We start from the raw sequence: 55675 nt of genomic DNA, 5'->3' as shown, positions 1-55675 counted from the left end.
CGGTCAGCAGCCGATCAATTTCGAACACGTATTCAATTTACGGGCGCTCGACGGGATTCCCCGGCGCGTTCCGCGGATTCCGCGCCGTACCCGGTGCTCCCGACGCGTCCGTCGCGTCCTCGTGGCCGGCGGGCCGCTCGGTGCGCCGGGCGCTCTGAGAGCGTGCCCGCCGCCACCGCGCCAGCAACCCGTCGGGCGCCTCTTCCGCGGTGAGCGCGTAGACGAGATGGTCGCGCCAGGCGCCGTCGATGTGCAGATAACGCGGCCGGAGCCCCTCCTCGCGGAATCCGAGTTTCTCCACGACCCTCCGGCTCGGCCGGTTCTCGGGGCGAATGCAGACCTCGATGCGGTGCAGGCCGACGGTGCGGAAACAGTGGTCCACGACGAGCGCGACGGCGGTCGGCATGACCCCGCGCCCGGCCACGGCCTCGTCCACCCAGTAGCCGACATGACCCGAGCACATCGATCCCCAGGTGATCCCGGCGACCGTCAACTGCCCGACGAGCCGCCCCTGGTACTCGATGACGAACGGCAGCATCCGGCCGGCGTTGGCCTCGGAACGCAGATGCCGGACCATCTGCCGGTAGGTCGGCCGGTGCGTGATCGGCCCGCTCGGCGTGGGCGGCGGAATGGTCGCCTCCCAGGGGCGCAGCCAGTCGCGGTTGCGCCGGTTCACCTCGCGCCAGGCCCGTTGGTCGCGCAGCTTTATCGGCCGGAGAACGACATCGCCGTCCGCCAGCACGACGGGCCAGGAAGGGCTGTTCAGCTCGCACCCCCTGGGGGTGCCTCCCAGGCCTTCGGGGCACTGGGGGAGGGTCTGGGGTGGTCACCGCCGCGGATCTGGTCGACGGCGTGGATCAGCAGGGGCTCCAGGACGGCGAGGCCGTCCCGCACGCCGCCGGCCGACCCGGGCAGGTTGACGATCAGCGTCCCCTTGGCCACTCCCGCCAGGCCCCGGGACAGTGCGGCGGTCGGCACCTTCTCCCGCCCGTACGCGCGGACGGCCTCCGCGATGCCCGGCACCTCGTAGTCGATCACCGCGCGGGTCGCCTCGGGGGTGCGGTCGGTGGGCGAGATGCCGGTGCCGCCGGTGGTGACGACGACGTCGTACGCCGCCTCCACCGCCGCGCGCAGCACCGCCTCCACCGGATCCCCGTCCGGGACCACCCGCGGCCCGTCCACGGCGAACCCGAAGCCCTCCAGGGCCTTCACGATCAGCGGGCCGCCCTTGTCCTCGTAGACGCCGGCGGCGGCCCGGTTGGAAGCGGTGACGACCAGCGCGGCGTACGGCGCCGGCAGAGCGCCTCCGATGGTGTCGTCGAATGTCATGCCCGGCTCCAGTCGCCCGACTTGCCGCCCGTCTTCTCCTCCACCCGCACGTCCGTGATGACCGCCCCCTTGTCGACCGCCTTGACCATGTCGATCACGGTGAGCGCGGCGACCGTCACCGCGGTGAGGGCCTCCATCTCGACGCCCGTTCGGTCCGTCGTCTTCACGGTGGCCCGGATCTCCACGGCGTCGTCCGCGACCGACAGATCCAGTTTCACACCCGACACCGACAACGGGTGACAGAGCGGGATCAGATCCGGAGTGCGCTTGGCGCCCATGATCCCGGCGATACGCGCCGTGGCCAGGGCGTCACCCTTGGGCACCCCTTCACCGCGCAGCAGCTCGACCACGCGCGGTGACACCAGGACACGGCCGCTGGCGCGGGCGGTGCGCGCGGTCACGTCCTTACCGGATACGTCGACCATGCGGGCCGCGCCCGCCTCGTCGATGTGCGTCAGCCGTTCCTGACTACTCATGATGTGTGGCGCTCCCGGTCCGGGCCCGGCGCGGTGCGGAGCGCGGGCCTGCTGTGCGCGACACGGTACCGCCAACCAGCGGCGCTCAGCCGAGCAGGACCACTTCCACCTCGCTGCCGGGCTCGACGGACTCCACGTCCTCGGGGACGACGATCAGCGCGTCGGCCTGCGCCAGCGCCGCGATCAGATGGGAACCGGCCCCGCCCACGGGAGTCACCTCCCCCTCGGTGTACGCCCCGCGCAGGAACTGGCGGCGCCCCTTGGGCGAGCGGAGCGCCGCGTCCGCCTTCAGAGCGGCCCGCGCGCGGGGCCGGTGGAGTTCCGTGAGGCCCATCAGGGCGCGGATCGCGGGGCGGACGAACAGCTCGAAGGAGACGTACGACGACACGGGGTTGCCCGGCAGGGCGAGCAGCGGCGTGTGGTCGGGGCCGATGGCACCGAAGCCCTGGGGCTTGCCGGGCTGCATGGCGAGCTTGCGGAACTCGACACCGCTGCCCGCCTCGTCCTCGTCGCCGATGTACGACAGCGCCTCCTTGACGACGTCGTACGCCCCCACGCTCACCCCGCCCGTGGTCACCAGCAGGTCCGCGCGGATCAGCTGGTCCTCGATGGTGGAGCGGAGGGTCTCGGCGTCGTCGGCGACGGCGCCCACCCGGTAGGCGATGGCGCCCGCGTCCCGCGCGGCGGCGGTCAGGGCGAAGCTGTTGGAGTCGTAGATCTGGCCGGCGGCCAGATCCTCGCCGGGCTGGACGAGCTCGCTGCCGGTGGACAGGACGACCACGCGCGGGCGCGGGCGCACGCGCACCGTGCCGCGGCCGATCGCGGCGAGCAGCGCGATCTGCGGCGGGCCGAGGATCGTCCCGGCCTCCAGGGCCCGGTCGCCGGCCCGTACGTCACTGCCCTTGGCGCGCACGTGCGCGCGTGCCTCGGCGGGGCGGTACACGTGCACGTGACCCTCGGCGCCCTCGGGGGCCAGGCTGCGCGCCCGCATGCCGCTCACCGGTCCCTCGCCGAGCCCGCCGTCGGTCCACTCGACGGGGACGACGGTCTCGGCTCCGGGCGGCAGCGGCGCGCCGGTCATGATGCGCGCGGCCTGGCCGGGGCCGACCCGGACCGGATCCGCGGCGCCCGCCGCGACGTCCCCGACGACCTCCAGGGCCGCCGGGAACTCCTCGCTGGCGCCCGCCACGTCCGCGACCCGCACCGCGTACCCGTCCATGGAGCTGTTGTCGAACGGCGGCAGGGACACCGGCACCATGACGTCCTCGACCAGGACGCAGCCCTGGGCGTCGAGCAGTTGCAGCTCGATGGGTTCGAGGGGGCGGACGGTCGAGAGGATGTCCTCCAGGTGCTCGTCCACCGACCACAGGTCGTCCGGGCCGGCGGGGCGGGTCACGGCGCTGCTCAAGACTGCTGCATCTCCTCGGCTACGTAACTGCGGAGCCAGGCCCGGAAGTCCGGGCCCAGGTCTTCACGTTCGCACGCGAGTCTGACAATGGCACGCAGATAGTCGCCACGGTCGCCGGTGTCATAGCGGCGGCCCTTGAAGACGACGCCATGCACGGGGCCGCCGACCTTCTCGTCCTGCGCGAGCTGCTGGAGGGCGTCGGTGAGCTGGATCTCGCCGCCGCGGCCCGGCTCGGTCGTGCGCAGTATGCCGAAGATGTGCGGGTCGAGGACGTAGCGGCCGATGATCGCGTAGCTCGACGGGGCGTCCGCCGGGTCCGGCTTCTCGACCAGTCCGGTCACCTTCACGACGTCGCCCTCGGCGGTGGCCTCGACGGCCGCGCAGCCGTAGAGGTGGATCTGTTCCGGCGCGACCTCCATGAGGGCGATCACGCTGCCGCCGTGCCGCTCCTGGATCTCGATCATGCGCTGCAGCAGCGGGTCCCGCGGGTCGATCAGGTCGTCACCGAGGAGGACGGCGAAGGGCTCGTGGCCGACGTGCGGAGCGGCGCACAGCACGGCGTGACCGAGCCCCCTGGGGTCGCCCTGGCGCACGTAGTGCATGGTGGCCAGGTCGCTGGACTCCTGCACCTTCGAGAGCCGTTCGGCGTCGCCCTTCTTCTCGAGCGCCGATTCCAGCTCGTAGTTGCGGTCGAAGTGGTCCTCAAGGGGGCGCTTGTTACGCCCGGTGATCATGAGGACGTCGTCGAGCCCCGCCGACACGGCCTCCTCGACCACATACTGGATCGCCGGCTTGTCGACAACCGGCAGCATCTCCTTGGGAGTGGCTTTGGTGGCCGGCAGGAACCGGGTGCCGAGGCCGGCTGCGGGAATGACAGCCTTGCTGATCCTGGGGTGGGACTGAGTCATGCCCGCAACCATATCCGGTGCCTTTGTGGGGAATCTGTGGCTCCGGTTGCTTGACCCTCATATGACCTGCATTAAGAAGGGTGCGCGAACGACCAGTGGTACACGTCGGACCTACGGGCGAGCCTGACAAGCGCACGTTGCGGCGAGAGATCCTCACGGTGAGGAACAGGTTGACGGCGGATGACGTCGGCGATGCGGGGCGCGCGCTGGCGGAGCGCGCCCTGGAGCTGCCCGAGATGGCGCACGGGCGCACGGTGGCGGCGTACGTCTCCGTCGGGAGCGAGCCCGGCACGCTGGCGCTGCTGGACGCGCTGCGCGCGCGGGGCGTGCGCGTGCTGCTCCCCGCGCTCCTGCCCGACAACGACCTGGACTGGGGCGAGTACGCCGGCCCGGACTCCCTCGCGCGGGTTCAACACGGCGGGAAAATGGCGCTTTTCGAACCCTCCGGCGCGCGCCTCGGCCCGGACGCCGTGACGGCCGCGGACGTCGTCCTGCTGCCCGGGCTCGCGGTGGACGCGCGCGGGATGCGCCTGGGGCGCGGCGGAGGGTCGTACGACCGCGTGCTGGCCCGTCTGGAGCGCGCGGGCGCACACCCCCGGCTCGTGGTGCTGCTCTACGACACGGAGGTCGTCGCGCGCGTCCCGGCGGAGGCGCACGACAAGCCGGTGCACGCGGTGGTGACGCCGTCGGGAGTGCGCCGCTTCGCCGGCCCCTGACCGGGCACCCGCCTCTCTTGACGCGAAACGGCCCTCCACGCGCGCGTGGAGGGCCGTTTCGCGTCATGTCAGGGGGCGATCACGGCTTGAGGACGAGTGTGTCGCTCGTGCTCTTGTCGACCGCCTTGCCCGAGAACGACCAGGGCAGCAGCTCGCCCTTGACCCACTTGCCGGTCTGGTCCGTGTAGTGCGCGCTGAAGGCGTGCCCGGAGGCACCGGTCAGGTTGATCCACTTGGACTTGTCCAGGTCGGCGAGGTTGACGACCATCCGCATGGACGGCACCCAGACCACGTTGTAGCCGCCGGCGGCGTTCCAGCCGGTCGCGTTCACCGTGGCCTCGCCGCCGCTGAGCTTCCAGGGGCCGCGGTTCAGGAGGTACTGCACGACCTTGGGGCCCTCGGTGCCGAGCGTCTGGTTCTTCAGGAACAGGCGGTGCAGCCGGCCCCAGCTCCAGGTGTCGATGTCCTTGCCGAGCTTGGCGGTCAGCTCCCAGCGGGCGTCGATCATGGCGCGGGCGAAGAGCTGGTCGCGGTTCTCGGCGCCGGGACGGGTGCCCGACTTCGGCGTCTTCCACCAGTCGCTGTCGGGCTTCTCCATCAGGGTGCGCACGACCTCGAACCAGCGGTCGCCGCCGTCCGGCTGCGCCTGGCCGGCGTCGCGCTGACCGCACTCGCGCACCTTGGTCTCGTCGTCCACCGGGCCGGTGCTGTCGATCTTGTCGACCCACAGGCACTGCCCCTTGACGCGCAGCTCCTTGGGGAGCTTGTTGCCGAAGGCGAGCTTGAGGATGTTGCGCCAGACGGCGTTGAAGTACGCGGCCGCCGCGGAGTCGGCGTCCTGGGTGTAGTCCCAGCCCTCCAGCAGCTCCTGCGCCTGGCGGACGTCCGGGTCGTCAAGGTTGATCTTCAGCAGCCTGGGCACCAGGAGCTTGGCGATCTCGCTGCTGTTGTCCAGCTGCATCTGCCGCATGTCGTCGGTGGAGACCTTGCCGCCGTCCTTGATCTTGGACTCGATCAGGTCGGTGATGCGCTGGCTGCGGGTGCCGTAGCCCCAGTCGGCGGTGAGCGTGTACGGGTACTTGTCCTGGTCGACCACGGCCTGGTTGGCGGTGACGACGTAGCCGCGCTTGGGGTCGTACTCGTAGGGCAGCTCGTCCTGCTTGATGAAGCCCGTCCAGCGGTACTTCGAGTCCCAGCCCGGCACCGGGATGGTGCCGGCGTCCTTGGCGGAGCGCGTGGGGATCCGGCCGGGCAGCGTGTAGCCGATGTGGTTGTCCGTGCTGGCGTAGACCAGGTTCTGCGAGGGCACGTCGAACAGAGCCGCGGCGTCCCGGAAGTCGCTCCAGTCGGCCGCCCTGTCGAGGGCGAACACGGCGTCCATGGAGGTGCCCGGGTCGAGCGCGGTCCACCTCAGGGCGATGCCGTAGCCGTCGCCCCGGTCGGGGGCGGCGGTGGTCACGGTCGCCTTCCTGCCGACCTGGACCAGTTCGTCGTCGCGGTCGGACAGCAGCGGCATGCCGTCCTGGGTCTGGCGGACGACGATCGTCTTGGCCTTGCCGCCGGCGACCTTGATGGTCTCCTCGCGGGTCTTGAAGGGCCGGACCTTGCCGTCGTACAGGTAGCCGTGCGCGCTGACCTTCTCCAGGTAGAGGTCGGTGACGTCGACGCCGGAGTTGGTCATGCCCCAGGCGATCTTGCCGTTGTGGCCGATGATCACACCAGGCATGCCGGCGAACGTGTAACCCGTGACGTCGTACTGGCACTTGCCGGAGACGCTGCGGCAGTGCAGGCCCATCTGGTACCAGACGGACGGCAGCGACGGCGACAGGTGCGGGTCGTTGGCGAGCAGGGGCTTGCCCGAGATGGTGTACTTCCCGGCGACCACCCAGGAGTTGGAGCCGATGCCCTGGCCGTTCACACCGACGGCGGTGGGAAGGTCGTCCAGGACGCTGTAGAGGCCGCCCAGCTGACTCGTGAGGGCCGAACCCGCCCCGGTCGAGGTCGAGGAGCCGGTCGTGCCCGTCGTGCCCTGAGAGGAGCTTGTGGCGCCGCCCTGCCGGAAGGCCTTCGTCAGCTCGTCGTACTGGCCCTCCTGGACGATCGGCTTGTTGCGGCCGTAGGGATACGCCGGGTACAGGTCCTGGATCTGCTGCGGGCCCAGGCGGCTGGTCATCAGGGCGCGGTCGATCTCGTCCTGCATGTTGCCGCGCAGGTCCCAGGCCATCGCCTTCAGCCACGCGACGGAGTCGACCGGGGTCCACTTCTCCGGCTTGTAGTCGTTGACGAAGCCCAGCGCCGCGTACTCCAGGGAGATGTCCTTGCCTTCCTTGCCCTGGAGGTAGGCGTTGACTCCCTTGGCGTAGGCCTGGAGGTACTTCTTCGTGGCGGGCGACAGCTTGCTGTCGTACTCCTGCCGGGCGATCCGGTCCCAGCCCAGGGTGCGCAGGAACTCGTCGTTCTTGACCTGGCCCTTGCCGAACATCTCCGACAGGCGCCCGGAGGTCATGTGCCGGCGCACGTCCATCTCGTAGAACCGGTCCTGCGCCTGCACGAAGCCCTGCGCCATGAACAGGTCCTCGTCCGAGGAGGCGTAGATCTGCGGGATGCCGTAGCCGTCCCGCTTGACGTCGACCGGTCCGGACAGGCCGTCGAGCTTGATCGAACCGGTGGTCTGCGGGAAGGAGGCGCGCACGGTGCTGATCGACCAGTACGCCCCGTAGGCGATGCCTCCGATGATGGCCAGAACCAGTACAAGCACGACCAGTCGGGCTTTGCGCCCCTTCTTCCTGCCGGACTTGGCGGGCATGGCACTCGCACCCGTGGTGGCGGTGTCACCCGTTGTGGCGGTGGTGTTGGGGGGCATCGCTGTCCTTGCTGTCCTAACGCGAGCGGCAGGTCGGGCTGTGACTTTGAATGAGCGCTGGAGCAACCATAGGCGCAGGGTCTTGTCCCGCTTGACGCGGAGTCGGGAACCAGCGCGCACGAGCGTTCGATCTTGCCTCGCCGAACGTCAAGAAAGCGTCAAGAGTTAGGTAAGGTAACGAAGTAACCGGAGGCTCCGGAGATCTCATGAGGAGGAACGCCCGCTGACTGTTCACCACCTCAACCAGCTCCTGCTCGTCTGCTCCGTCGTCCTGCTCGTCGCCGTCGCGGCCGTCCGGATCTCCTCGCGCAGCGGGCTCCCCAGCCTGCTCGTCTACCTGGGAATCGGCGTCCTGATGGGCCAGGACGGTATCGGTGACATCCACTTCAACAGCGCCGAAGTGACCCAGGTCATGGGGTACGCGGCCCTGGTCGTGATCCTCGCCGAGGGCGGCCTGGGCACGAAGTGGAAGGAGATCCGGCCGGTCCTGTCGTCCGCCTGCGTGCTGGCCACGGCAGGGGTCGCGATCAGCGTCGGAATCACCGCGGCGGGCGCGCACTATCTGGTCGGGCTGGAATGGCGGCAGGCGCTCATCATCGGAGCGGTGGTGTCCTCGACGGACGCGGCGGCGGTCTTCTCGGTGCTGAGGAAAATTCCGCTCCCCGCGCGCGTGACGGGCACGCTGGAGGCGGAGTCCGGCTTCAACGACGCCCCGGTGGTCATCCTGGTCGTCGCCTTCTCCACGGCCGGCCCGGTCGAGCACTGGTACCTGCTGCTGGGCGAGATAGCCCTGGAGCTGGCCATCGGCGCGGCCCTGGGGCTCGCGGTGGGCTGGTTCGGCTCCTGGGGACTCAAGCACGTGGCCCTGCCCGCCTCCGGCCTCTACCCGATCGCCGTGCTGGCCATCGCCGTCACCGCGTACGCCGCCGGCGCCCTGGCGCACGGCAGCGGCTTCCTGGCCGTCTACCTGGCCTCGGTGGTCCTCGGCAACGCCCGGCTTCCCCACTGGCCCGCCACCCGCGGCTTCGCCGAGGGGCTCGGCTGGATCGCGCAGATCGGCATGTTCGTCGTCCTCGGCCTGCTGGTCACCCCGCACGAGCTGGGCGACGACATCTGGCCCGCCCTGATCATCGGGCTGGTGCTGACCATGGTGGCCCGGCCGCTCAGCGTGGTGGTGAGCCTGGCGCCGTTCCGGGTGCCGTGGCAGGAGCAGACCCTGATGTCGTGGGCGGGGCTGCGCGGCGCCGTGCCCATCATCCTCGCGACGATCCCCATGGTGAACGGCGTCGACGCCAGCCGCCGCATCTTCAACATCGTCTTCGTCCTGGTCGTCGTCTACACCCTCGTCCAGGGGCCGACCCTGCCCTGGCTGGCCCGCACACTGCGCCTGGGCGAGCAGGGCGAGGCCTCCGACCTCGGCATCGAGTCGGCACCCCTGGAGCGGCTGCGCGGGCACCTGCTGTCCGTCTCGATCCCCGAGGGCTCACGGATGCACGGCGTGGAGGTCAGCGAGCTGCGGCTGCCGGCCGGTGCGGCCGTCACCCTGGTCGTCCGCGAAGAAGAATCGTTCGTGCCGCTGCCCACGACAGTGCTGCGGCGAGGCGACGAGCTGCTGGTCGTCGCCACCGATCCGGTCCGCGACGCGACGGAGCGCCGCCTGCGCGCGGTCGCCCACGGCGGCAAGCTGGCGGGCTGGCTGGGCACGGACGGGGCCGGCGCCGGGTGGTGAGCGCCGCCGCGCGGGCACATGGCCCGCGGTGCGCGCGAGCGGGGAGCGCGTGCGTTTCGAGGGTGTTTCGAACGATTCACACCCGCGCCAATCGCAGGTGAACGGCCCTGACGGTGCTCGGTTTCACAGGTGCACAAGACCTTGATCCCTGTAGTATTAAGGCACCTGATCGAACCAACTCTGTCTGATGCAGAGCTGGCGCGACCGTATGGCGGCCGGAGCGCCCTCCGTAGTGGCACCGGTATCTACCGCAGTTCTGCGCAAGAGGACAGCTCTCGGCGCCCCCGCACGGGCGCGCTACCAGGCGGAAGAAAGGCACGGGCCGTGGCGTCCACGGTCACCGACCCGGCGGAGAACCCGCCGGCGTCGTCCCGCCCTGGATACGGACAGCTGCTGCGCACCCGCGGCGCCTGGACGTTCCTGCTCCCCGGCTTCGCGGCACGCCAGCCGTTCGCGATGCTCACCATCTCCATCGTGCTGCTCGTCCAGCACACCACCGGCTCGTACGGCGCCGCGGGCGCCGCCGCGGCCGCCACCGGCGTCTCCATGGCGCTGTTCGCGCCGTACAGCGGCCGCCTCGCCGACCGCTACGGCCAGCGCGCCGTGCTGGTCCCCGGCGTGCTCGTGCACGCGCTCTCCGGCTTGTCCCTGACGGCGCTCGCGCTGGCGCACGCTCCCCTGTGGGCGCTGTTCCTGGCGGCCGTCCCGACCGGCGCCTCGGTGCCCCAGGTCGGCCCGATGGTGCGGGCGCGCTGGGGCGTGAAGCTCCAGGGCTCGCCCCTGATGACCACCGCGGCCGCGTTCGAGTCGGTCACGGACGAGCTGACCTTCGTCTTCGGCCCCCTGCTGGCGACCGCGCTGTGCACCACCGTGACACCGGCCGCCGGCCTGGTCACGGAGGCCGCGCTGACCCTCGTCGGCGGTCTGCTGTTCGCCGCGCAGAAGAGCACGCAGCCGCCGGTGACCGGCGACGACGGGCACGCGCGCGTGCAGCACGCCTCGGCCCTGCGCGTCCCGGGCGTGCGCGTACTGGCCGTGACGTTCCTGGGCATCGGCTCGGTCTTCGGCGGCATGCAGGTGTCGCTCGCGGCCTTCACCGAGTCGATCGGCGAGCCCGGCCTGAACGGCGTCCTGTACGGGATCTTCGCCGCCGGGAACATGCTGTCCGGCATCGCCTGCGGCGCCATCGCCTGGAAGGTGGCTCCCCAGAGGCGTCTGGTCATCGGCTACGCGGCGCTCGCACTGGCGGCGTCCGCCCTGTGGACGGCGCACTCCGTGCTGCTGCTCGCCGCGCTCGGCCTGCTGGTCGGCATGTGCATCGCGCCGGCGCTGATCACGGGCTACACGCTGGTCGAGGCCCTGGTCCCGGCCGGCGCGCGCACCGAGGCCTTCACCTGGCTGACCGGCGCCGTCGCGCTCGGCCAGGCCGCCGCCGTCACGGTCTCGGGCCAGCTGGAGGACCGGCTGTGGGACGGCGCCGGGTTCCTCGTGCCCATGGCGGGCACCGTGCTCGCGCTGGCGACCCTGGCGGCCCGGCGATCCCGGCTGGTCCCGCCGCAGCGGAACCGTACCGTCGCACGTGGCGTCGGTCACCGCGTCCCGGTCACGGTGGACTGATCCCCGGGAATACGTCACTATGGACCGTCGTTAGCACTCATTGAGTGAGAGTGCCAGGAGGAAGACAGTGCCGACCTACCAGTACCAGTGCACCGAGTGCGGCGAGGGCCTTGAGGCGGTGCAGAAGTTCACCGACGACGCCTTGACCGAGTGCCCCAACTGCCGTGGCCGCCTGAAGAAGGTGTTCTCTGCGGTCGGCATCGTTTTCAAGGGCTCCGGGTTCTACCGCAACGACTCCCGCGGCTCCACGTCGAGCAGCACCCCGGCGTCGAAGCCGGCCGGCTCCTCGTCCGACACGAAGGCGTCCTCGTCGACCTCTTCGTCCTCGTCGACGTCGGCGTCTTCGTCGTCTTCGTCGAGCTCCACCAACAGCTCCGCCGCCTGAGACCTCTCACCGACCCTGCCGTCGCTCGACGGCAGGGTCTTCGGCGTTCCCGGGCTCCGGCTCCCCCGTGGTTTCACGGCCCGCTAGTGTGCTGGTCATGGCGAACGCAGAGATCGGCGTAATCGGCGGTTCGGGTTTCTACTCCTTCCTCGATGACGTGACCGAGGTCCAGGTGGACACCCCCTACGGGGCGCCCAGCGACTCCCTCTTCCTCGGCGAGCTCGCCGGCCGGAGGGTCGCCTTCCTGCCCCGGCACGGCCGTGGCCACCACCTGCCGCCGCACCGCATCAACTACCGCGCCAACCTGTGGGCCCTGCGCTCGGTCGGAGTCCGGCAGGTTCTCGGTCCGTGCGCGGTGGGCGGGCTGCGTCCCGAATACGGCCCGGGCACCCTGCTCGTCCCGGACCAGCTGGTGGACCGTACGAAGTCCCGGGCGCAGACGTACTTCGACGGGCTGCCGCTGCCCGACGGCACCGTGCCGAACGTCGTGCACGTGTCCCTGGCCGACCCCTACTGCCCCACGGGTCGGGCCGCCGCACTGAAGGCGGCCCGTGGAAAAGACTGGGAACCGGTGGACGGCGGCACGCTGGTCGTGGTGGAGGGCCCGCGCTTCTCGACGCGCGCCGAATCGTTGTGGCACCAGGCGCAGGGCTGGTCGGTGGTGGGCATGACGGGCCATCCCGAGGCGGCGCTCGCCCGGGAGCTGGAGCTGTGCTACACGTCGCTGACCCTGGTCACCGACCTCGACGCGGGTGCCGAGACCGGGGAGGGCGTCTCGCACGAAGAGGTGCTGCGGGTGTTCGCGGCCAACGTGGACCGGATGCGCGGGGTGCTGTTCGACGCGGTGGCGGCGCTGCCGGAGACCGCAGCGCGGGACTGCCTGTGCGTGAACGCGCTCGGCGGGATGGATCCGGGGTTCACGCTGCCGTAGCGGGGGCGGGCTGAGCGGAACTCCCCGTTCGGGTGGGCGAGTTATCCACAATCCGTCCGTGATCCACCGGCTTCGGCGGGATCCGGCGCGATGCCCCATCGTGGCATCGCAAGCCGAATTCCTCGTCGCAGGCGGTGATACCCATGCCTTCGTCCTCGTCGACCCCGACTCCGCCCCCGCTCTCCCCTCCGACCCGCCCTCCCGCTCGCTCCCCCTTCCCGCCTCCTCCCTTCCGGCTGCCGCGCCCGCTGGGCACGGACGCCCCGCCGACCTGCGAGGTGCCACCGTTCGATCCGGTGCGGGTGCGCGGCGGGCGGTATCAGCTGCAGCGGCTGGTACGGCATCGCAGGCGGGCCGTCGCGGCCGGCCTCGCGGTGACCGCGGCGGCGCTCGTGGCCGCCGGCCCCGGAACCAGGACGGAACCGCACGGCGCGGAGCGGACCGGCGGGCACCGGGTCGCGGAACCGGTGCGCCGGCACGCGACGGTGGACCTGGTGACGGCGCCGGTGCGGATCGCCGACGCCGCCACGGTGCTCCTGCTCCGGCCAGGTGACCGCGTGGACGTGATCGCCGCGGAGGACGCGCCTGCCGGGGGCGGCGCCCGGGTGCTCGCGCGCGGTGTGCGGGTGACGAAGGTACCGGAGCCGCCTGACGGCGCGACCGGGAGCGGGGCGCTGGTCGTGCTGTCGGTGCCGAGGGCCGCGGCGGCACGGCTGGTCGGCGCGAGCACCACCGCACGCCTGGCGGTGACGCTGTGCTGAACCAACGCGTACGCGCTGTCGGCGGCTCACTGTCAAGCACCGCGATCGAGCTACGGAACTGGACACGGCGGCGTCGCCGTGCCGTAGGTTGCGGAGCGTTTCGTTCCACAGCCTGTGCACGCGAGGAGAGTCCCCTAGGTGAGCGCGAAGAAGGATCCGAGCGTCTGGCAAGGCTTCAAGGCCTTCCTGATGCGCGGCAACGTCGTCGATCTTGCAGTCGCGGTGGTCATCGGCGCGGCCTTCACGAACATCGTCAACGCGGTGGTGAAGGGGATCATCAACCCGCTGGTCGGAGCGATCGGCACGCAGAACCTCGACAACTACAGCTCCTGTCTGAAGGACCCGTGCCAGGTGGGCGCGGACGGCACCGTCAAGAGCGGGGTGCCGATCATGTGGGGCTCCGTCCTGGGAGCCACGCTCACCTTCGTGATCACGGCGGCGGTGGTGTACTTCCTGATGGTCCTGCCGATGTCGAAGTACCTGGCCCGGCAGCAGGCCCGGAAGGCGGCGCGGGAGGGCACGAAGGAGGTCATCGAGGTGACCGAGCTGGAGGTGCTCAAGGAGATCCGCGACGCGCTGGTCGCACAGCGGGGATCCGGGCACGACGAGCGCTAGCGGCGCTCCCGCGGACGGCTCAGAGGTGGTGGGGCGGCTTCTCGTCGAGGAAGCGCTTCAGGTCGGCGGCGCTGTCGCCGTCCGAGCGCTCGCCCCACCCGCGGTCGGTGTCGTCCGAGGACTGCTGGTCCAGCGGGTCGTCGAAGACCAGCGCGGGCTTCGGCTCGCGCGGCTCGGATGCGGGGGCGGTGCTCATGCCCCAAGGGTACGGCTCCCGACCCGGCGGCCCGACCGGGACGGCCGGTGACCTCGCGACCTTCGCTTGTGAATCCATTCACAAGATTTCGGGGCGGATTTCTGCTGTGCTGGGAACCATGACGTCGAGTTCCGCCCCGGCGCCCGCCCCCTCGGGCGCGCCACACCCCTCCGGCCCCCTGCGACGGCTCACCGCGCGCGGGCGCGACGAGGCGCACCGCGTCGCATCCCCGCTGGAGCTCTTCTTCGACCTGTGTTTCGTCGTGGCGATCGCGCAGGCGGGCGTGCAACTGGTGCACGCGCTGACGGAGGGGCACGCGGGCAGCGGGATCCTCAACTACGCCATGGCGTTCTTCGCCATCTGGTGGGCCTGGATGAACTTCAGCTGGTTCGCCTCGGCGTACGACAACGACGACGCGCTCTACCGGGTCGTCACCCTGGTGCAGATCGCCGGCGTGCTGGTCCTGGCCGCCGGCATCTCCCGGGCCTTCACGCAGCACGACTTCCTGCTGGTCTGGCTCGGCTATGTGATCATGCGGCTGGCGATGGCCTGGCAGTGGCTGAGAGCCGCGAGATCGGCCTCGGGCACGGAGAGAGCCATGGCACTGCGGTACGCGTGCGGCGTGCTGCTGTGCCTGGTGGGCTGGCTCGGGCTGGTGCTGCTGCCCGAACCGGCACGGCCTTGGGTGTTCCTCGTGATGGCGATCGCGGAACTGTGCGTGCCGCTGTACGCCGAGAGGCACCACGAAACCTCCTGGCACCCGCACCACATCGCCGAACGGTACGGCCTGTTCACGATCATCGTGCTCGGCGAGACGATCGCCGCGGCCACGGTCGCCGTGAAGTCGGCCGTGGACGAGCACGACGCCCTGGCCGAGCTGTTGCCCATCGCGGCGGGCGGACTGCTGATCGTCTTCTCCGCGTGGTGGATCTACTTCGTGGTCCCCATCCACGGCCACCTGCGCTCCAGCGCGCGGGCGTTCACCTGGGGCTACGGCCACTATCTGGTCTTCGCCTCGGCGGCGGCGATCGGCGCGGGCCTGGAGGTGGCCGTGGAGCAGGCGGTCGGCAAGGCGCACATCTCCACCCTGTCCGCCTCGGCCGCCGTCACCCTGCCGACGGCGCTGTACCTGCTGACCGTGTGGGCGCTGCACTCCCGCCACTTCAAGGTGGGCCTCGCCCAGCAGCTGGTGCTGCCGGTCACGGCCCTGCTGGTGATCTGCTGCACCTTCCTGGGCGACTGGGCGGTGCTCGCGGCGGGGCTGGTGTCCTCGGCCGCGGTGGTGACCGGGGTGGTTCTGACGGCGCGTATGGCCGGTCGGGAGCGCGCGGCCGGCGCCACCGCCTCGGCCGGCTGAGCCCTCCGGGGGAACCGCCGCTCTGGGCCAGACTGGCGCCCATGACAGCTGACGCATTGACGGACGTCGCCGGGCTGCGGGTGGGACACGCCACCCGCAGCGGCGACGGCTGGCTCACCGGCACCACGGTCGTCCTCGCACCCGACGGAGGCGCGGTCGCCGCCGTGGACGTGCGCGGTGGCGGCCCCGGCACCAAGGAGACCGACGCGCTCGACCCGCGCAACGTGGTGCAGAAGGTCGAGGCGATCGTGCTGACCGGAGGCAGCGCGTACGGGCTCGACGCGGCGTCCGGGGTGATGGCCTGGCTGGAGGAGCGGGGGCGCGGGGTCCGGGTGGGGGCGGATCCGGCGCACGTCGTGCCGGTGGTGCCCGCCGCGTGCGTCTTCGACCTGGGGCGCGGTGGCGACTTCCGCGCGCGTCCGGACGCGGCGACAGGACGTGCGGCGGTGGAGGCCGCGGCGGCGGCCGCACCCGGCGCGGGGGTGCCCGAGGGGTGCGTCGGCGCCGGCACCGGCGCCGTCGTCGGGCGGCTCAAGGGCGGGGTGGGCACCGCGAGTACGGTGCTCGACTCGGGCATCACCGTGGCGGCGCTGGTGGTGGCGAACGCCTCGGGAGCGGTGGTGGATCCCGGGACGGGGGTGCTGTACGGGGAGTTGTTCCAGGGGCGGGTGGAGTATCCGGAGGAGCGCGTGCACGAGGCCGCGCTCCGGCGCTTGGACGAGGCCGCCATCGGGAACGCGCCGCCGCCGCTGAACACGACGCTGGCGGTGGTCGCGACGGACGCGGACCTGTCCAAGGCGCAGGCGCAGAAGCTGGCGGGTACGGCGCACGACGGGATCGCGCGCGCCGTGCGTCCGGTGCACCTTCTGCACGACGGGGACACGGTGTTCGCGCTGGCGACCGGCGCGCGCCCGCTCGCCGCGCACCCCCTGGCGCTCAACGACATCCTGGCCGCCGGCGCGGACGTGGTGACCCGCGCGATCGTGCGGGCCGTGCGCGCCGCCGAGTCGGTGGACGGGCCGGGAGGGGTGTGGCCGTCGTACGGGGAGTTGTACCGGAAGCGGTAGGCCACAGGCCGGCCTGGATTGTCGCGGTTCTGTCACGTGATGGCGTTCACGGGAGCCGGTGGGAACCTTCCCCGGCTCCGGTGCCCTCTTTCTTCACGCACTGGAACGGATCACTCACATCACACGAACCTGGAGCAGCCCGTGACATCGCCGGACATTGCAGCGCGGCGCGCACTCGGGGCCTGTGCCGCCCTGATGGTCGGCGCCCTCACCCTGACCGCCTGCGGTGGCAGCGCCAACGCGAACAACGACGACGGCAAGGGCGGCAAGGACTCCCCGAAGACGTCGACGGCGAAGATCGCGATCTCGGCCAAGGACGGTTCGACCGGGGCGTCCATCAACGCCACCGGGGTGAAGGTCAGCGACGGCAAGCTGACCGAGGTGAAGATGTCCGTGGCGGGGTCGGGGCAGGCCGTGCCGGGGTCGATATCGTCGGACGGCGGCAGCTGGAAGCCCAAGCAGCAGCTGGAGCGCGGGACGAAGTACGAGATAAACGCGACCGCGAAGGACTCCGAGGGGCGCACGGCGGCGGCCAACGCCATCTTCACCACCGTCACCTCGGCGAACAGCTTCATCGGCACCTACACGCCGGACAACGGCGCGACGGTCGGGGTGGGCATGCCGGTGTCGTTCACCTTCGACAAGTCGATCACCGACAAGAAGGCCGTGCAGTCGCACATCACGGTCAACTCCAGCAGTGGCCAGCAGGTGGTCGGGCACTGGTTCGGGGACCGGCGGCTCGACTTCCGGCCGCAGGAGTACTGGAAGGCCGGCTCCAAGGTCACCATGAACATCGACCTGGACGGGGTCGAGGGCGCGAAGGGCGCCTACGGGGTGCAGAAGAAGACCGTCTCCTTCACGATCGGCCGGTCGCAGGTCTCCACGGTCGACGTCAACACGCAGACCATGACGGTCGTACGGGACGGCAAGACCTTCAAGTCGGTCCCGATCTCGGCGGGCAGCCCGCAGCACACCACTTACAACGGACAGATGGTGATCTCCGAGAAGTTCGTGCAGACCCGCATGAACGGCTCGACGGTCGGCTTCGGCGGGGAGTACGACATCCCGGACGTGCCGCACGCGATGCGCCTGACGACGTCGGGGACGTTCATCCACGGCAACTACTGGTACAACCGGGGCAACCCGCCGTTCGGGCGGGAGGGCACCAGCCACGGCTGCGTCGGCCTCGCGGACGTACAGGGGGCGCAGGGCGCCACGTCGGCCAAGTGGTTCTTCGACAACTCGCTCATCGGGGACGTCGTGATCGTGAAGAACTCCCCCGACACCACGGTCTCCCCTGACAACGGTCTCAACGGCTGGAACATGTCGTGGAGCGCCTGGACCGCGGGAAGTGTCGCCTGACCGGCGAGTTTTGACAGGACGATGGGCCGCGCGGGAATTTCTCGCGCGGCCCGCACGTTTTCCCGGCGCACGTTTTCTCGGTTCCCGGACACGATGTCCGACCGAGGGGCTACGGTATGCACCCACAAGGTGACATGCAGCAACGCCGGGAGATGCCTTGAGCGTTCCGTACGAGACCGCAGCGTACGAACCAGCCGAGTCGCCCGAGTCTCCGGAGGAGCACCTCGCGCGACTCCTCGGCCGTGCCCTGAACTCCTTCGAGCTGCCCGACGAAGTGATACGGCGACTCGACTGCGCGCTGGCGCACGACAGTTCGCTGCACTCCGCCTACCACAGCGCGGGGCTGCACCGGGAGACGTACCGGCACACCTGGCTGCTCGCCGACGGCTCGGCGGTCACCCTGTGGGAGCTGGTGCACAACCCCACGCCCGGCAGCGCCCCGGAGCACGAGGTGTACGTCGACGAGGAGGAGCTGCAGGCCGCCATGGCACGGCTCGGCGTGCCGCCGGACACGCGGGACTTCGAGCTGCCGGCCCTGATGCGACTGTGGGCGATTCCCGAGCCCCGGCACATGTTCGCGTCCGACGACTCGGCGGACCACGCGCGCCGGCTTCTGCGCCGCGCGGAGAACCCCGACCGGCCTGACGCCAAGACGGCGTCCCTGCTGGCGACGGCGACCGCGCACGAGATCACGCAGGCGTTCGGCCGCCCCGGGCGGGCCGGCCGGACGGGGCTGAGCTACGCGCTGTACGAGCACGCCTTCCTGCTGCCGGACGGCACCGAGGTCTCCCTGTGGGAGGTCGAGCACACGGCGACGCCCGACGGGCGGCACATGTGCGAGGTGTACATGTCGGAGGACGCGGCGCGGGACGCGATGGAGCGGCGCGCGGCGCGGCAGGGGTAGCCGCGGGGGTACGGCCGGGGTGCGGTCCCGTGTCCCCAGCGTGTGGGGGCGCGCCCCGATTCTCCTCGGTGCCGGCCGCCGCTCTCCCGGGTCAGCCGTTGGCGAGCCGTCGGACCAGACCGGCGAACGCGTCCTGCTCCGCGGGGGTCAGCTCGACGGACTCCTGCGGGGGCCCGGACCGCCGCTGACGGGGCAGGGCCGGGAGCAGCGGTGCCGTGGGGCGCCGGGCGGCGGTGTGACGGCCGGTGCGGCGCGCGACCCGCAGCAGGACGACGGCCCACGCGACGGCCGCCACAGCGAGGACGGCCACGCCGATCAGCTGGAGGGTCGGGGCGTGCTCAGGCATGCGCCCCAGTACACACCACGGTCCGGGACTTTGGCCCCGGACCGTGACGTATCTCGCAGGTGCCGTGAACAACTCACAGCGCGCCAAAGGGACAAGGCGCCGTGAGGTGGTACGGCGATCAGGCCGCTATCGGCTGCTTGGTCTCCTTCGCCGCGGCGGCCGGGTTCGCGGCGGGGTCGGCGGCCGTGGGCTCGGGAGCCTGCTTGCGCATCCCCTTGAGGAGGACCACCAGCGCCGTGCTGACACAGACGCCGGCCGCGATGGCCACCAGGTACAGGAACGGGTTGCCGATCAGCGGGACCACGAAGACGCCGCCGTGCGGGGCGCGGAGGGTGGCGCCGAAGCCCATCGAGAGAGCGCCGGTGAGCGCGCCGCCCACCATGGAGGACGGGATGACCCGCAGCGGGTCGGCCGCGGCGAACGGGATCGCGCCCTCGGAGATGAAGGACGCGCCGAGCACCCAGGCGGCCTTGCCGTTCTCGCGTTCGGCCGGGGTGAACAGCTTGCCGCGCACGGTGGTGGCCAGGGCCATCGCCAGCGGCGGGACCATACCGGCCGCCATCACCGCGGCCATGATCTTCATGGCGGAGTCGCTGGGGTTGGCGACGGCGATGCCGGCGGTGGCGAAGGTGTAGGCGACCTTGTTGACCGGGCCGCCCAGGTCGAAGCACATCATCAGGCCGAGCAGGGCGCCGAGCAGGAGGGCGTTGGTGCCGGTGAGGCCGTTCAGCCAGTCCGTGAGGCCGCTCTGCGCCTTCGCGATGGGCTTGCCGATCACGACGAACATCAGGAATCCGACGATCGCCGTGGAGATCAGCGGGATCACCACCACCGGCATGATGCCGCGCAACGCCGCGGGGATGTCGACCTTCTGAATCGCCATCACCACGCCACCGGCGATCAGACCGGCCGCCAGGCCGCCGAGGAAGCCGGCGTTGATGGTGAGGGCGATCGAGCCGCCGACGAAGCCCGGGACGAGACCGGGTCGGTCCGCCATGCCGTAGGCGATGTAGCCGGCCAGGACCGGGACGAGGAAGCCGAAGGACACCACGCCGATCTGGAACAGCAGCGCGCCCCAGCTGCCGGTCTGGGTCCACACGAAGTGGTCCATGACCGACGGGGCCTTGTTGACCTTCCAGCCGCCGATCGCGAAGCCGAGGGCGATCAGCAGACCGCCGGCGGCGACGAACGGCACCATGTAGCTGACGCCGGACATCAGCCACTTGCGCAGCTTGGTGCCGTAGCCCTCGGTGGAGTCGCCCGCGCGCTCGACGGGCGTGCCCGGAGCGGCGCCCGCGGTGACCTCGCCGCGTTCGGCCTTGCCGCGCACCTCGGATATCAGCTCGGCGGGGCGGTTGATACCCGCCTTCACGCCCACGTCGACGGTCGGCTTGCCCGCGAAGCGGTCCTTGTCGCGTACGGGGACGTCGTGCGCGAAGATCACGCCGTCCGCCGCCGCGATCACCGCCGGGTCCAGCCGGGTGAAGCCGGCCGAGCCCTGCGTCTCGACGACCACCTCGACACCCGCGTCCCGGCCGGCGTTCTCCAGGGACTCGGCCGCCATGTAGGTGTGGGCGATGCCGGTCGGGCAGGAGGTGACGGCGACGATGCGGAAGGGGCGCTCGCCGGAGGCGGATGGGGCGCCCGGCGCCGGGGCGGATCCGTCCGTGACGGTCGCGCCCGGTGCCGGGGCCGTGCTGCCCGCTGCGGCGCCGGCGGAGGCCGCCACCGGCGTCGCAGCGGAGTCTTCGGCGGCGCCCGCGGACGCCCGCGCACCCGTGGACGCGTCGCCCGCGCCCTCGGCGGCGGTCTCGCCCGCACCCTCGGCGGCGGCCGAGGAGGTGCCCGCGGCCGTCGGCGCCTCGTCCCCGCGGATCAGCGCCGCGGCCGTTCCCGCGTCGCCCGCCGACCGCAGCGCGTCCGTGAACTCGGTGTTCATCAGCTGCCGGGCCAGGGAGGAGAGGATCGTGAGGTGGGCGTCGTCGGCGCCGGCCGGGGCCGCGATCAGGAAGATCAGGTCGGCGGGACCGTCCGCGGCGCCGAAGTCGATGCCGGCGGCGCTGCGGCCGAAGGCGAGCGTCGGCTCGGTGACGTGGGCGCTGCGGCAGTGCGGGATGCCGATGCCGCCGTCGAGGCCGGTCGGCATCTGGGCCTCGCGGGCGGCCACGTCGGCGAGGAAGCCCTCCAGGTCGGTCACCCGGCCCTGGGCCACCATGCGCTCGGCGAGGGCGCGCGCCGCCGCTTCCTTGGTGTCGGCGGACAGGTCGAGGTCGACCAGGTCCGCGGTGATCATGTCGCTCATCGCGGGCTCCTATGCACGCGTATCGCCCGGGGGAGTGGGGTGGGCGGGGGTGGGGACGGGGGTGGTGCGGCGGGGGGGACAGGACTATGCGGCGAGTAACGGGGCGCCTCGCCGCCTGGGGGACGGTCGGGTGGGTGCGTCCGGGCGTGCGGGCGCGGGGCGTGCGCCCAGATGCCGGGTTCCGGGGCGGGCACGGCGCGGCGCGAGGGAGTTCATGACACCGGCTCCATCAGTTCGCGGTCGACAGGGATGTCGGACGTGACCGTCACCGCGGCCGGGTCCAGGTCGGCGGGGGTCGGCATCAGACTGCCGGGGAGCCGGACGGCGGCGGCGCCGTGGGCGACGGCGGAGGCGAGGGCCTCCGGCCCGCTGCCGCCGGCGATCAGGAAGCCGGCGAGGGAGGAGTCGCCGGCGCCCACGTTGCTGCGCACGGCGTCCACGCGCGCGCTGCCGAACCAGGCGCCCGTGTCGTCCACGAGCAACTGCCCGTCGGCGCCCAGGCTCGCGAGCACGGCGCGTGCGCCCATCGCGCGCACCTCCTCGGCCGCCTTGAGGGCGTCGCCCACCGTCGCCAGGGGGCGCCCGACGGCTTCCGCGAGCTCCTCGGCGTTCGGCTTCACCACATCGGGCCGGGCACGCAGCGCCTCCAGGAGCGCACGCCCCGAGGTGTCCAGCGCGATGCGCGCGCCCCCGGCGTGCGCCTCCGTGACGACATCGGCGTACCAGGAGGGCGCGAGCCCCCGGGGCAGGCTCCCGCAGCACGCGATCCAGTCGGCGTCGCGGGAGTGCTCGCGGACGGTGACCAGGAGCAGGGCCTGCTCGGCCACCGACAGCTCCGGGCCCGGCGCGTTGATCTTCGTGAGCACCCCGTCGGACTCCGCGAGCGCGATGTTGGAGCGGGTGGCGCCGGCGACCGGGACCGGCGCGACCTCGATGCCCTGCGCGTCGAGCAGGTCGGCGATGAGCGCTCCGGGCGCACCCCCCAGGGGCAGGACGGCGACCGTGCGCCGGCCCGCGGCGGCGACGGCGCGCGAGACGTTCACGCCCTTGCCTCCGGGGTCCATGCGCTCGCCGGTGGCGCGGATGACCTCGCCGCGCTCCAGGGCGGGGACCTCGTAGGTGCGGTCCAGGGAGGGGTTGGGGGTGACGGTGAGGATCATGTGCGCACTACTTCCGTGCCGCCGCGTTCGATGGCGGCGGCGTCTTCCGGGCTCAGCCCGCTGTCGGTGATCAGCAGGTCCACGTCGCTCAGGTCGCCGAAGCGGGCGAAGTGCTCCTGGCCGTGCTTGGACGAGTCGGCCAGCAGCACCACCCGGCGGGCGGCGGAGACGGCGGCCCGCTTGACCGCGGCCTCGGCGAGGTCGGGGGTGGTCAGACCGTGCTCGGCGGAGTAGCCGTTGGCGGCGACGAACAGGACGTCGGCGCGGATCTCGCCGTACGCGCGCAGCGCCCAGGCGTCCACGGCGGCGCGCGTGCGGTGCCGTACGCGCCCCCCGACCAGGTGGAGCTGGATGCCCGGGTGGTCGGCGAGGCGGGCGGCGATGGGCAGGCTGTGCGTAACGACGGTGAGGGATGCCTCCAGCGGGATCGCCGCCGCCACCCGCGCCACGGTCGTACCGGCGTCGAGGATCATCGTGCCCTCGGCCGGCAGTTCGGCGAGGGCGGCCTTGGCTATGCGGTCCTTCTCGTCGGCGGCGGTGGACTCGCGCTCGGCGAGGTCCGGCTCGAAGTCGAGGCGGCCGACCGGGATGGCGCCGCCGTGCACGCGGCGGACGAGGCCGGCGCGGTCGAGGGCCTTCAGATCGCGGCGGATCGTCTCCGCGGTGACCTGGAACTCCTCGGCCAGCGACAGCACGTCCACCCGGCCGCCGTCACGGGCGAGCCGGAGGATCTCCTGCTGCCGTTCCGGTGCGTACATGTCCGCTCGCCTCCGCCTCGGTGTCCGAACGTTTCCGGCATCATGCCCGAACGTGTGGTTTCACCGGCAGACTACGCCCGGTTTTCCGGAAAGTAAACAGATTCGGGCTCGGTGCGGGCATGAACGGACTTCCGGTGGTCCGGGCAGCGGAAAGGCCCGGTACCTGTCCGGTACCGGGCCCATCGTCGTGACTGGTCAGGAGACCAGCTCGGGCTCCTTCCCCACCTCCGGGGCCTCCTCCGCGGCACCCTCCACATGCTGTGCCGGACGCTTCGGCAGGGCGTACATCAGCAGGAAGATCACGCCCATGATCCCGGCGACCCACCACAACGCGTACTGGAAGGCGTGGACGAAGGCCGGGCCGACCTGGGCCTGGGTCAGCCGGTCACCGATCTGCCCGAAGAAGACCACCGACACCAGTCCCAGACCGAGCGCGTTGCCCATCTGCTGCACGGTGTTGATCAGCCCGGACGCGGAACCGGCGTGCTCGCGCGGCACGCCCGACAGCACCGCGTCGGTCAGCGGGGCGACGATCAGCCCCATGCCGACGCCCATGACGACCAGCGGCAGGGCCATCTGCCAGGAGGCGATGGCGAGGCCGTAGTGGCGGGCCTCCCACAGGTAGATCAGCACGCCCGCGCCCATCACCAGCGCGCCCGCCTGGAGCACCTTGCGGCCGAACCGCGGGACCAGCTGCTGCACCGACAGCCCGGCCGCCGTCGACACCGCGATGGAGAACGGCACCCCGGTCAGCCCGGCCCGCAGCGGCCTCCAGCCCAGACCGATCTGCATGTACAGCGTCCAGACCAGGAAGAAGATGCCGAGCGCGACACCGAAGACGATCTGTACGGCGATGCCGGCGGCGAAGCTCTTCACGCGGAACAGCGACAGCTCGACCAGCGGGGAACCGTCCCGGGCCGCCTTGCGCCGTTCGTACGCCACCAGCGCCGCGAAGACGCCGAGGGCGCCGGCCATCGAGACGTACCCCCACAGCGGCCAGCCCAGCTCGCGCCCGCGGGTCAGCGGGTAGAGCAGCATCAGCAGGCCCAGCGTCACCAGGGCGACGCCGACGAGGTCCAGCTTGAGGGCCTTGGGGGCCTTGGACTCGGTGATGAAGCGGCGGCCCAGCAGCCAGGCCGCGATGCCCACCGGCAGGTTGATGAGGAAGATGGGGCGCCATTCGAGGCCGAACAGGTTCCACTCCGTCAGCAGCGCGCCGAGCAGCGGGCCGGAGACCGCGCCGAGGCCGACGACCGCGCCGAACAGGCCGAAGACCTTGCCGCGTTCGTGGGCCGGGAAGGTGGCGTGCACGATCGACAGCACCTGCGGCACCATCAGCGCGGCCATACCGCCCTGCAGCAGGCGGGAGGCGACCAGCATCTCCGGGTTCACGGCGAAGCCGCACAGGGCGGAGGCGACGGTGAAGCCGCCGACGCCGATGAGGAACAGCCGCTTGCGGCCGTGGATGTCACCGAGGCGGCCGCCGGTGATCAGGCCGGCCGCGAAGGCGAGGGCGTAGCCGGCGGTTATCCACTGGATCTGGCTGACCGAGGCGTGGGCGCTGCGCTCGATGGACGGGATGGCGATGTTGACGATCGTCACGTCGACCAGGTCCATGAAGGCCGCGGCCATGACGATCGTCAGGGCCAGCCAGCGGGCTCGGTCGGGGAGCGGTTCGGAGGGCGCAGGGGAAGTCGCTGCGGTGGTCGGGCTGTCCGTCGAGTGTGCCTGGTCGCGCAGTTTTCCGCGGCCCTTGAGGGCGTTGGTGTCCGTGGAGGTCATGTGATCAAAGGTAGGACCCCATTAGGTCAGATCACGTCCTATATCTGCGGCATCCTCGTAGACATGACGACTGACACCCCCGCCCGGCTGCTTCAGCTCCTCTCCCTCCTCCAGACGCCCCGTGAATGGCCCGGCGGCGAGCTGGCCGGGCGGCTCGGAGTCTCCCGGCGGACCGTGCGGCGGGACATCGACCGGCTGCGGGAGCTGGGGTATCCGGTACAGGCGACGAAGGGCACGGACGGCGGGTACCGGCTGGTCGCGGGCAAGGCGATGCCACCGCTGGTACTGGACGACGAGGAGGCCGTCGCCATCGCGGTGGGGCTGCGGGCCGGCGCCGGGCACGCGGTCGAGGGCGTGGACGAGGCGTCCGTACGGGCCCTGGCCAAGCTGGAGCAGGTGCTGCCCTCCCGGCTGCGCCACCGGGTGTCCACGCTGCAGGCCGCGACCACGCCCCTGACCAGCGGGGACGGGCCGAGCATCGCACCGGAGACGCTGACCGTGATGGCGTCGACGGTGGCGGGGCAGGAGCGGCTGCGGTTCGCCTACCGCGACAAGGACGGCAGCGCGTCCCGGCGGCTGACCGAGCCGCACCGGCTGGTGTCGACGGGACGGCGCTGGTACCTGGTCGCGTACGACCTCGACCGGGCGGACTGGCGCACCTTCCGGGTGGACCGGGTGAGCGAGCCGTTCGCGACCGGTGTCCGGTTCGCGCCACGGGAGTTGCCGACGGGGAGCGCCGCCGAGTACCTGCGGCAGTCGATCCACCGGCAGCAGGAGACGTACGCGTTCGAGGTGCGGTTCGCCGCGTCGGCGGAACAGGTCTCCGCGCGGGTGCCGAAGTGGCTCGGGCCGCCCGAGGACGACGGCGCGGGCGGCTGCGTCCTGCGAGGCACCACCGGCGATCCGGTGGAGTGGCTGGCGGTGCGGCTGGCCCTGGCCGGATCCGAGTTCACGGTCCGCGCGCCGGAGGAACTGGTGGCGTCCGTAAGGGAGTTGGGGGGACGGCTGAGCAGGGCGGCGGAACCGGAGGCGTCAGGGGCGTAGGGGGGCGCACTCGCTTCCGCCCCACCCGAAGTCCCGCAGCGCGCGCAGGTTGCGCTGGGCCAGGGCCGCCGGGCCTTCCGGGCCGGTGGGCGGGGTCGTCGTGGCGGCCCAGGACTCCACGGCCACGCGGACGGCGGCGCCGGCCACGGCCGCGGCGAAGCGGAGGTCCGGGGAGAGCCGTACCGGCTCCGGGGTGTCCTCGTCCTCCTCCGCACCCCGCGCCGCCAGGATCTCCGCCAGTGCCCGCTCCGACGCCTGGCAGACCTCTGCCCAGACCTTGCGCAGGGCCGGGCTGGTGTCGGCCAGGTGGATCAGGGTGCGGAGCCATTCCCAGGACGCGGCCGAGACGCCGATGCCGGGGGTGAGGGTCTGGTGGACGGCGTGCTCCAGGACCTGCGGGAGGGCCAGGTGGGCCGGGGCCGTACGGACCGCCTCGATCCAGCGCTGGGCGCCGGCCGCGTAGAGGGGGGCCACCGCCTCCTCCTTGGTGGCGAAGTAGCGGTAGAACGTGCGCGGTGCGATGCCCGCGGCCTGGGCGATGTCCTCGGCGCGGGTGGCCCGCAGGCCCTGCTGGACGAAGAGGGCCGCCGCCGCCCGGGCGATCTCCATCCGGGTCTCGGCCTTCCGGCGTTCGGTGAGGGAGACCGGTGCGGCGGCGGAAAACGGCTGGTGGGCGGCGCTGGGGGTGGTGCTCATCCGGGCAGGCTATGCCCGTGTGGCAGAATCTGCCATCCGGCGGTCCACCCCGGGGTTCAGGTACGGGGTGGGCCGCCGCTCCAGCATGTACGCCATGCCATGGACACCCCCGCAGAAGGGGACACCCCGGACAAGAAGGAGCCGGACTCCGGCGCCCGGGGGGGTGGGCGCCGAAGCCCGGCTCGGGAAGTCCCGGCGCCGGGGGGGATTGCGTCGGGACGTGGCTCGCGTGGGGTCGGCCAGGGTCGGCCGCGGCCAGGGTGCGGTGTGGGTGGGGAGTGCGGTGTCCTGGGGCCCGCTGCCGGGCCCGGAAGGGTTGTTCCCTCGGGCCCGGGGGTTGAAGCGACCGGACCGCGCCATGTTTGCGCCGTCTTTCGCCACCCGGCGTGCGCGCCGCGCAGTGCGCCCTACGCCGCCGCGTCGAAGCCGGTCTGGCGGGCCAGCTTCTTCAGTTCGAGGAGGGCGTGCTTCTCGATCTGCCGGATGCGCTCGCGGGTCAGACCGTGCTCCTTGCCGACCTCGGTCAGGGTGCGCTCGCGGCCGTCCTCGATGCCGTACCGCATCTTGATGATGGAGGCCGTGCGCTGGTCCAGGCGGCCGATCAGGTCGTCCAGTTCCTCGCTGCGCAGCAGGGTCATGACGGACTGCTCGGGGGAGACCGCCGACGTGTCCTCCAGCAGGTCGCCGAACTGGGTGTCGCCCTCGTCGTCCACCGACATGTTCAGCGAGACCGGGTCACGGGACCAGTCGAGGACGTCGATCACACGCTCCGGCGTCGAGCCCAGCTCGGCGGCGATCTCCGCGGGCTCCGGGTCGCGGCCGTTCTCGCGGTTGAACTCGCGCTGGATACGGCGGATGCGGCCCAGCTCCTCCACCAGGTGGACGGGGAGCCGGATCGTGCGGGACTGGTCGGCGATGGAGCGGGTGATGGCCTGACGGATCCACCAGGTGGCGTACGTCGAGAACTTGAAGCCCTTGCGGTAGTCGAACTTCTCGACGGCGCGGACCAGGCCGGCGTTGCCCTCCTGGATCAGGTCGAGCAGGGGCAGGCCGCTGCGCGGGTAGCGCCGGGCCACCGCCACGACCAGGCGGAGGTTGGAGCGGATGAAGATGTCCTTGGCGCGCTCACCGGCGGCGACCAGCGCCTCCAGCTCCTCGCGGGAGGCGTTCGTCCTGGACTCCTCCTCGCCGTCGAGGACCTGCTGCGCGAACACACCCGCCTCGATGGTCTGCGACAGCTCGACCTCCTTTGCGGCGTCGAGCAGCGGCGTACGCGCGATCTCGTCCAGGTACATGCCGACCAGGTCGCGGTCTGCGATCTCGCCGCCATGAGCGCGAACACTGCTTGCCGAGTCGGCCGTCTCGCCGGTGGCGGACTGACGACGGGCGACGGCACGGGTTGCCATGCGTGCTCCCTTGCGATGGTGGGCTGGCGGGTGGTCCTGGCGAACGCTCGGCACTGAAGGGGGCTGTCACTGGGACTCTCTCCGAGTGCCCTGCATCCGTGGGAAACAACGACTGGAATCCGGACAGAATTCCCAACCCGCCCGTCAATTTTTCTGATCATGCAGTACCCTGTCGGCCGCACAGGGAGGCGCGATGCCGTCGGAACGTGTTGAGGTGCAGGTCAGACCGGGAGTCGAGGGTGATCTCGACGCCCTCACGGCGATCTACAACCACTACGTTCGTGAGACGGCGATCACATTCGATACCGCGATCTTCACTCCGGGAGAGCGCCGCCCTTGGCTGCTCTCCCACCCGGTAGACGGCCCGTACCGGCTGATGGTTGCCACGGCACCGGACTCACAGGAGATTCTGGGGTACGCCACATCCAGCCCTTACCGGCCGAAGGCGGCGTACGTGACGTCCGTGGAGACCTCGGTGTACGTCGCCCCGCACGCCGGCCGGCGCGGGGTCGGCACGCTGCTCTACGACGCCCTGTTCGAGGCCCTCGCCGGGGAGGACGTGCACCGCGCCTACGCGGGCATCGCCCAGCCCAACGAGGCGTCCGCCCGGCTCCACGAGCGCTTCGGCTTCCGGCACGCCGGGACGTTCCGGGAGGTGGGCCGCAAGTTCGGCCGCTACTGGGACGTGGCCTGGTACGAGAAGGAGCTGTAGGTCACCCGAACTGCACCGACCGCTTCGCCATTCCCATCCAGAACCCGTCGATCACCGACTTCTGCGCGTCCAGCTCGCCGCCGGCCTCCGCCGCGCCCATGGTGACGAAGAGCGGGGCGAAGTGTTCGGTGCGCGGGTGGGCGTAGCGGCCGGCCGGGGCCTTGTCCAGGAAGTCGAGCAGGGCGTCCCAGTCGCGGGCCTCCAGGGCCCGCCGGCCCCAGTCGTCGAACTCGGACGACCAGCTCGGCACGCCCCGGCCGGCGTACCGCAGGGCGGCGAGGTTGTGGGTGAAGAAGCCGGAGCCGACGATCAGCACACCCTCGTCGCGCAGGGGGGCGAGCCTGCGGCCGATGTCCATGAGGCGGACCGGGTCGAGGGTGGGCATCGAGATCTGCAGGACGGGGATGTCGGCGGCCGGGAACATCTCGACGAGGGGGACGTAGGCGCCGTGGTCGAGCCCGCGGTCGGGGATGTCCTGGACGGGGATGCCGGGGGCGCGTAGCAGCTTGCGGACGGAGTCGGCGAGTTCGGGCGCGCCGGGAGCGGCGTACTGGACCTGGTAGTAGTGCTCCGGGAAGCCCCAGAAGTCGTACACGAGCGGGACGGTCTCGACCGCGCCGAGGGCGAGCGGGGCCTCCTCCCAGTGGGCGGAGACCATGAGGATCGCCCTGGGGCGGGGCAGACCGGCGGACCAGGCGGCGAGCTGGCCGGGCCAGACCGGGTCGTCGGCGAGGGGCGGGGCGCCGTGGCTGAGGTACAGGGCGGGCATGCGCTCCTGGGCGGTGGCGGACATGGCGGCGGCTCCCAACCTACTTGCTTTAACTCTCAAGCTCTTCGCCCCCACCGTACGCGCCACTTGTTCAAGTTTCAAGGAGCTGCCTCGTACAGTGGGACACATGAACACGGCACCGGACCCCGCACGGCACCGCTGGCTCACCGACGAGGAGCAGCGCGTCTGGCGCGCCTACCTGCAAGCCACCACCCTGCTGGAGGACCACCTCGACCGGCAGCTGCAGCGCGACGCGGGCATGCCGCACATCTACTACGGCCTCCTCGTCGGCCTCGCCGAGGCGCCGCGCCGCCGGCTGCGGATGACCGAGCTGGCGATGCGGGCGAAGATCACCCGCTCCCGGCTCTCGCACGCGATCGCCCGGCTGGAGAAGAACGGCTGGGTGCGCCGCGAGGACTGCCCCTCCGACAAGCGCGGCCAGTTCGCCGTGCTCACCGACGAGGGCCACGAGGTGCTGCGGCGCACCGCGCCCGGCCATGTGAACGCCGTACGGCAGGCGCTGTTCGAGCGGCTGAGCCCGGAACAGCAGAAGGCCCTCGGCGAGATCATGGAGATCGTCGCCGAGGGCCTCCAGCCCAACGAAGCGGGTGCGGACCTGCCCTGGCTCCGCTAAACCACCGGGTGCGTCACCGTACGGGCGCTCAGTGGGCCACCACCGGCACCGGCACCTCGTCCTCGACGCCCTCGCCGGAGATCATCTCGGTGACGTCCGGGCGGCCGGCGTTGACGAAGGTGAAGGCGATCAGGGCGGCGAGGCCCAGGATGCCGACGGCGACCCAGATGGCCGCGGTGTAGCCGTGCACCAGACCGTCCAGCTGGACCAGCTTCTGCTGCGGCTTGGAGGCCGCACCGGCGATGTGGTCCTTGAGGTACGACGTCGTCGCGGAGGAGGCGATGGTGTTCAGCAGGGCGGTGCCGATCGCGCCGCCCACCTGCTGCGAGGTGTTGACCATCGCGGAGGCGACACCCGCGTCCCGGGGCTCGACACCCTGGGTGGCCAGGGACATGGCCGGCATGAACGCCGTACCCATACCGAGGCCGAGCAGCAGCATCGCGGGCAGCAGCAGGGCGGCGTACGAGGAGTCGACCTCCAGCTGGGTCAGCAGCAGCATGCCGATGCCGGCGACCAGGAAGCCGGGGCCCATCAGCAGGCGGGCCGGGACCCGGGTCATCAGGCGGGTGCCGATCTGGGTGGAGCCGGTGATCATGCCCGCGATCATGGGCAGGAAGGCGAAGCCGGTCTTGACCGGCGAGTAGCCCTTCACGACCTGCAGGTAGTAGGTCAGGAAGAGGAACAGGCCGAACATGCCGATGATGGCGAGGCCGAGGGAGAGGTAGATGCCGCCGCGGTTGCGGTCGGTCACCACGCGCAGCGGCAGCAGCGGGGCCTTGACCCGGGACTCGACGAGCACGAACGCGAGGAGCAGCACGCCCGACGCGACGAACATCGAGACGGTCACGGTGTCACCCCAGCCGTCGGACTCGGCGCGGGTGAAGCCGTACACGAGGGCGACCAGGCCGAGGGTGGACAGGATCACGCCGGGGATGTCGAGCGGGGAGCGGTTGCGACCGCCCTCCGGCTCACGGATGACGAAGTAGGCACCGAGCGCGGCGACCACGGCGAACGGGATGTTCACGAAGAAGGTCCAGCGCCAGTCCAGGTACTCGGTGAGGAAGCCGCCGAGGATCAGGCCGACGGCACCGCCGCCGCCCGCGATGGCGCCGTAGATGCCGAACGCCTTGGCGCGCTCCCTGGCGTCGGTGAACATCACCGCGAGCAGGGACAGCGCGGCCGGGGCCAGCATCGCGCCGAAGACGCCCTGGAGGGCGCGGGCGCCGAACATCATGGTGCCGGTGGTGGCGGCGCCGCCGAGCGCGGAGGCGGCGGCGAAGCCGGCCAGGCCGAGCACGAAGGTGCGCTTGCGGCCCCACAGGTCGGCGATCCGGCCGCCGAACAGGAGCAGACCGCCGAAGGCGAGGGCGTAGGCCGTGATCACCCACTGCTTGTTGCCGTCGGATATGCCCAGGTCCTGCTGGGCGGCGGGCAGGGCGATGTTCACGATGGTGGCGTCGAGGACGACCATCAGCTGGGCGAGCGCGATGAAGACGAGCGCTTTCCAGCGGTTGGCGTCACCGCTCGGGGCGGCGGCGCCGGGAGCCTTGAGGGCTGTTTCGGACATGGAGATACCCACTTCGGGACTTCGTGACGGAAAAATGCTCAGAAAACGGAGTCGGGCAGAGAGGTGAAGAGCAGGGGACGGCCGGGCCGGCTGCCGTGCTGTAGGTGGACTGGATGCGGGAGCTGAACTAATCGGTCGGAGCTGATCGGTCAGGCGTCGCGCAGCTCCCTGATGCTCACGGCCTCACCCGGCAGGACCGAGCGGGCGGGGGCCCGCAGGCCGTCGAGGAACAGCTGGAGATGGCGGTGGACGAAGCGGTCGCCGCGGAGGCAGTCCGTGCCGGCCGGGGGCCGGCTCAGCTGGGCCACGGCGACCAGCAGGTCGCCGACGCCGACGTCCGGCCGGAGCTGCCCCGCCGCCCTGGCCCGGCCCATGATCTCCTCGACGAGCCGCTCGACGCGCTCGTGGGAGGCCTCCAGGTCGGGGTGGTGCTTGTCGAAGGTGCTGGACACCATGGGACACAGCGCGCTGATCCGCTCGTCGGCGGCGGCGTGCGCGAAGTGCTCCAGTGCGGCGAAGGCGTCCCCGGTCTCCGCGAGGGCCAGCTCGGCCGCCTCGGCCGTGCGGTCCATGACGGAGCAGACGACCTCGCGGACGAGGGAGTCGCGGTCGGGGAAGTTGCGGTACACCGTGGCGTTGCCGACGCCGGCCCGGCGGGCGATCTCGTCGAGCGGCACGTCCGGGCCGTGCTCGACGAACATCTCGCGGGCGGCGGTGACGATCCGCTCCCGGTTGCGCACGGCGTCGGCGCGCGGCCGGGACACCTTGCGCACTGCGGTGGCGGTCGTGACGGACACGGCGTACTCCTTCTCCTTTGAACCGATGACGGTTCTCCTTTGAACCGATGACGGCGACTGAACCGCTGACGGCGATGGAAGCTGTGGGGGATCCGGTCGATCCGGGGAGCGCGTCCCCGTTTCGCTCGGACACATGACTAAACGGGGAGCACCTCCCCGGTTATTTCCCCTGCGCCGAAAGAATGCTTGTGACCTGAGCCACAATCATCGCGCGCCGGGATTCACCCCCGCGCGGACCGGGTTTCCCACCATCGGTCTCCTCCAGCGCGCGCCCGCCGCGCCCCCGACACAGGGTGAGCGCAAGGGTGCAGCCGGAGACCGGCGGCTGCCGTGGCGCGAAAGGTCCCCGCACGCATGCAGCCGCCCCGCCGCCGCATACGCCCGCGCCGGGTTGCCGCCCTCGCCGTCGTGACCGTCCTGACCCTCACGGTCAGCACCTCGGCCGGGGCCGGACACCTGACGGCGCCCACCACCGCAGGGCCGGTCAACCTGGCCCGCTCCTCCGCGCTCGTACCCTGCATGATCCGTGCCGGTCTGGACGTGCAGATGACCGAGGGCCTGCCCACCCCGCCCGGCTACTCCCGCTCCACGGGCACCGTCCACGCGCTGACCCTGATGGTCGACTTCTCCGACGCACCCGGCCCGGGCAGCGCGATGGACCGCTTCCACGAGTTCTTCCCGCAGACCCAGGAATGGTTCCGCACCGCGTCGTACGGCCGGCTCGACTACCGCCCCGAGACGCCCATCACCACCTGGCTGCGCATGCCGAAACGCTTCCGGGAGTACGGCATAGAGCGCGGCGCCCCCTTCGACCCCGGCTACCGGAGCCTGGTGCAGGACATCGTGGCCGCCGCCGACCCGAAGGTGGACTTCCGCAGCTACGACCTGCTGAACGTGCTCATCACCCCGAACGCCGGCCCCTCCGCCCTGGACACCGTGCTGTCCGTGACCTTCGCCGGCAACGACGACGCCCCGGTCGCCGACGGCGTCCGCATAGCCAACGCCTCCTTCGTCTACTCCCGCCAGGACGACGGCTCCGGCTCCTTCTCCCGCACCGGCTACCGGGTACTGCCCCACGAGAACGGCCACACCTTCGGCCTGCCCGACCTGTACACGCAGGAGGGCGGGGGCGCGGTCGGGCACTGGGACATCATGAGCGAGGACTGGGGCGCCGACAACGATCTCCTCGGCTGGCACAAGTGGAAGCTGGGCTGGCTGGACGGCGGCCAGGTCGGCTGCGCGGCGGCACCGGGCAGCGTCGAGTACACCCTGTCCCCGCTGCACAAACCGGGCGGCGGAAAGCTGGTCCTGGTGCCGGTCACCGCGCGCAGCACGTACGCGCTGGAGGTACGGGCACAGGGCGGCAACGACGAGGCGGTGTGCCGCCCCGGCATCCTCATCTACAAGATCGACGCCATGGTCGACACCGGCCGCGGCCCGATCACGGTCTACGACAGCCACCGCGACAGCGGCGGCTGCACCCGCAGCCCGAACGTCCACGCGGAACTCTCCGACGCCCCCTTCACCGTCGGCGAAAGCTTCAAGGACCCACGACACGGCATCGCGGTGCGGGTGATGAGCACGGACGAGGAGGGCAACTACCGGGTGCGGGTCACTCGGGGATGAGGGTGGCGGGGCCGGGGCGGGGAATCACCGAGGCGCCCCCGACCGGGGTTTACCGTGGGCATGCCCCGACGCCGTACCGGAGAGACGATGCCCGCCATGACCGCAGTGGATGCCGACGCGCGTGCCGGGGCCGGGACGCCGGTGGAGGCGGTCGGGCCGCTGGTGCGCGGGGTCGGTGTGCTGCGGCGCCTGGCCGAGGCGGGCGGCACGCTGAGCCCGAGCGCGCTGGAGCGGGCCACCGGACTCGCCCGCTCCACGGTGGACCGGATCACCGCGACCCTGACCCGGATGGGCTACGTCCGCCTCGACGGCCGGGACGTCGTCCTCACCCCGCGCGTCATGGAGCTGGGCAACGCCTACCTGGCCGCCCTGCGCCTGCCCGCACTGCTCGACGCGCGGGCCGACGCCCTCGCCGACGAACTGGACGAGTCGGTGTCGCTCGCGGTCGCCGACCTCGACGGCATCCGCTTCATCCACCAGGCCACCCGGCGCCGCGCGCTCTCCGTCAGCTTCCGCATCGGCGACCTGCTGCCGGCCGAACGGACCGCGCCGGGCGCGCTGTTCGCCACCGAGTGGACGGAGGCCGACTGGACGCGCTGGCGGACACGCCGGGCCGGGGATCCGCAGGACACGGCCTTCGCCGCCGTACCCCCGCGAGCCGAGCCCGCCGACGACGCCGACTCCGCCTTCGCCGGGCGAGTGGGGCGGGCCCGCCGGGACGGCTGGGCGCTGGACGACCAGCTGATCGAGCCGGGCCTGGTGGCGGTGTCCGTCCCGGTACGGCACCCCGGCACCGGGAGCGTGGCCTGCGTGGCCAGCGTGGTCAGCCACACCAGCCGCCACTCGGCGACCGGCCTGCGCACCGCCCTCCTCCCCCGCCTGCGTACGGCGGTGGCGGCTATGGAGGCCGACCTGCGCACCGCTCCCCCGCCCGAGCCGGGCCCCACGCCCGCCGGACTCGCGACCTGGACGACGGCGTCCAAGCACGAACTGGGCCGGGACTTCGTGGAGTCGCTGGCCCGGGGTCTGACGGTGCTGACGGCGTTCGGCGAGGGCCGCTCGGCACTGCCCCTGACGGAGGTGGCCCGGGCGACAGGCCTGTCCCGGGCCACGGCACGCCGGGCGCTGCTCACCCACGAGCACCTGGGCCTGGTGGCCGCACGCCCCGACGGCACCTTCACCCTCACCCCGCGCGTCCTGGACCTCGGCTTCCCCCCGCTGTCCGGTACGACACTGCCCCGCCTGGCCGAGCCACACCTGCGGGCCCTCGCGGACCGGCTGCACGAGCCGACGGCGCTGGCGGTGCTGACGCGGGACGGCGAGGAGATCCAGTACACGGCCGGCGCGGGCGCGAGCCACGTCCTGACCGTGCGCATCACCGTGGGCGCGCGACTGCCGGCCACCGCGACCTCGCTGGGCCGCGTACTCCTGGCGGACACGGGCGCCCCGCCGTCCCCGACACTCACCGAGATCCGCGCCCAGGGCTACGCCTTGGTCGACGAGGAACTGGAATCGGGCCTGCGCTCCATCGCCGTACCGGTACGGGACCGGACGGGCCGGGCGGTCGCCGCGCTGAACGTGGCCACGCACGCGGCCCGCCGCACGCTGGAGGACTGCGTGGAGGACCTCCTCCCCGCCCTCCGCGCGACGGCCGACCGCATCCAGCGGGACTTCCACACCGCGTCCCGCTTCACCCACGTCCCCACGTCCTGAACCACCGCCCCGCCCACGCCGTGATCCGGTACCCTGTGGACCGAGCGCCCACCAGGACGCCCACCCACGCCTTCGTAGCTCAGGGGATAGAGCACCGCTCTCCTAAAGCGGGTGTCGCAGGTTCGAATCCTGCCGGGGGCACAGAGAGAAGGGCCAGCTCAGGAGGGTTTTCCTCCTAGGCTGGCCCTTCGGCGTTTCAGGGGTCGTGCCACAGGCGTGCCACTACGGGCCCGCAGGGTCCTTCTCGGAGGGCCCGGAGGTCACTCCCCCACCGCCCCGGATCATTGCACCGAGCCGGTCTGCCAGGGCGCGGTCCCGGTCGCTGGTCATGTGCTGATAGATCAGCGCGGCACGGGAGCTGCTGTGGCCCATGCGGGTCATCAGCTCGCGGGTGCTGGCGCCGGCCGTGGAGGCCAGCGTGTTGCCCGTGTGCCGCAGATCATGGAAGTGCAGCTCGGCCGATACGCCCGCAGCCTTCCGAGCCTTCACCCAGTCGTCCCGGAAGTTGCTCCGCCGCAGTTGCCCTCCCTGGGGGCCGACGAAGACGTGTCCGTCGCGGCCCGGGGCAGCGAAGTCCTCCAGGTGGTGCGTCACGTCGCCGAGCAGTTCGGCCGGGAAGGAAACGGTGCGAAGCCCGGCCGCGGACTTCGGCGCCTTGTCGAAGAGCCGGCCGTCCTGCAGCTCGGCCTGAGCGCGGCGCACAGTGACAGTCAGCGCCTCCAGGTCGATGTCCCGGCGCCGCAAGGCCGCCAGCTCCCCGAACCGTAGCGTGGTGAAGGCCGCGAGTAGGACGAGCAGCCGATAGCGCGGCGCGATGGAGTCGGCCACGGCGAAGACCTCCGCCACCGTGAGGACTGGCCGTTCGGGCACGTCGTAACGGTCCGCGCCCTTGATGCGGCACGGGTTGCGCCGGATCAGCTCGTCATCCACGGCCGTGTTCATCAGGGCACGCAGCAGTTGGTATGCCTTGACGACGGACGGCTCGCCGACGCCGGCCGCCAGGAGCCTGCCGCGCCAACTCCTCACGCGAGGAGTCGTCACGTCGGCCACCGTTCCGGCCCCGAAAGTGGGCAGGATGTGCAGCCGCATCACCGACTCGTTCCGCTCGCGAGTGCGATCGGCCAGCTTGCGGTCCCGCAGCCATGCGGTGGCGTAGTCGGCGAAGTTCACCGCCCCGGCGTCCGGGTCCGCCCACTGCCCGCGCGCGATGTCCGACTCGATGTGCGTCAGGGCGACCTGAGCGTCGGTCTTGGTGGCATACGTCTTCTCAGCGGGACGCAGTTGCCCCGTCTCTGGGTCTCGGTACCGGACCTGCCAACGGCCGGACGGAAGCTGTCGGACCGAACCGAAGTCCCGACGCCTCCCTTTCTTGTTGGCCATCAGGCAGCCCTCCGCAGGGAGCTGCGCCGATGACCGATCGCCTGCACCGTGTTGGCGTCGATGAAGGCATTCAGCGCGCTCTCCGGAATGCGGACGTGACGGCCAACCTTGACGAACACGATGCGTCGCTCGGCAATCAGGCGACGCGGGAAGCGTTCCGTAGTGCCAAGGAGTTCGGCCACCTGCGCCACGGTCAGGTAGCGGTCAGCCATGAGTGGGTTCTCCTTCCGTTCCGGGAGCGGGTTCTAGGGATGCGGCAAGCCAGGCTTCGGCGTCAGACAGGCCGGTGCCGGCGAAGACCCAGTGGGCGAGGACGTACGTCGTCTCGGTCTCCGGGCCGTTGGCTGCTGCGGCTTGTGCTCGGCGCCATTCGGCGCGGGCGTTGCGGAGAGCACCGAGGGTCGTGGAGTAGCGGCGGGACTTGGTGGAGAAGTGGCCGCGGAAACCGAGCATGTGGGCCCAGGCCCGCAGGCGGAGGTGTTCCAGGTCCTTCCGCGCGCCGAGCGTCCAGGCGGTTCGGATGAGGCGGCGGGCGTGGTCGCTGATGTCGAGCTGGGCGAGTTCGGCGGCGAACTTCAGCGGGCGGTCGAGGGCACCCGTCGCGGTCTCGGCTCCCTTGGTGGCGTACTTGGCGATGTACGCCGCTACGGCCCGCTCGGTCAGCTCCTGACCGTCATTGAAGTCGGCGGAGCGGATGGTGCGTACGTCGCACTGGCGGCCGAAGGCGAAGGTGTGGGCGCGGCCGTCGATGACCGGGCCGTCGACGCGGACCTTGCCAGCGGCGGCCCGAATGGCGTCGGTGAGGAGTTCGGCCATTGCCCAGGCCGGGGGCGGGGTGTCTCCGCCGCCGGGGCCGTCGAGGCGGATGACCGCGTGGAAGTGGACGGCTCCGCGCTTCTGGTACTCGGCGACCTTGGCGAAGGACACGCGCGCGTGCTCGCGGAACCGGCGCTGGGACAGACCCGCCCGCTTGGCGACCTCTCGGCGCAGGTAGACGGAGAAGCGCCGCCAGAGCTGCCCGGCGTGGGCGTTCCAGAGGACGGCCGCTTCGTAGTCGTAGGTTTCCGGGTCGAGCGAGGTACCAAGGGCGTCGTCGTCCTGGTCGTGGTGGGTGCCGCAGCGGCAGGGGCGGCCGTCGGTGCGGCGGTTGTGGACCGGGCCGAAGCCGGGGGCGGTAAAGGTGGCGAAGACGCGGGGGTGGGCGGCGACGTGTTCCGGGATGCCCTTGCCGCCGCGCAGTCCGGCGGTGATGAGGTGGAAGGTGTCGCGGCGGTAGACCTCGGCGCAGGCCGGGCAGCGGGTGGTGCGCCGGTTGTTGCAGCGGACGAGGAGTTGGCCAGCCGGGAGGGCGGTCGAGTCGAGGTGGTGGAGGACGCGGCCGATCTCGCCGGTGGTGGTGTCGATGTCGTACTCGGTGCGGTGGCCGTCGAGGCGGATCGGGTTGGTGCAGCCGCCGAGCCCGGAGAGCTGCCGGAGGATACCGGGCAGGGTGCCGTCTTCGGCCAGCCTTGCGAGTTCCGGGAGCGGGGGCGGGGTGGTGCGGGTGAAGATGGCGGTCTCCTTCTGACTGGATCGGTCAGGGGTGATGGCCCGGGGCGGCCGGATGCTTGGCCGTGTCGTGGCCGCCCCGGGTGCGGTTCGGCTGGTCAGCGCCGGTACTGATCGCGGAGCAGGGAGCGCACGACGACAGCGGCGACGGCCACGGATATGGCCGTGACAGCGACGGCGGCCAGGAGCGCGGTGAGGACCACCCCGGCGACGAGCACCGTCGCGACCGTCTTCTGATCCACCGGGAACGAGGGGAGGCCGTGTCGGGCGGGAGCCGGGGCGGTGGGTGCGTGGGTGTGGGCGGACGGCGGGGTGGGGCTGTCCGGGTACTTGGGCAGGAACACAGCGGGCACCTCCTTATCTACTCGTCTAGGCATGTGAGCCGTTTACGACGCTCACGCCGGAGCGGGTGCCGGACTCGATGGCGGGAGCCAGGAAGGTGTGCGAGAGCCAGAAGCCGAACAGGGCGATCAGGACGACGATCCAGGTACGGACGCCGAGGAACTTGATCGATCCCCAGGCGAAGAAGCCGAGGACGACGACGAGCGGCAGGCCGACGGTCACGGTGGTCCGGGTCCTTTCAGCGGACGGGGCAGCGGTGGGTGCGGGCGGCCAGTTCGGCGGCGGCGCGGCTGTCGTAGTCGGCGGAGAAGCCGCAGCGCGGGGCGGTGCAGGCCGCGGTGTGCTTCTCACGGCCCCGGCTGTCGTAAGCGGTGCCGACCTGAACGGGGCCGATGCGGGTGACGTTGCGGAAGCTGCGGTTGGCGGACACGGAGTCTCCTCTCAGAGGTGGACGGCGATGGCTTCGGCCATCGGGGCCGGGACGCCGAGGCGGGCGCGCAGAGTGGGGGTGTCGATCGGGACGCCGGTACGGGCGTGGTGCTCGGCGGCGACCTTCCGGGCGTGGTCGACCAGGGCGGACGGGACGGGTACGGGCGAGGGTTGCGGTGGTGTCTCGATGGCTGGTTGGGCAGGTGGCTCGGGCGCGGTTTCGGGCTCGTCCTCCTGATCCTCGATGACCTCGGCTTCGGAGTCCGTCTTGGGCGCGGTGTGAGCGAGGAGGGTCCCGCCGAGGAAGGCGATTGCGGGCCAGCCCGCGACGAGGATCCGCAGCCAGGCCGGGACGTTGCCGAGGTCGAGGAGGCCGGCGGTGGCGACGTTGGCACCGAGGGAGGCGGCGAGCGCGATGACGAACCAGCACCAGGCCGCCGCTTTGCCGTGACCGGAGCGCAGTCGACGCCAGCCGGCGACCAGTAGCAGGTCGACGGAGACGGGGTAGGCCCACGCCTTCCATCCGTCCTGTCCGGCGGCCACGGCGACGTCGTGGAGGTGGGCGAAGGACAGCGCGGCGGCGATGAACGCCTGGACGAGCACCGCGTCGACGCGGGCCAGGTGGGCACGCATGATGCGGCTCCTTCCGGAGTCGGGCAGGGGAAGGTCAGTCGGTGACCGGGTGCGGCAGGACGACCGGCGGCGTGCTCTCGACCGGATGCTCGGGCACGTCGGGCCGGAAGGGCTTCAGGGCGGGGAGGTCGGGCACCAGGTGGGCCGACTCGCGGCAGGTCTCGGCAGCGTCGCCGAGGGAGAGGTACGGCGTGCGGATGCGGGACCAGCCGCCGGAGGTGTCGCCCGCCACGGCCAGACCGGGCCGTTCCGGGGCGATGGAGCAGGCGGCGGAGACCGCTCCGGGGGCGATGTCGCCCAGGGCCATCTTGGCGGAGGCTTCGTCGTTGACGCGGTGGCAAACGCGGCCGGTGAGCTGGGCGCGGAGCATGGTGGCGCCCTTGCCGAGTTCGGCGCCGAATCGCTGTCCGCACACTTCCAGGTAGATGCCGGCGGCACGGCCGAGCTGGGCGAGGCGGATGAGTTGGGTGACCATCTCGTCGCGCCGTTCCTCGTCCTTCTTTGTGGCGACCATGAAGAGTTCGGCCACCTCGTCCACGAACAGCACTACCGGCACTGGGCGTTCGTGCTCGGGCAGGCCCCAGATGTCGGAGGTGATTTCCTCGTCCGGGGTGCCGGGGGCGATGCCCTGTCGGGCCTTGATCAGGTCGTAGCGGTCCTCCATTTCCTTGACCAGCACCGGCAGCAGTTCAGCCGCCTGTTCCGGGTCGGTCGCGAGTGCGGAGAGCCGGGGCGCGAAGGGAGCCAGCTCGACACCCCGCTTGCAGTCGATGCCGACGAGGGCGACCGGCTGAGGAGCCAAACCGGCGACGAGGTGCCGCAGGTACATGGACTTGCCCGACAGCGTGGCACCGAGGGTGAGTTGGTGGGGGATGGTGCGGTAGTCGCGGACGAACGGCGTAGCGTCCTCTCGCAGTGCGACCGGCACCTTCAGGAAGCCGCCCGCGATCTTGCGCGGCATACGCACCCGCCGTAAGACGTCGTAACCCACGAGCCGCAGCTCGACGACCCCCGGCTTGACGGTGGTGACGTACACAGCGTGAACGCCCCAGGCGTGCCGCAGCCGTTCGGCCGAGGCGGCGACGTCGGCGGGTTCCTGGCCCGGCGCCAGGCGGAGGCGTATCCGCAGCCCGGTCGTGGTGGGCCGGATGAGGCCCCGACGCGGCGGCACGGGCCGTACCTCGCGCTGCGTCATGGCCTTCACGGCGAGCACCCGCAGCCGGGAGGGCGCCACAGTCAGGCCGCACGCCTCCATGACCGAGCCGTACGAGCTGAGCAGCCGGACCGTGGACACCGGCAGACCGACCGTGGACCAGTACGCCGCCGGGTGCTTGGCCCGGGCGTAGGCGGCCCCGCCACCGAGTGCGGCGACAGGACCACCCACTTCCAGAAGCGTCGTCAGGTCGGACATCAGGCAGCGGCCCCGGTCGCGGCCGGGAAGGCGGCCGGAGTGACAGCAGCAGCGCGGTAGGCGATGCCGTGGCGCTGCTGGCCGTTGAAGACCGACTCCCACGGCCGGGCAACGAGGCCCGGCAGCGAGACCGGCGCCCCGAGGGTCAGCCCCTCGGAGATGCCGCCCTCCGGAACGGTGACCTTGATTAGCGAGGACTCGCCGTCCTCGATGTAGACGACGCCGATGGTCATCAGCGCCTCACCACTGTTGGCGTCCTTGGCGATCTCGCCGGTCTGCCGGTCGCGGACCTTCGGCTCAGGGGCCTCGGTGAGGAGGATCGTCGCTCCGGAGGTCTCCACGCGGATGGTGCGCAAGGCACGCTCCTATCTACTCGTCTATACAAGATGGGTCCTGCGAGCCCCTTGATCGGGATCGCACACCCACCTTGCCACACAACTTGCCCACTCGTCTATACGAGTAAGCGTGTTGGGGTGTACGAGTTCGGAGAAGCGTCCTGCGGCCCATGTCAGACCCACCCGCCAGAATCCACCCATGCTGATAGCGACCAACGGCCGGGGATCCGAGCTGAAGCGCCCCACGAAGCCGGCAGTAGGAACCATGCTCGCCAACCTGAGACGTGGCAACGAGTACTTGATCCTTGAGCGGCGGGACGAGGAACGGGAGGGCGACTGGTACATCCAGGTCTGGTTCCGCGACAACAACACCTACCAGTTGGAATACCGCGACGGTGGCCCTGCGGAGCACTATCAGACCCGAACGGTGTCGCAGGAGAAGGTCTTGCAGGCTCTGCTCGGGTGGATGCTCGACAAGCCCGACTGGCGGGAGGGCTTCATGTGGACCAACATCGGCGACATGTTCGCGTCGGCCGCCGACGGCGAGGACGAGCCGACCGCTTAGAGCTGTGCCGCCGCCCACCTGATCACGTGGCCGGAAGCTGGTACGACAGAACGTACGCGTCCGCCGCCATCACCGTGTCGCAGACCTCGACGGCCCGACCCTCGGTATCGAAGGCCGTCCGGATGAGGTGGATGACCGGTACTCCGGCGGCCAGTCGGAGCGTCTTGACCTCTGAGGGCGAGGGCATCCGGGCGCGGATCTCTTCCTCGAAGTGGTCGAGGCGGTGGCCCAGCTCTTCCAGGCGGGCGTAGATGCCGCCGGGCCCGGGGTTGGGTTCCGCGATCGGGGTCCCGCGGGCGATGTCGAGCGGGAGGTAGGAGGTGGCGAACTCCACCGGCCGCCCGTCGAGCAGGTACCGGCGCCGACGAGCCAGCACGCGCCGCACCGAGCCCAGCCGGGCGGAGACGTCCTGGCTGGCCTTCTCCTCCTTGACCTCCAGGCTGTCCACCTGGGGGTGACTGCCGGCCGCGTCGGCCTCCACGATGAACGCGGACTTGCCCTGTTCCCTGTGCCTGCGGGCGAAGCGGTCGGAGGCGAGCCGCCGCACGGGCGGTCGTGGTCGTACGAAGACGCCCCTGCCGTGCTCGGCGTGCACCAGGCCCTCACCCTGGAGGATGGAGAAGGCGTTGCGGACCGTCATCCGGGACACCCCGAAGTGGTCGACAAGGTCGGCTTCGGAGGGCAGCTTCTCGCCCTCGCGGAATCGCCCACGGTCGATGGCCTCGCGCAGCTGGTCGGCGATCTGCCGGAAGACCGCACGATCGCTCGTGGGGTCGAGATCACCGAGGAGGCCCGAAGAAAGAGGGCTCACGTGAGTACTCCTTTAGGTATCTAGACGAGTGGGCGAGCGTTGTTGCTACGGTGGAGAGCCTAGCCAGCCGAGAGGGCCGAGGAACGTGAGCACTGAACGCCCGCACTCCGTGAGCGTCGCCGGAGTCGTCGTGGACGACCAAGGCCGGGCCCTCCTGATCCAGCGCCGGGACAACGGCCACTGGGAGCCGCCGGGCGGCGTCCTCGAACGCGAGGAGGCCATCCCGGAAGCCCTCCAGCGCGAAGTCCTCGAAGAGACCGGAATCAAGATCGCCCTTCCGGCGACCCTGACCGGCGTCTACAAGAACATGAAGGGCCTGATCGTCTCGCTGGTCTTCCGCTGTGAAGCCGCCGACGGTGTGCCCACCACCGGTGACGAGACCCGCGCACTGCGCTGGGCCACCCGCGAAGAGGTCACCGAGCTTGCCGACGAGGCGTACGCGATCCGAGTCCTGGACGCACTCGACGCGACGACCCCGCCGGCCATCCGCGCCCACGACGGCGTGAAACTCGTCTAGCCCGAACCCGCTGCACATGGCGGCCTACCAGCACGAAGGAACTTGTATGCACGAGTATACGAGTACAGCTCGGGTCTGGGGACTGAGTTGCCCAGGATTCCCCGAAGAAGTGAGCCGGGCCCGCCGGTGGACCCGCGACATCCTGCGCGGCTCTCCCTTAGCCGAAGACGCCGAACTGATCGTGAGCGAGCTGAGCGCGAACGCGATTCTTCACACGGCCAGCGGTCGGGAGTACGGCAGCTTCCACCTGGCGGTCGCCGTCTCGGCTCAGGTGGTTGCGGTGTCCGTCACGGACGACGGCGGCACGGCAACGGCCCCGAAGGTCGAGCACCAGGACCAGGACGCCGAGCACGGCCGAGGACTGGGCATGGTCAGCGCCATCGCCCACCGAGTCGTCGTCCACGACAGCGACCAGGGCCACACGGTCACCGCAGAGCTCTACGCAGACGCACTGCGGGGAGGTCATCCGTGCTGAGTCAGAAAACCCGCCGCGGCTTCTGGTGCGAGTGCTGGACAGAAGACCTCACCGAGCACCGGGGGCCGGCACTCCTGGCATCCTTCGACGCCTACTCGGCACCACAGGCCGACCGATGGGTGGCGGTCGCACTCCGCACGATCTCACCAGCCTTGGACCCAGACGCTTCGGACGAGGCATGGGCGTGGCTGCACGACGGCCGCGCCGAGACCAGACGAGCCCTACTGCGGGCGGAGCCCTGCACGGTGTCAGTCACACACGCCGGCACCCGCGTCACTTGGACCATCCAGCCCGTGACCTACCTACCGCTAGCTCACCGGACAGAGCTCCCGCCCTGCGCCTACGAGTTCAGCCCCAGAACCACGGTGTCCCCTCTCAACTGACACCGAAGGCCCGGCCTCGCACCTGAAGCCGGGCCTCAGGCATGCTCAGGTACATGCGCGCCTACAGGAGCGGACCTGGGCCTAAAGGTCACCGACGCCACCGGCAATGGCGTTGAGGTGGACGTAGCAACGAGCCTGCTGAACGGCACCGTCCGCCTGTCCGTGCTGTGGACCCAGGAGATCTACCTCCACCCCGACGACGCCGAACGGGTAGCCCAGTCACTGCTACGAGCTGCCGAACACGGCCGGCACATCGCGGAAGCCAGCAAGCCAGAGCCTGATCAAACCACCAGCCCCAGCGACTGAGTTACAACTTTCTCTACTGGTTCAAGTCGGCTCGCTCCGCTCGCCGCGCGCGGCCCGGCCCCCGGCCGGGCCTGCGCTCCTGTCTCCGCCCCGCTCCAGCCCGGCCGGCGCCCGGGCCGCGCACAGGAGGATCAGCAGACTGCCCCCGGACTGGGCAGGATCACCACCTGGACCGGCTCCGCCGGGTTGTCCCACAGTCCCTCGGATCTGGTGGTGCACCACGTCAACTGCTGATACACCTGTAGACACGAGAACCATCCAGGGGGGCGCATGAGTGAGCTTGAGATCCTTCAGATGGCGACACCTGCCGCGCAAGCACTCCTGTCGTGCATGGTTTCCGATGCATGGCAAGCTACGAAGGGGAGATTCGCAAGACTCCTCGGCCGCGACGGCGAAGGGGACGTCCAGATCATTGAAGGAGATTTGGAAGAATCCCGCAGGGAAGTCCTCGAAGGAGCCCCTGACACTTCTCGGGTAACGGCAGAAGTATGGAAAGCCCGATTCCGGCAGGCCCTTCTAGTCAACCCAGAGATGGCCGACGATCTGCGTACCCTTTTGACCGAGCTAGGCGAGGGTCCAGACACAGGCAGCGGAAGAGTAAACCAGAACGCAGTAGCCAAGGATAATGCCGTGGTCTTCCAGCAATCTTCTGGTGTCCAAAATTACTACGGCTCGGCGAGTAGCAATGAGTGAAGGTCGTTTCCCTGCAGGCACCGCTCGGCCGAGCGGTAAAGTCGCGCATGCACATGATCACGCAACCACCTTCCAGCAAGAGCACGGAGTACAGATCTACCTCGGCGCGAATCAGGAGGACAGCCTAGGCGCCGCGATTACTAGCGCCCGCTTAGCTAACCTGTATTTCTGGCCGCTTGTTAGCGAAAATAGCGACCCTGTTAAATGGGGTGTCCATCCCGCGCCGAACCGGAAAGACAGTAGGTATGTCGAGTACGTTGGGCGCGATGTCGATGAGGACTTCCTCCAAGCGATCAGGCCCGGTTGCTTTCTGCTATTGGTAGGCGATTCTACCGCAGGGAAATCGAGAACTGCTTTCGAAGCGGCACAGCGCCTACTCGGTGATTACCGAGTCTTCATGCCGTTTGATGGAAGTGAAACCGGCATCGCATCTGAATTACTGAGACACAGTACCCAGCTACTCCTTTGGCTCGATGATCTAGACGTCTTTTTGGCGCCACCAGCTGTCTCCGTTCGGACAATCGATGAAATCACAGAGAATAACGGGATAGTCCTAGCCACGATTAGGGCCGAACGCTACAACGAGCTGTCAAGACGCGAAGATCGCTCTGCATTTAATGCCGAACGTTTACTTGTTCGGAATGCGCGCCAGATCATGAGTCGAGCCAGTAAATTCTTTCTTGCGCGCCGATGGTCTGCAGAAGAAATCAGTCGAGCTCAAACCAGCTCCGACCCCAGAATGACAGATGCACTAAGCCACGCTGATGAATACGGGGTGGCGGAGTACCTCGCAGCTGGACCGCAACTCTACGAAGAGTGGAGAAATGCTTGGGCTCCAGGTGAACACCCGCGCGCTGCCGCCTTGGTGGCTTCAGCAATCGACTTCAAGCGGGCAGGTATAAACAAACCTCTAGGAGTCGGCGAACTTCTCAAAGTACACGAATATTACCTGCAACAGAACGGCGGGATGCGACTCCGCCCGGAATCCTTTGAGCAGGCAATTTCCTGGGCTACGGATCCTCTGCACGCCACTACCAGCCTCCTCGTTCCGTACGAGGCAGGTACCTATAAGGCGTTCGACTATCTTGTTGACAAGGTGGCGAACTCAGAGACTCTTCAAGAGATCCCCGATATCGTCTGGGACGAGGTTCTCTCCGGAAAGTGGGATTTCGACTTTCACACAGTCGGCGAGTACGCTGCAAAAACTGGCAGAACAGATCTTGCAGAGAGTGCATATCGAATCGCAGAAGATTCTGATTCGGGAGGCAAGGGGGCTTTTCGTCTCGGATATGTATTTGCCGAAGCTGGAGACTACGACCAAGCTGAAGCATGGTACGAGAGATCTGCTAATAGTGGGAACATTCGCGCTCTTGTAAACCTCGGCTACGTTTACATGCGAAAGAATGATAGTGCGCAGGCTGAGAGGTACTTGGAGGCCGCGGTCCAAAAGGGCGATGAAAAGGCCGCCTTGGGCCTCGCTATTGTTCTCCTGCATCAGAATCGCATCGACGAGGCAGATGCTTGGTGTCTGGTCGCTGAAGAAAAAGGGATAAAATCAGCAAAGGTGCTGCGCGCCGACATCTATATGGCCAAGGGGGAACTCGATCAGGCCGAGAAAATATACCGAGAAAACGTGACGGTACTACCCGGCAAGGCAGCAGCCGGCCTGGGTTCTATACACCTTCACAAAAGAGAATATGCGCAGGCGATTCCGCAATTTCAAATAGCCGCTCGCGAAAATGATCACAACGCGTTGCTTAGCATGGCTTACTGCTATTCTGAGCTGCGGGATCACGACAAGGCTCAGGAGTCGGCACGGAAGTACATAGAAGAGCATCCTGATCACGCAGTCGGTTATTTTAACCTTGCGCTTTACCTCTCCCGCGCCAATGCCGTAACCGAGGCGGAAGACTCCTACAGGAAAGCAATCGAGCTCGGAGATAATCGATCTATCACTAACCTAGCGAATCTACTCTCCAACGCTGGGCGGTACGATGAGGCAGAAGAGCTTTACCTCTCTGCAATTGAGAAACAAGACGGTAAGGCACGGAGTGGCCTCGCCCATTTGTACAGAATGACGGGACGCTTCTCTGAAGCAATTCGAATGCTTCGGGAGCTGGTCCGCGAAGGGCATCGGCCAGCCTACAAGGAAATGGGTCGCGTGCAGGAAGATCTAGGGCGTACGAACCTGGCGATTCTGTGGCTCCAAAAAGCCGTCGATCTGGGCGACAAGAGCGCTGGGATTAGACTCGGATACATTTACGAACGAAGGGGTAAGCCGAAGAAGGCCACTCCTTACTACCGGATAGCAGCAGAAGATGGTGACGGTCACGCATATCTCCACCTTGGCATGATTTTCGAGCACCGCGGCAACATTGAGAAGGCTAAGGACTTGTACCAGACAGCCTTCACTCACGACGAGTTTGAGGCTGCAGCAAGGCTTGGGCGCCTGTACTGGCTAGAAGGAAATTTAAGTCAGAGCGAGGAATGGTGCAGAAAGGGAGCCGAAAAGGGGGACGAGAATGCCAAAGAGTACCTTGCATTTCTTCTAAAGTATATTTCAGAAAATAGTGGGGAATCGCAGTGAAGGCCAGTGGGCTTCTTCGGGGGATGTAGTCCGACCGTTTAAGGCGCATCGCGGCTGGCGCTTCAGCCACGGACCGGCCGTCGTCTGGCGCCGGTCGACGCCACAAGCCAATAGCCTGGCTGAGGCCGGTGGGAGTGCAGCGAGGCATACGCGCGCGTGGTCGGTCGGCGCACCCGCCGTCGTGGCTGGCTGTCGTCGGCTGAGGTTCGTGCCACAACCGTGCCAGATGCAGGGGTCAGCCACGGTCAACACCGGTGCCCCAAGGTCGAGTAGCCGCTCACTTCCTCGGCCGGCGAAGTCGCAGCTCAGCCCGCAGATCACTCAGCCTCTCTCCTAAAGCGGGTGTCGCAGGTTCGAATCCTGCCGGGGGCACAAGGTCAGAGGGGCCCCACCTACAAACGTTTGTAGGTGGGGCCCCTCTGACATCTACAGCTGACATCAACGTGCGCAGTCACTGACGGCCGGGTCGTCTCCTGAGCAGGCGGTCCATGTGGCTCATGGCTTCGCGCTGGGTGTCCTGGACGACGTGGGTGTAGACGTCCAGGGTGATGCTGATCTGGGAGTGGCCGAGGATCTCCATCACGACGCGGGGCGCGACTCCGGCCGCCGTGAGGAGGGTGGCGGTGCCGTGCCGGGCATCGTGCAGGCGGATGACGCGGAGGCCGGCGGACTGGGCGACGCGGGTGAAGGAGCGGTACAGGTTGCGCGGCTCGACCGGGCGGCCGGTCCGGGTGGTGAAGACGTACGCGGAGTCCTGCCACTTCTCCCCCGCCTTCGCGCGGGCAGCTGCCTGCCGCATGCGCTGCCAGCGCAGGGGCGCGATGCAGAGGGCGGGCAGCGGGACGGCACGGCGACGGCGGCTCTTGGGGTCATCGTCGTACACGATGCCACGGCGACGCTGGACCTGGTGACGGACGTAGAGGACCCGGTTGTCGAGGTCGACGCGCGGGGCGGCTCGACCAGCTTGGCGACGTTGCGCGTGATCAGTTCTTCCCTGCATGTGGACGATTCGGCCGGTCCCCTTCCTGCCGCTCGCCCACCGCCAAGGGGTCGAACTGCCAGCCTGCGCACACGACTTCAAGCCCCACGCGGCCGACTGAGTTACAACTTTCTCTACTGGTTCAAGCCCCGGCTGCGCTCCGCTCCGCCGGGCGCGCTTCCCGGCTCCGCTCCGCGCGACGCTCCTGCCTTCGGCCGGCACCGGGATGGAGGGGGGCGCCGTCGCCGACCGCGGGTCCGTCGTGGCCGATGCTGGGGGCTCCCGTCCCGCACACCATCGACCCAGGCAGAGCCGAGCAGACGCGGCCCTGGCGTCCAGGTCGTTCGTACAGTGGCGCGCTCCCCCTGGACGCCAGGCGCAGCTACTGACGAACCGGCTTTGCGGCGCGGTCGGTCTCGTCCTGCACGAGCAGGGAAAGCAGGGAGGCCACGGACAGGCCGGCTTCTGCCGGGTGGCGCAACACCTTGTCCGGCTCGATGCGGTAGGTGTTCGTGCGCCCATCACGGGTGTGGGAGAGGTAACCGTCCTGTTCAAGGTCGGAAATGATCCGCTGGACGGCGCGCTCCGTGAGCCGGCAGCGGGCAGCGATGTCGCGGATCCGGACGTTCGGGTTGTCGGCGATGGCTGCCAGCACGCGCGCGTGGTTGGTGATGAACGTCCATCCGGTGTGAGGTTCTGGCACTCCAACCATGCCCTGCATTTTAGGGGAGACCGTTGCCTGAACCCAGATACATGACATACTTTTCAGGTATTCGCTGACCGCTCCCGCGATGAAGAGCCACGGAAGGAGCCTGAAGGTGTCCTGTGATGAAGCTGTCATGCCAAGGCCCATGAGCAACACCGGCGGGAAGCAGCGGTCGGACCAGGCCGGCGAACACGCCCCGGGGGCTGCGGTGATTCAGTACGAATGGCGCGGCGCCTGGGTCGTCGCCGCTCACGGCTCCTACGACATGCACTCGATCCAGCCTCTGGCGGACGCCCTGAACGCCGCCGCCAGGAAGCATCCCAAGGTGATCCTGGACGCCTCCGGTGTGGACTTCGCGGACTCCACGTTCCTCAAACTGTTGATCCTCACTCACCAAACGGGCACCCTGCGCGTGGCCGCGCCGCCGGAGCAGCTTCAGCGACTGTTCGCCATCACCGGAGCCGACACCGTCCTGGAGATCCGAGAGACCGTGTACGCCGCCGCTGCCTCCTGAGCCCCTCCACTGAAGAGCCTGGACGCTCGCTAACCCATGCAGCGCCATGGTGGAAAGTTGCGGATCACCGATGCAAGAGCGCTCTGACCTCGACCGCGAGAATCGCGACCTGCGGAAGCAGATCGAGCAGCTGACGCAGGCGATCGACTCCCACGCCGTCATCGACCAGGCGATCGGCGTCGTGATCGCCTACAGCGGCGTGCAACCCCCGCAAGGGTGGACAGTCCTCAAGGAAGTTTCACAGCACACCAACGTCAAGCTGCGAGAAGTAGCAGCGCACGTCGTGCAGTGGCCGCAGTGCAAGCGGCTTCCCCCGGAGATCCGCAGGGCTCTGGATGCTTCACTGGAACGCCAACGACTCTCTCGCCTTCCATCACCCCACCCGCCCGACGACGACTCATAGAGGCTTCAGCTCCGACCTGATAAGGATGAGGCCGGACCTCAAAGCCTGTGTGCCAGGACGGCTCAGAGCACCCAGCCGTTCCTGGGACGGGTTCAAGCCTGCGGCAGCGCGCTCAGCGCTTGAACGAGCCCTTGGTCTGTTCCGTCTGTTCCTTCCTGTCCCGCATCTTGCCTCGTGCTTCGAGAGCGGCGCCTTTCGCCGCGAGGGTTTGATGGTCTGCTTCGCGTGAGGATCGGGACGATGACAGTGGCAGCTCAGCGAGCGCCAGCCGCAGGCCACCCATGTGGATCCGCGACACTGGTAGCACCATGCCCAAGCCCGGAGAACTGAGCTGAGGTGTGCTGATCCCGCGCATCGGGAGCCGCAGTGAGGGGCGCCGCGACCCAAGGTCGAGTGCCCGCCCAAGTTGCTTCGGGACGAAGCGGTCGTCCTCCAAAGCTCGGCGTTACGCTCCCGCCGACCCAGCTCCCTCATGTGGAATTGCCAGCAGCGAGGCTGGGGTTGGACGGTGCTGACGCAGGCGATGCCCTCCGATACGGTCCGAGCCATGGTGAATGGCAACGGTGTGCCGGAGAAGGTGGCGTGGATCCTGGTTCGGGACGACCGGGTATTGGTGACGCGTAGTCACGGCAGAGATCGCTTCTACTTCCCGGGCGGTCATCGCGAGCTGGGCGAGTCCGACGCAGAGACCCTGGTGCGGGAGATCGACGAAGAACTGCAGGCGACGATCGACCCCGGTTCCATGGTGCACTTCGGCACTTTCGAGATCGGCGAGGGCCATCCGGATCACGCCCCCTTCAGGATGATCTGTTATACCGCCGATCACCGCGGTGAGCTGACCCCGTCGAAGGAGATCGCCGAGAAGGCGTGGTTCCGCTACGCCGATCGGGACCGGGTCTCGGCCGTCGACGCGATGGTCTTCGACGCACTGCACGCGGCCGCGCGGCTTTCCTGATCCCGTGACCGCTGAACAGCAGCGGAGTTGACCGCAGCTGACCGCCAGCACCCCTCGATGGCCGACTGACCAGCCCATCAGCGTCTCAATGACCTCCCAGCAGAGAGTTCGGGACGAAGAGGTCACGCCAGACGCGTGCCAGATCGTGCGGGGAACCACGGGGAACACCGGGGAACCAGCCGGCCTCGCTCCAGACACCGATTCCGCTCAGCAGCAGGTCAGCCGCGGACTAGGCCCCAGATCACCTCGGCTTCCCAAGCTGACGGCGTCGCTGTCTCGATGAGCTCCTCTGTCCGAGGGGTGATGAACGTGCTGGCAGCGGCCAACCGCCTGGGGAACAGGCACGCCGCTCTGCGGGGCGGCCGAGGCGCGGACCAGGCCATGTCTCTGCTGGGTGGTGGCGGCCGAGGAAGCGAGTACCAGCGACAGCAGCAGGCTTTGCAGCGAGCTCAGGAGCAGCGGGCGCGTCAGGCGGAGCGGGAACGCAAAGCAACTGAGGCAGCCAGCAAGCGGCAGGAGCGTGAGCGGAAGGCTGCGTATCAGGAGCAGCAGGCCGAGCAGGCGCAGGTGCTCACGATCGGGGTCGAGCACGAAGCTGCGCAACTGGGCCAGCTGCTACGCGATGCCTTGGTCGGTGATCCGCCGACGACATTCGAACGCCGGCGGAAGACTCACACCCCGAGAGTGTTGGATGAACGCCCTTGGTCGCGTCCGGAACCGTCCCCGCGCTGGGAGGAGTTTGCGCCTCCCGAACCCGGTGGATCGGCCGCTGTCTTGGGTCTCGGCAGGAAACGCTACGAAGCTGAAGTCGCCGAGGCCCGCGTGCGCTTCGGCCAGGACCGGTTCCTCCGAAGAAGCGTCCCACGCGCTGAGACTGGGCGGCTGCTTTCCGAGGCAGAGAGGCTGGGCCGTCTCTGGGCCGTCCGAGGTCGCTCGACATCGGCCAAGGACGACCAACGATGACCACCAGGCGCACGCGCCCACTGCTCCTGACCTGCAAAAGCCCCGCTCCCCAGGATCCCCGGCAAGACCCAGGGCATGAAGAAGTGACTTGCCGGTGCCGTATAGCAGCTTCGAGAGCTTCAAAACGACGAGTCCGGCCCGTGTCGGACAGCCAGCAGAGCCACGTCGTCGTCGTTGTCTGGTGGGCGTGCCCGTGCCAACAGCTCGTTGGTGAAGGATTCCAGGGGGCGGTGGGCCAAGGACGCGGCGTGGCGGCGCAGACGGTTGAGGCCCTCGTCCAGGCTGTGGTTCGGGGACTCGATCAGGCCGTCGGTGTAGAGCACCAGGGTTGCGCCGGGGGGCAGTTCCGCTGTCGCGTCGGGGCGGACCTGTTCGGGTGTGACGCCCAGCAGGATCCCGTGGCCGTCGGTCAGATAGCGGGCCATGCCGTCATGGGTGACCAGCAGCGGCGGGGGATGGCCCGCGTTGGTCCAGGACAGCTCGCACTGGCCGGCGTCGTTCTCACTCATGCGGGCGAAGACCAGCGTGGCCATGGAGACCTCCGCGATGTCCAGGGTCGCCCGGTCGAGCCATTCCACGATCTTGCTCGGTGGCTTCTCCTGGGACACCGCGTACGCGCGGAGCATGTTGCGCAGCTGGGCCATGCCGGCCGCGGCGTCCAGGTCGTGGCCGACGACGTCGCCGATGGCAAGGGCGGTGGCGCCGTCCGGCAGGGTGAACGCGTCGTACCAGTCGCCGCCGACCTCTGAGGCGTCCGGCGCGGGCAGGTAGCGTGCGGTCATGCTGCGGCCGGGCGTCCGCGGGAGCTTCGGCAGCAGATGGCGCTGCATGGTTTCGGCGACCTTGCGCTGGCGCTGGTAGAGGCGGGCGTTCTCCAGGCCGAGGCTGGCGCGTCGGGCGATGTCTTCCAGCAGGGTGACCTCTCTCGCGGTGAACCGCTCGGGCTGGTCGGCACGGCCGAGGGTGAGGGCGCCCAGTACGTCGTGCAGGCTGCGGAGGGGGACCACGATCGCCGAATGCATGCCGGTCGCCTCGAACAGGCGCCGCTGCTCCACCGCGATGCCGGAGTCGGGCGGTCCCTGGTAGGTCTCGGGGCCGGCGAAGGAGGACGTGACACCGCGCAGGGCCCGGGACAGGGGCATCCGGGACTCCTGGGGCACGGGCGGCATCGGCCCCTGGAGGTCCTCCCGGAACACCACGGTGCCGCCTTCGGCGTGGGCGACGGCAAAGCGCGACACTTCGTCCCGCTCGCTGATCAGGTCGATGACGGCCCAGTCGGCGATGCGAGGCACTACGAGGTTGATCAGGCGGCGCAGCGCCTCGTGGATGTCCAGGGTGGAGGTGAGCAGGGTCGTCGTCTCGGCGAGTAGAGCGAGCCGTTGCAGTTCGGAGAGCCGTCCGCCGGCCGGTGGCCGCTGGGCGGGACGCCCGGAGCGGCCGACGGAGTGAAAGAGGAAGAGCGTGGCCGACGGACGGATACCGATGTCACAGGGTGTGGCCAGCCATGCCACCGGCAACAACGTGCCGTCTCCGCGCTCGAACCACTCCTCCTCACCCTGCTCGGTGCGCCCGCCGAGGACGCTCTCCCGCATCCGGCACTGGGCCCTCGGCACGGGCTCCCCGCAGCTGGTGCGGTGCAGTAGGTCATGGGCGTCCTGGCCGACCAGATCCGAGGCGGGGCGGGCCAGGAGTTCCTCGCCACGCGCGTTGACAGCGACGATGAAGCCCTGCTCGTCCGTCAGGTAAGCACCTGTACCGAGGGCGTCGAGGGCCGTGGCAACCGCTTCCTGCGGACCATCCGGGCCCCTCATCACCGCCTCCCGTCACCGGAAAAATCGCCTGGGATCCCTGGGATCCGGGTTCCCCATGGATCACCGCTGACTCTCGCAAAGCGCACCACAGACCGCACCAGATCGAGCGGGGAACAGCGGGGAATCACGGGAAAGCAGCCGCGCCCAACGCCACCACCGTAATACCGTTCACCCTGGTCAGCGCGCGAGTCCACGGCAAATGATCGCAGTTTCCCAAGCTGATGGCGGTAAACCGGGGTCGACCTCGACGCAGACAGACATGGCGGCTTCGTGCGGTCTTGACCTTTTGACATCCATGGCTGACATCAACGACGCCGGACAGGGGCGCCCACCAGCACCCTTGTCCGGCCGTCTCACCAGTCGACCGCGGTAGCTGAAGCGAGCTTGGATCGAACTCCTGAAGCGGGTGTCGCAGGTTCGAATCCTGCCGGGGGCACAAGGGAAAAGGCCCCGGACCGATCATGGTCCGGGGCCTTTGACATCTGCAGACCTAGGCCGTTTCCTTCAGATCATCGGATCGTTGGTCTGGTGTGTCGTTGGCTGACGCCCAGTGGGCCTGTATCGAGCCGTTGCTGCCGGACCGGACGCCGAAGCGGGGCGGACGGTGGCGCGATCACCGGCAGGTGATCGACGCCATTGCGTTCAAGTACCGCACCGGGACGCCGTGGATGGACCTGCCCGAGCACTTCGGGTCGTGGAAGGGCGCCGACAACCGGCTGCGGAAGTGGGCGGCCGACGGCACCTGGGAGAAGGTCTTCACCGCCCTGCTCGCGCAGGCCGACGCCGAAGGCGACCTTGACTGGGTCGTCGCGGTCGACTCCACGATCGTGCGGGCTCATCAGCACGCCGCTGGGGCCCGTCAAAAGGGGCCCCGGCCGGCGAGCCGGCCGACCATGCCCTCGGACGCTCCCGCGGCGGACTGACCACCAAGGTCCACCTCGCCTCCGACAGTCGCTGCCGGCCGCTGGCGTTCGTCATCACGCCCGGCCAGGC

General features: G+C 69.8%; 56 protein-coding genes, 1 tRNA gene and 3 pseudogenes. 29 read left to right on the top strand and 31 right to left on the bottom strand.

Annotation, left to right across the window (positions count from 1 at the left end; all coding sequences use genetic code 11):
* Positions 1–37: 37 nt before the first annotated feature.
* The 5 genes from ABZ937_RS27980 to galU all read right to left on the bottom strand — a co-directional run bounded on the left by ABZ937_RS27980 (position 38) and on the right by galU (position 4121).
* On the bottom strand, positions 38–742 hold the full coding sequence (locus tag ABZ937_RS27980) for a GNAT family protein (RefSeq protein ID WP_361696092.1): 705 nt from the start codon (positions 740–742) through the stop codon (positions 38–40).
* A 20-nt stretch (positions 743–762) separates the two neighbouring features.
* Positions 763–1329, bottom strand: coding sequence for a MogA/MoaB family molybdenum cofactor biosynthesis protein (locus tag ABZ937_RS27975; protein WP_361696091.1), 567 nt, complete (start codon positions 1327–1329; stop codon positions 763–765).
* Entirely contained in the window at positions 1326–1805 is a 480-nt protein-coding gene (gene moaC / locus ABZ937_RS27970; protein ID WP_361696090.1) for a cyclic pyranopterin monophosphate synthase MoaC, read from the bottom strand. Before moaC ends, ABZ937_RS27975 begins: the two co-directional genes overlap by 4 nt.
* Positions 1806–1890: 85 nt before the next feature.
* Positions 1891–3213, bottom strand: coding sequence for a gephyrin-like molybdotransferase Glp (glp, locus tag ABZ937_RS27965; RefSeq protein ID WP_361696089.1), 1323 nt, complete (start codon positions 3211–3213; stop codon positions 1891–1893).
* Positions 3210–4121, bottom strand: coding sequence for a UTP--glucose-1-phosphate uridylyltransferase GalU (gene galU / locus ABZ937_RS27960; protein WP_361696088.1), 912 nt, complete (start codon positions 4119–4121; stop codon positions 3210–3212). Before galU ends, glp begins: the two co-directional genes overlap by 4 nt.
* Positions 4122–4216: 95 nt before the next feature.
* Between galU and ABZ937_RS27955 the strand changes: the two genes are divergently transcribed.
* Positions 4217–4837 (top strand): 5-formyltetrahydrofolate cyclo-ligase, encoded by a 621-nt coding sequence (locus ABZ937_RS27955; RefSeq protein WP_361696087.1) that lies wholly within the window; start codon positions 4217–4219, stop codon positions 4835–4837.
* A gap of 79 nt (positions 4838–4916) precedes the next feature.
* Here ABZ937_RS27955 and ABZ937_RS27950 read toward each other — a convergent pair whose 3' ends face one another.
* Positions 4917–7700 (bottom strand): penicillin acylase family protein, encoded by a 2784-nt coding sequence (locus ABZ937_RS27950; protein WP_361696086.1) that lies wholly within the window; start codon positions 7698–7700, stop codon positions 4917–4919.
* A gap of 223 nt (positions 7701–7923) precedes the next feature.
* On the opposite strand from ABZ937_RS27950, the gene ABZ937_RS27945 reads away from it, so the two are divergent.
* The 6 genes from ABZ937_RS27945 to mscL all read left to right on the top strand — a co-directional run bounded on the left by ABZ937_RS27945 (position 7924) and on the right by mscL (position 13738).
* Positions 7924–9429 carry a potassium/proton antiporter gene (locus ABZ937_RS27945; RefSeq protein WP_361696157.1) on the top strand — a complete coding sequence of 502 codons (1506 nt, stop codon included), beginning with the start codon at positions 7924–7926 and terminating at the stop codon, positions 9427–9429.
* Positions 9430–9753: 324 nt separating this feature from the next.
* Positions 9754–11046, top strand: a complete 1293-nt coding sequence (locus ABZ937_RS27940) for an MFS transporter (RefSeq protein ID WP_361696085.1) — start codon at positions 9754–9756, stop codon at positions 11044–11046.
* A 67-nt stretch (positions 11047–11113) separates the two neighbouring features.
* Positions 11114–11431, top strand: a complete 318-nt coding sequence (locus ABZ937_RS27935) for an FmdB family zinc ribbon protein (RefSeq protein ID WP_361696084.1) — start codon at positions 11114–11116, stop codon at positions 11429–11431.
* Positions 11432–11528: 97 nt separating this feature from the next.
* On the top strand, positions 11529–12362 hold the full coding sequence (locus tag ABZ937_RS27930) for an S-methyl-5'-thioadenosine phosphorylase (protein WP_361696083.1): 834 nt from the start codon (positions 11529–11531) through the stop codon (positions 12360–12362).
* 143 nt (positions 12363–12505) lie between these two features.
* Complete coding sequence (locus tag ABZ937_RS27925) at positions 12506–13123, top strand: hypothetical protein (RefSeq protein ID WP_361696082.1); 618 nt, start codon at positions 12506–12508, stop codon at positions 13121–13123.
* 138 nt (positions 13124–13261) lie between these two features.
* Entirely contained in the window at positions 13262–13738 is a 477-nt protein-coding gene (gene mscL / locus ABZ937_RS27920; protein ID WP_361696081.1) for a large conductance mechanosensitive channel protein MscL, read from the top strand.
* 19 nt (positions 13739–13757) lie between these two features.
* Here the strand turns inward: mscL and ABZ937_RS27915 are convergent, their stop codons facing one another.
* Positions 13758–13934, bottom strand: a complete 177-nt coding sequence (locus ABZ937_RS27915; protein ID WP_361696080.1) for a hypothetical protein — start codon at positions 13932–13934, stop codon at positions 13758–13760.
* Positions 13935–14052: 118 nt separating this feature from the next.
* Between ABZ937_RS27915 and ABZ937_RS27910 the strand changes: the two genes are divergently transcribed.
* From ABZ937_RS27910 to ABZ937_RS27895, 4 genes are all read left to right on the top strand, one after another.
* Positions 14053–15291 carry a low temperature requirement protein A gene (locus ABZ937_RS27910; protein ID WP_361696079.1) on the top strand — a complete coding sequence of 413 codons (1239 nt, stop codon included), beginning with the start codon at positions 14053–14055 and terminating at the stop codon, positions 15289–15291.
* A gap of 41 nt (positions 15292–15332) precedes the next feature.
* On the top strand, positions 15333–16358 hold the full coding sequence (locus tag ABZ937_RS27905) for a P1 family peptidase (RefSeq protein WP_361696078.1): 1026 nt from the start codon (positions 15333–15335) through the stop codon (positions 16356–16358).
* Positions 16359–16499: 141 nt separating this feature from the next.
* Entirely contained in the window at positions 16500–17720 is a 1221-nt protein-coding gene (locus ABZ937_RS27900) for an Ig-like domain-containing protein (protein WP_361696077.1), read from the top strand.
* A 157-nt stretch (positions 17721–17877) separates the two neighbouring features.
* The gene (locus ABZ937_RS27895; RefSeq protein ID WP_361696076.1) at positions 17878–18624 is read left to right on the top strand and encodes a DUF6227 family protein; all 747 of its coding nucleotides are present in this window, start codon (positions 17878–17880) and stop codon (positions 18622–18624) included.
* A gap of 91 nt (positions 18625–18715) precedes the next feature.
* On the opposite strand, the gene ABZ937_RS27890 is transcribed toward ABZ937_RS27895, so the two are convergent.
* The 5 genes from ABZ937_RS27890 to ABZ937_RS27870 form a co-directional block, all read right to left on the bottom strand.
* Positions 18716–18970, bottom strand: a complete 255-nt coding sequence (locus ABZ937_RS27890; RefSeq protein WP_361696075.1) for a hypothetical protein — start codon at positions 18968–18970, stop codon at positions 18716–18718.
* 118 nt (positions 18971–19088) lie between these two features.
* Positions 19089–21272, bottom strand: a complete 2184-nt coding sequence (locus tag ABZ937_RS27885; protein WP_361696074.1) for a fructose-specific PTS transporter subunit EIIC — start codon at positions 21270–21272, stop codon at positions 19089–19091.
* Between the two features lie 212 nt (positions 21273–21484).
* Positions 21485–22432 (bottom strand): 1-phosphofructokinase, encoded by a 948-nt coding sequence (gene pfkB, locus ABZ937_RS27880; protein WP_361696073.1) that lies wholly within the window; start codon positions 22430–22432, stop codon positions 21485–21487.
* Complete coding sequence (locus ABZ937_RS27875; RefSeq protein ID WP_361696072.1) at positions 22429–23190, bottom strand: DeoR/GlpR family DNA-binding transcription regulator; 762 nt, start codon at positions 23188–23190, stop codon at positions 22429–22431. The genes pfkB and ABZ937_RS27875 overlap by 4 nt, the downstream gene beginning before the upstream one ends.
* Positions 23191–23385: 195 nt before the next feature.
* Positions 23386–24972 carry an MFS transporter gene (locus ABZ937_RS27870; protein ID WP_361696071.1) on the bottom strand — a complete coding sequence of 529 codons (1587 nt, stop codon included), beginning with the start codon at positions 24970–24972 and terminating at the stop codon, positions 23386–23388.
* A 63-nt stretch (positions 24973–25035) separates the two neighbouring features.
* Between ABZ937_RS27870 and ABZ937_RS27865 the strand changes: the two genes are divergently transcribed.
* A complete protein-coding gene (locus tag ABZ937_RS27865; protein WP_361696070.1) occupies positions 25036–26016 on the top strand; it encodes a YafY family protein in 981 nt (326 codons plus the stop codon).
* Here the strand turns inward: ABZ937_RS27865 and ABZ937_RS27860 are convergent.
* Positions 26005–26625, bottom strand: a complete 621-nt coding sequence (locus tag ABZ937_RS27860) for a TetR family transcriptional regulator (protein WP_361696156.1) — start codon at positions 26623–26625, stop codon at positions 26005–26007. The genes ABZ937_RS27865 and ABZ937_RS27860 overlap by 12 nt on opposite strands.
* 494 nt (positions 26626–27119) lie before the next feature.
* Entirely contained in the window at positions 27120–28118 is a 999-nt protein-coding gene (locus ABZ937_RS27855) for a sigma-70 family RNA polymerase sigma factor (RefSeq protein WP_361696069.1), read from the bottom strand.
* 193 nt (positions 28119–28311) lie between these two features.
* On the opposite strand from ABZ937_RS27855, the gene ABZ937_RS27850 reads away from it, so the two are divergent.
* Positions 28312–28830 carry an N-acetyltransferase family protein gene (locus ABZ937_RS27850; protein ID WP_361696068.1) on the top strand — a complete coding sequence of 173 codons (519 nt, stop codon included), beginning with the start codon at positions 28312–28314 and terminating at the stop codon, positions 28828–28830.
* Position 28831: 1 nt separating this feature from the next.
* Here ABZ937_RS27850 and ABZ937_RS27845 read toward each other — a convergent pair whose 3' ends face one another.
* The gene (locus ABZ937_RS27845) at positions 28832–29623 is read right to left on the bottom strand and encodes a class III extradiol ring-cleavage dioxygenase (protein ID WP_361696067.1); all 792 of its coding nucleotides are present in this window, start codon (positions 29621–29623) and stop codon (positions 28832–28834) included.
* A gap of 103 nt (positions 29624–29726) precedes the next feature.
* On the opposite strand from ABZ937_RS27845, the gene ABZ937_RS27840 reads away from it, so the two are divergent.
* Entirely contained in the window at positions 29727–30233 is a 507-nt protein-coding gene (locus tag ABZ937_RS27840) for a MarR family transcriptional regulator (RefSeq protein WP_361696066.1), read from the top strand.
* Between the two features lie 28 nt (positions 30234–30261).
* Here ABZ937_RS27840 and ABZ937_RS27835 read toward each other — a convergent pair whose 3' ends face one another.
* Together ABZ937_RS27835 and ABZ937_RS27830 are read right to left on the bottom strand one after the other, a co-directional pair.
* A complete protein-coding gene (locus ABZ937_RS27835) occupies positions 30262–31800 on the bottom strand; it encodes an MFS transporter (protein ID WP_361696065.1) in 1539 nt (512 codons plus the stop codon).
* A 149-nt stretch (positions 31801–31949) separates the two neighbouring features.
* A complete protein-coding gene (locus ABZ937_RS27830) occupies positions 31950–32597 on the bottom strand; it encodes a helix-turn-helix domain-containing protein (RefSeq protein WP_361696064.1) in 648 nt (215 codons plus the stop codon).
* A gap of 354 nt (positions 32598–32951) precedes the next feature.
* Between ABZ937_RS27830 and ABZ937_RS27825 the strand changes: the two genes are divergently transcribed.
* From ABZ937_RS27825 to ABZ937_RS27815, 3 genes are all read left to right on the top strand, one after another.
* Positions 32952–34223 (top strand): M6 family metalloprotease domain-containing protein, encoded by a 1272-nt coding sequence (locus ABZ937_RS27825; protein ID WP_361696063.1) that lies wholly within the window; start codon positions 32952–32954, stop codon positions 34221–34223.
* Positions 34224–34310: 87 nt separating this feature from the next.
* Entirely contained in the window at positions 34311–35936 is a 1626-nt protein-coding gene (locus ABZ937_RS27820) for an IclR family transcriptional regulator C-terminal domain-containing protein (protein WP_361696062.1), read from the top strand.
* Positions 35937–36004: 68 nt separating this feature from the next.
* Positions 36005–36077: transfer RNA gene (locus tag ABZ937_RS27815), tRNA-Arg, on the top strand.
* An 81-nt stretch (positions 36078–36158) separates the two neighbouring features.
* Here ABZ937_RS27815 and ABZ937_RS27810 read toward each other — a convergent pair.
* The 9 genes from ABZ937_RS27810 to ABZ937_RS27770 all read right to left on the bottom strand — a co-directional run bounded on the left by ABZ937_RS27810 (position 36159) and on the right by ABZ937_RS27770 (position 42035).
* Complete coding sequence (locus ABZ937_RS27810; protein ID WP_361696061.1) at positions 36159–37316, bottom strand: tyrosine-type recombinase/integrase; 1158 nt, start codon at positions 37314–37316, stop codon at positions 36159–36161.
* The gene (locus ABZ937_RS27805) at positions 37316–37528 is read right to left on the bottom strand and encodes an excisionase family DNA-binding protein (RefSeq protein WP_208032738.1); all 213 of its coding nucleotides are present in this window, start codon (positions 37526–37528) and stop codon (positions 37316–37318) included. Before ABZ937_RS27805 ends, ABZ937_RS27810 begins: the two co-directional genes overlap by 1 nt.
* The gene (locus ABZ937_RS27800) at positions 37521–38822 is read right to left on the bottom strand and encodes a replication initiator (protein ID WP_361696155.1); all 1302 of its coding nucleotides are present in this window, start codon (positions 38820–38822) and stop codon (positions 37521–37523) included. The genes ABZ937_RS27805 and ABZ937_RS27800 overlap by 8 nt, the downstream gene beginning before the upstream one ends.
* Positions 38823–38962: 140 nt before the next feature.
* Positions 38963–39208 carry a SpdD protein gene (locus tag ABZ937_RS27795; protein WP_361696060.1) on the bottom strand — a complete coding sequence of 82 codons (246 nt, stop codon included), beginning with the start codon at positions 39206–39208 and terminating at the stop codon, positions 38963–38965.
* 25 nt (positions 39209–39233) lie between these two features.
* Positions 39234–39428, bottom strand: coding sequence for a hypothetical protein (locus ABZ937_RS27790; RefSeq protein ID WP_361696059.1), 195 nt, complete (start codon positions 39426–39428; stop codon positions 39234–39236).
* 16 nt (positions 39429–39444) lie between these two features.
* Complete coding sequence (locus ABZ937_RS27785; protein ID WP_103809705.1) at positions 39445–39636, bottom strand: mobile element transfer protein; 192 nt, start codon at positions 39634–39636, stop codon at positions 39445–39447.
* 11 nt (positions 39637–39647) lie between these two features.
* Positions 39648–40268 carry a DUF2637 domain-containing protein gene (locus ABZ937_RS27780; protein WP_361696058.1) on the bottom strand — a complete coding sequence of 207 codons (621 nt, stop codon included), beginning with the start codon at positions 40266–40268 and terminating at the stop codon, positions 39648–39650.
* Between the two features lie 34 nt (positions 40269–40302).
* Positions 40303–41679, bottom strand: coding sequence for an FtsK/SpoIIIE domain-containing protein (locus tag ABZ937_RS27775; protein ID WP_361696057.1), 1377 nt, complete (start codon positions 41677–41679; stop codon positions 40303–40305).
* Positions 41679–42035, bottom strand: a complete 357-nt coding sequence (locus tag ABZ937_RS27770) for a hypothetical protein (RefSeq protein WP_030790247.1) — start codon at positions 42033–42035, stop codon at positions 41679–41681. Before ABZ937_RS27770 ends, ABZ937_RS27775 begins: the two co-directional genes overlap by 1 nt.
* Positions 42036–42213: 178 nt before the next feature.
* Between ABZ937_RS27770 and ABZ937_RS27765 the strand changes: the two genes are divergently transcribed.
* Complete coding sequence (locus ABZ937_RS27765; protein ID WP_361696056.1) at positions 42214–42579, top strand: hypothetical protein; 366 nt, start codon at positions 42214–42216, stop codon at positions 42577–42579.
* 22 nt (positions 42580–42601) lie between these two features.
* Here ABZ937_RS27765 and ABZ937_RS27760 read toward each other — a convergent pair whose 3' ends face one another.
* Positions 42602–43390 carry a GntR family transcriptional regulator gene (locus tag ABZ937_RS27760; RefSeq protein WP_361696055.1) on the bottom strand — a complete coding sequence of 263 codons (789 nt, stop codon included), beginning with the start codon at positions 43388–43390 and terminating at the stop codon, positions 42602–42604.
* A 109-nt stretch (positions 43391–43499) separates the two neighbouring features.
* Between ABZ937_RS27760 and ABZ937_RS27755 the strand changes: the two genes are divergently transcribed.
* The 6 genes from ABZ937_RS27755 to ABZ937_RS27730 all read left to right on the top strand — a co-directional run bounded on the left by ABZ937_RS27755 (position 43500) and on the right by ABZ937_RS27730 (position 48351).
* Positions 43500–43907: an NUDIX hydrolase gene (locus tag ABZ937_RS27755; RefSeq protein ID WP_361696154.1), complete on the top strand. Its 408-nt coding sequence runs from the start codon at positions 43500–43502 to the stop codon at positions 43905–43907.
* A 46-nt stretch (positions 43908–43953) separates the two neighbouring features.
* On the top strand, positions 43954–44382 hold the full coding sequence (locus ABZ937_RS27750; RefSeq protein ID WP_361696054.1) for an ATP-binding protein: 429 nt from the start codon (positions 43954–43956) through the stop codon (positions 44380–44382).
* Positions 44376–44765 (top strand): hypothetical protein, encoded by a 390-nt coding sequence (locus ABZ937_RS27745; protein ID WP_361696053.1) that lies wholly within the window; start codon positions 44376–44378, stop codon positions 44763–44765. Before ABZ937_RS27750 ends, ABZ937_RS27745 begins: the two co-directional genes overlap by 7 nt.
* Positions 44766–44882: 117 nt before the next feature.
* The gene (locus tag ABZ937_RS27740) at positions 44883–45071 is read left to right on the top strand and encodes a hypothetical protein (RefSeq protein WP_361696052.1); all 189 of its coding nucleotides are present in this window, start codon (positions 44883–44885) and stop codon (positions 45069–45071) included.
* A gap of 270 nt (positions 45072–45341) precedes the next feature.
* Positions 45342–45764: a hypothetical protein gene (locus ABZ937_RS27735; protein ID WP_361696051.1), complete on the top strand. Its 423-nt coding sequence runs from the start codon at positions 45342–45344 to the stop codon at positions 45762–45764.
* A 397-nt stretch (positions 45765–46161) separates the two neighbouring features.
* Positions 46162–48351: a tetratricopeptide repeat protein gene (locus ABZ937_RS27730; protein WP_361696050.1), complete on the top strand. Its 2190-nt coding sequence runs from the start codon at positions 46162–46164 to the stop codon at positions 48349–48351.
* 451 nt (positions 48352–48802) lie between these two features.
* On the opposite strand, the pseudogene ABZ937_RS27725 reads toward ABZ937_RS27730, so the two are convergent.
* Positions 48803–49365: pseudogene (locus ABZ937_RS27725) on the bottom strand (site-specific integrase); the annotation flags it as partial.
* Between the two features lie 347 nt (positions 49366–49712).
* Positions 49713–50042 carry a helix-turn-helix domain-containing protein gene (locus tag ABZ937_RS27720; RefSeq protein ID WP_351210935.1) on the bottom strand — a complete coding sequence of 110 codons (330 nt, stop codon included), beginning with the start codon at positions 50040–50042 and terminating at the stop codon, positions 49713–49715.
* Between the two features lie 139 nt (positions 50043–50181).
* Between ABZ937_RS27720 and ABZ937_RS27715 the strand changes: the two genes are divergently transcribed.
* The 3 genes from ABZ937_RS27715 (at position 50182) to ABZ937_RS27705 (ending at position 51908) form a co-directional block, all read left to right on the top strand.
* Complete coding sequence (locus tag ABZ937_RS27715; RefSeq protein WP_361696049.1) at positions 50182–50550, top strand: STAS domain-containing protein; 369 nt, start codon at positions 50182–50184, stop codon at positions 50548–50550.
* Between the two features lie 70 nt (positions 50551–50620).
* Positions 50621–50953 carry an ANTAR domain-containing protein gene (locus tag ABZ937_RS27710; protein WP_361696048.1) on the top strand — a complete coding sequence of 111 codons (333 nt, stop codon included), beginning with the start codon at positions 50621–50623 and terminating at the stop codon, positions 50951–50953.
* 547 nt (positions 50954–51500) lie between these two features.
* Positions 51501–51908, top strand: a complete 408-nt coding sequence (locus ABZ937_RS27705) for an NUDIX domain-containing protein (protein ID WP_361696047.1) — start codon at positions 51501–51503, stop codon at positions 51906–51908.
* Between the two features lie 207 nt (positions 51909–52115).
* Here ABZ937_RS27705 and ABZ937_RS27700 read toward each other — a convergent pair whose 3' ends face one another.
* Positions 52116–52511: a hypothetical protein gene (locus ABZ937_RS27700; protein ID WP_361696046.1), complete on the bottom strand. Its 396-nt coding sequence runs from the start codon at positions 52509–52511 to the stop codon at positions 52116–52118.
* A 479-nt stretch (positions 52512–52990) separates the two neighbouring features.
* Complete coding sequence (locus tag ABZ937_RS27695) at positions 52991–54682, bottom strand: SpoIIE family protein phosphatase (RefSeq protein ID WP_361696045.1); 1692 nt, start codon at positions 54680–54682, stop codon at positions 52991–52993.
* Positions 54683–55212: 530 nt separating this feature from the next.
* Here ABZ937_RS27695 and ABZ937_RS27690 point away from each other — a divergent pair.
* Both ABZ937_RS27690 and ABZ937_RS27685 read left to right on the top strand, forming a co-directional pair.
* Positions 55213–55500: pseudogene (locus ABZ937_RS27690) on the top strand (transposase); the annotation flags it as partial.
* Positions 55474–55675 (top strand): annotated as a pseudogene (locus ABZ937_RS27685) (transposase); the annotation flags it as partial. The pseudogenes ABZ937_RS27690 and ABZ937_RS27685, both read left to right, overlap by 27 nt.

It is taken from the genome of Streptomyces sp. NPDC046727 (assembly GCF_040645635.1).
Lineage (GTDB): Bacteria > Actinomycetota > Actinomycetes > Streptomycetales > Streptomycetaceae > Streptomyces.
This window is presented reverse-complemented; position numbering and strand designations above follow the sequence as displayed.

Coding starts and splice junctions, on each gene's coding strand:
- ABZ937_RS27735 (WP_361696051.1), top strand. CDS start 45,342: ATGAGTGAGCTTGAGATCCTTCAGATGGCGACACCTGCCGCGCAAGCA.
- ABZ937_RS27925 (WP_361696082.1), top strand. CDS start 12,506: ATGCCTTCGTCCTCGTCGACCCCGACTCCGCCCCCGCTCTCCCCTCCG.
- moaC (WP_361696090.1), bottom strand. CDS start 1,805: ATGAGTAGTCAGGAACGGCTGACGCACATCGACGAGGCGGGCGCGGCC.
- ABZ937_RS27915 (WP_361696080.1), bottom strand. CDS start 13,934: ATGAGCACCGCCCCCGCATCCGAGCCGCGCGAGCCGAAGCCCGCGCTG.
- ABZ937_RS27870 (WP_361696071.1), bottom strand. CDS start 24,972: ATGACCTCCACGGACACCAACGCCCTCAAGGGCCGCGGAAAACTGCGC.
- ABZ937_RS27850 (WP_361696068.1), top strand. CDS start 28,312: ATGCCGTCGGAACGTGTTGAGGTGCAGGTCAGACCGGGAGTCGAGGGT.
- ABZ937_RS27910 (WP_361696079.1), top strand. CDS start 14,053: ATGACGTCGAGTTCCGCCCCGGCGCCCGCCCCCTCGGGCGCGCCACAC.
- ABZ937_RS27730 (WP_361696050.1), top strand. CDS start 46,162: ATGCCGTTTGATGGAAGTGAAACCGGCATCGCATCTGAATTACTGAGA.
- ABZ937_RS27930 (WP_361696083.1), top strand. CDS start 11,529: ATGGCGAACGCAGAGATCGGCGTAATCGGCGGTTCGGGTTTCTACTCC.
- ABZ937_RS27810 (WP_361696061.1), bottom strand. CDS start 37,316: ATGGCCAACAAGAAAGGGAGGCGTCGGGACTTCGGTTCGGTCCGACAG.
- ABZ937_RS27805 (WP_208032738.1), bottom strand. CDS start 37,528: ATGGCTGACCGCTACCTGACCGTGGCGCAGGTGGCCGAACTCCTTGGC.
- ABZ937_RS27720 (WP_351210935.1), bottom strand. CDS start 50,042: ATGGTTGGAGTGCCAGAACCTCACACCGGATGGACGTTCATCACCAAC.
- ABZ937_RS27845 (WP_361696067.1), bottom strand. CDS start 29,623: ATGTCCGCCACCGCCCAGGAGCGCATGCCCGCCCTGTACCTCAGCCAC.
- ABZ937_RS27715 (WP_361696049.1), top strand. CDS start 50,182: ATGAGCAACACCGGCGGGAAGCAGCGGTCGGACCAGGCCGGCGAACAC.
- ABZ937_RS27840 (WP_361696066.1), top strand. CDS start 29,727: ATGAACACGGCACCGGACCCCGCACGGCACCGCTGGCTCACCGACGAG.
- galU (WP_361696088.1), bottom strand. CDS start 4,121: ATGACTCAGTCCCACCCCAGGATCAGCAAGGCTGTCATTCCCGCAGCC.
- ABZ937_RS27875 (WP_361696072.1), bottom strand. CDS start 23,190: ATGTACGCACCGGAACGGCAGCAGGAGATCCTCCGGCTCGCCCGTGAC.
- ABZ937_RS27825 (WP_361696063.1), top strand. CDS start 32,952: ATGCAGCCGCCCCGCCGCCGCATACGCCCGCGCCGGGTTGCCGCCCTC.
- ABZ937_RS27750 (WP_361696054.1), top strand. CDS start 43,954: ATGCACGAGTATACGAGTACAGCTCGGGTCTGGGGACTGAGTTGCCCA.
- ABZ937_RS27855 (WP_361696069.1), bottom strand. CDS start 28,118: ATGGCAACCCGTGCCGTCGCCCGTCGTCAGTCCGCCACCGGCGAGACG.
- ABZ937_RS27975 (WP_361696091.1), bottom strand. CDS start 1,329: ATGACATTCGACGACACCATCGGAGGCGCTCTGCCGGCGCCGTACGCC.
- ABZ937_RS27705 (WP_361696047.1), top strand. CDS start 51,501: ATGGTGAATGGCAACGGTGTGCCGGAGAAGGTGGCGTGGATCCTGGTT.
- ABZ937_RS27695 (WP_361696045.1), bottom strand. CDS start 54,682: ATGAGGGGCCCGGATGGTCCGCAGGAAGCGGTTGCCACGGCCCTCGAC.
- ABZ937_RS27865 (WP_361696070.1), top strand. CDS start 25,036: ATGACGACTGACACCCCCGCCCGGCTGCTTCAGCTCCTCTCCCTCCTC.
- ABZ937_RS27775 (WP_361696057.1), bottom strand. CDS start 41,679: ATGTCCGACCTGACGACGCTTCTGGAAGTGGGTGGTCCTGTCGCCGCA.
- ABZ937_RS27835 (WP_361696065.1), bottom strand. CDS start 31,800: ATGTCCGAAACAGCCCTCAAGGCTCCCGGCGCCGCCGCCCCGAGCGGT.
- ABZ937_RS27885 (WP_361696074.1), bottom strand. CDS start 21,272: ATGAGCGACATGATCACCGCGGACCTGGTCGACCTCGACCTGTCCGCC.
- ABZ937_RS27860 (WP_361696156.1), bottom strand. CDS start 26,625: ATGGAGATCGCCCGGGCGGCGGCGGCCCTCTTCGTCCAGCAGGGCCTG.
- ABZ937_RS27710 (WP_361696048.1), top strand. CDS start 50,621: ATGCAAGAGCGCTCTGACCTCGACCGCGAGAATCGCGACCTGCGGAAG.
- ABZ937_RS27950 (WP_361696086.1), bottom strand. CDS start 7,700: ATGCCCCCCAACACCACCGCCACAACGGGTGACACCGCCACCACGGGT.
- ABZ937_RS27890 (WP_361696075.1), bottom strand. CDS start 18,970: ATGCCTGAGCACGCCCCGACCCTCCAGCTGATCGGCGTGGCCGTCCTC.
- ABZ937_RS27765 (WP_361696056.1), top strand. CDS start 42,214: ATGCTGATAGCGACCAACGGCCGGGGATCCGAGCTGAAGCGCCCCACG.
- ABZ937_RS27905 (WP_361696078.1), top strand. CDS start 15,333: ATGACAGCTGACGCATTGACGGACGTCGCCGGGCTGCGGGTGGGACAC.
- ABZ937_RS27820 (WP_361696062.1), top strand. CDS start 34,311: ATGCCCGCCATGACCGCAGTGGATGCCGACGCGCGTGCCGGGGCCGGG.
- pfkB (WP_361696073.1), bottom strand. CDS start 22,432: ATGATCCTCACCGTCACCCCCAACCCCTCCCTGGACCGCACCTACGAG.
- ABZ937_RS27780 (WP_361696058.1), bottom strand. CDS start 40,268: ATGCGTGCCCACCTGGCCCGCGTCGACGCGGTGCTCGTCCAGGCGTTC.